The organism is Lentzea sp. NPDC003310 (genome assembly GCF_040610935.1).
In the GTDB taxonomy this organism is placed as follows: domain Bacteria; phylum Actinomycetota; class Actinomycetes; order Mycobacteriales; family Pseudonocardiaceae; genus Lentzea.
In genome coordinates this window covers 132,717-189,557 of record NZ_JBEXNC010000001.1, presented here as the reverse complement: position 1 = coordinate 189,557, position 56,841 = coordinate 132,717, and the positions used below count along the sequence as shown (strand labels likewise).

Genomic DNA, 56,841 nt, shown 5'->3' with positions numbered 1-56,841 from the left:
GGACCGGGACCGCATCCTCTACTCCGTCGCGTGGCGGCGGCTGGGCGGCGTGACGCAGGTGGTGACGCCGTTCGAGGACATGGCGTTGATGCACAACAGGCTCACGCATTCGGAGAAGGTCGCCCAGGTGGCGCGCAGCATCGCCGAACGCCTCCTGCACGAGAAGGACGCGCGCTCGTTGATCGTCCGGCTCGGCGGCATCGACGCGGACGTGGTGGAGGCCGCCGCGCTCGCGCACGACCTCGGCCACCCGCCGTTCGGGCACATCGGCGAGATCACGCTCGACAAGGCGGCACGCCGCACGTTGAAGCTGCCGGACGGCTTCGAGGGCAACGCGCAGACCTTCCGCACCGTGCTGCGCGGCGAGACCCGCAGCAGCGACTACCCCGGCCTGAACCTCACCTGCGCCACGCTGGTCGCGATCGCCAAGTACCCGTGGCAGCGCGACCCGACGCTGAAGGACGACCACCGCGACAAGCTGAAGTCCGACGCCGAGTACCGCAGGCGCTGGCGGAAGTTCAGCGTCTACCGCTCGGAGGCGGAGGCGTTCCGGCGAGCGCGCGGGTTCCTGAAGGGCATCGAGGGGTTCCTCCCCGACACCCAGTCGCTCGAGGCCTCCATCATGGACGTCGCGGACGACATCACCTACGCGATCCACGACCTGGAGGACTTCTACCTCGCCGGCATCCTCGACGTGCGCGCGGTGCTGGACGAACTGCGCGTCGGCGACTCGGACGGCCTGCTCAAGAGGCTCCAGGAGCGACTGCTCATCGACTACCCCGACTACTTCAGCGCGGACCTGTTCGCCAAGGCGGTCGAGGTCGTGAAGAAGGAGCTGAAGGACTCGTTCTCCGCGAAGAACAACGGCGGCCTGCAGACCGTCGGCCGAGCCCGCTCCGCCGGGTCGAAGCTGATCGGCAAGTACATCAACGCCGTCGAGATCCGCGAAGGGGTGTTCTGGGAGCACGGTCCGTACATCGCCCTGCGCGCCGACGCGTGGCACGAGGTCCAGCTGCTCAAGAAGATCACGAAGAACTTCGTGGTGAAGCGTCCGGACATCGCCCTGCTGCAACGGGGTCAGCAGCAGCTCCTGCGCGAGCTCGTCCGGTCCCTGCTGAGGTGGAAGAACTCCAAGGCCGACGCCAAGCGCCTGCCGCGCAGGCTGCGCGACGAGATCGACATGTGCGGGCCGGGGGACAACCCCAACCGCTGCATCCTCGACTACATCTGCACGCTGACCGACGGCCAGTGCTACGCCCTCTACTACAAGCTGACCGGGTCGAGGCCCGCCGCCTCCGCCATGGACTTCTTCCTCTGAGAGGAGCCTGTCGCGGAAGCCGACCCGCTAGTAGCGTCCCGGTCATGAGACGACTGCTCACCGTCGCGTTGTCGTTCCTCCTGGTGATCACCGCCGCCCACCCCGCGGTGGCCACCGGCGGCGGCGACCAGCCGCTGCCCGGCTACACGATCGTCAACCCGCCGCTCGCCCCGGCCACGGTCGGCGGCAAGCCGACCAGGGTGTTGCAGGGCGTGCACAGCCACGCCGGCTACATCATCGAGGTGCCGCCGCGCTGGAACGGCCGCCTCGCGCTGTGGGCGCACGGCTACCGCGGCACCGGCAAGGTGCTCACGGTCGACGCACCTCCGTACGGGCTGCGGCAGCGCTGGCTCGACGAGGGGTACGCGTGGGCCGCGTCGTCCTACTACAGCAACGCCTACGACGTGCGAGCCGGCGTCACGACGACCCGTGAGCTCGCGTCGCTGTTCGGCCGGAAGGTGCAGCGGCCGTCGAAGGTCTTCCTCGCCGGGGTGTCGATGGGCGGGCACGTCATCGCCCGGTCGCTGGAGCAGTACCCCGGCTTCTACGCGGGCGCGCTGCCGATGTGCGGTGTCGTCGGCGACCACGAGCTGTTCGACTACTTCCTGGACTTCCACCTGGTCGCGCAGGCGATCACCGGCATCCGGGCCTACCCGCTGCCGCCGGACTACGCCACGACCGTGGTCCCGCGCATCAAGGCCGCGCTGACCGACGAGACCCAGTTCAAGGCCGTCGTCGCCACCCTGTCCGGCGGCGCGCGTCCCGGCACCGACGCGGCCTACGCCTACTGGCGGGACTTCCTGTTCGGGCTCGTCACGAACGTCGAGAGCTCCCGCCTCGCGGAGAACCCGATCCAGATCGCCACGAACCTCACCACCCGCTACCGGCCGAACGCCCCGGTGGACCTGAACAGGACCGTGCAGCGCGTGAAGCCCGCCAACGTCCAGGCCCGCCACACGTGGGGACTCACCGAGATCCCGGCCGTGCAGGGCCTGCCGAGCGCGCCGGTCGTGTCGCTGCACGGGCTCGGCGACCTGTTCGTGCCGTTCTCGATGGAACAGGACTACCGCGACGACACCGCCCGGTTCGGCCGCTCCCACCTGCTGGTGCAGCGCGCGATCAGGACGGTCGACCACTGCGAGTTCTCCGCCGCCGAGGTGGGCACCGCGTGGAGCGACCTGACCGCGTGGGTGGACCGGGGGAAGCGGCCGGCCGGGGACGACGTGCGCCGGACGGACGACCCGCGGTTCGGGTGCCGGTTCAGCGACCGGCAGGCCGTCGGCGGGACGAGGGCGGCCTACCCCGCCTGCTGACACCGTCACGGTGACCTGCGAGTTCGAGATCCACCAGCCCGACACCGTCTGACCAGGCCCGCTCAGGGCTTGGCCAGACGGACCAGGAAGCCGGGGTGGTCGGTGTAGCGCAACGAGTACTTCTGGGTGCTCACGAAGGAGAAGTCACCGGAGAACACGACGTGCTGGACGCTGCCGTCCCCCTTGCGCACGTGGCCGGGCGGGACGCACTTCTGGGCGTTCTCCGGGTCCGACGTGTCGTACTCCAGGTTGAAGTCGCCCCCGACCACCGTCCGGCCGCTGATCCCCTCCGCCGCCCTGATGCCCGGGACCACGTCGAAGAGCAGCGACCGGCACTGCGCCAGCGCGACCGGTTCGCTGGAGGCCGACAGGTGCGTCGCGCAGGCCAGGTGCGCTCCGACCGCGTGGACGCACGCGTAGGTGCGCTGCTCGTTCCCGGAGTCCTGGCTCGCGTACCTCCCGGTCCACGTCTTCACGCCCCGGTAGCTCGCCGCCGCCACCCGGCCGATCACGGCGTTGCCGTAGTCCTGGCCGTTCACGCACTTCACGGGCGCGCCGGTGTCCCCGCGCAGGGCGGGCGCGAAGAACTGGTAGATCGCGTCACCGGGCCAGGCCGCGGCCATCGCCGGTGCGAGCCGGTCCGGCACGTCGCCCCGGCAGATCTCGTTCACCGTCACGAGGTCCGGCCGCACCTGCCCGATCAGCGCGGCCGCCTCGGGAACCGAACGGCCCTGCTCGTAGCAGCCCGCGATCCCGCTGTTGCACAGGTTGAGCTGCAGTTCCCAGAACCGTTCGGCCGCCGCCGCACCGGGTGCGGGGACCACCACCACGCCCGCCACCACCGCGAGCACCGCCGTCATCTGCTTCCACATCAGGCCGACGGTAGGGACCGCGCGGGCGCGGCGACACCTCTTGCGGCCCAACGCAAAGCCTCAGGCGGGTGGCGCCAGCACCACCACCGAGTTGTGGCCGCCCATGCCGAGCGACGACTTGATCGTGAGACCGTCCCGCAGCGGCGTGGGCCCGTCCAGCAGCCCGGGGTGCGCCGGCGCGACCACCGGGGAGGCCGGGATGATGCCCGTGTCGTACGCCATCGCGGTCACCGCGACCTCGATCGCGGACGCCGCGCCCTGGCAGTGGCCGGTCAGCGGTTTCACGGAGTAGATCCCGGTACCGGGCCTGAAGAGCTCGTCCAGCACGGCGGCCTCGGCGGTGTCGCACTGGGCGGTGCCCGGTCCGTGCGCGTTCAGGTAGCGGATGTCCGCCGCGCTCACGCCGGCGTTGTCGAGCGCGTCGGTGAAGCACGCGGTGACCTGGTCGAGCCGCGGGTCGATCGACGTCACGTGGTAGGCGTCGTGGGACATCGCGCCGCCGAGCGTGAGGGCGTACGGGTTGACCGCGTCGCGCGAGAGGACGAACGCCACCGAGGCCTCGCCCATCACGAACCCCCTGCTGCCCTGCTGGAACGGGCGGCACGCGTCGAGCGGTTCGGCGTCCACGATGGCCACGCCGAGGCGTACGAAATGGGAGACGTTCTCCGGGGTGAGCGAAAGATCAGTCGCGACGAACACCACGTCGTCGACGATTCCCGCGTCCAGCCAGGCTTTCGCCGTGATCAGTCCGGCGTTGCCGGACGCGCACATCGCCGAAACGTTCATCGCAGGGCCGTGGAAACCGTATTCCTGCATGAACGTCGACATGGGAGTCGACGGCATCAGCGCGAGGTAGTCGTGCACGGGTAACTCGCCACCGCGCGTGACGTAGAACTCGCGCCAGAGGTCCACCTCGCCCAGCACGACGGCGTGCAGCAGGCCGACCCTGCGGCCGGGACGCCAGCCGCGCGCGCCCGCGTCGTCGATCGCCTCCCGCGCGGCGGCCCGCATGGCCCGGGCGAACCGGCTCGGCCCGTCGACCGGGTCACCGCCCTCGGCGACGTAGGCGGCCCAGACGGTGTCGCCGGGGAAACGGTTGAGTTCCGGAACGATCGACGCGGCGGGTGTGCCGCTGATCAGTCCCTCCCAGAGCGACCGGCGGTTCCACCCGTACGCGCTGACCACGCCTATTCCGCAAATGCCCATACTTCGCGCGACCATAACCAGCTCCCCCACAACCGAGGGCCGACACCTCTTCGACAAAGGATAACGGTGTAAACCATCGTGCGGAACGGCAGTCGAACATCCACAATGGACAGTCAGAACCGAACCCTGATCACCGCGCGGTCCCGCCGACCGGATATAACGGCTCACCACGTGCACGCCAGACGGATGCGGCTCTGGCCGAGTGTGTAGTAGGACATCACAGTGCCAACACCCGGATCTGGGGGCCGAGACTTGAGTGGCTTGATCGGAGACGCCGGGTTCGACCAGGACCTGCTGGTCGAGCTCGCGCTCTCGGTCGGGGCCGCCGTCGTGTGGTGGCTCGACCTCGGCACCGGCCGGCTGGGCTGGATGCCGGGACTCGACACGGTCATCGGCGTCCCCGGCGCGGACGAGGACGCCGTGCGCGCCCGGCTCGCCGAGCTGACCGCACCGCTGACGGTCGCGGTGGAGACGGCCGACTGGCAGGACTTCGAGCTGGAGCAGCCGCTCGAGACCACGCTCGGCACCCGCTGGCTGCAGTTCCGGGCGCGCGTCTCGACCCACGACTCCGGGAAGGCGCTCGTCGGCGTCGTCGCGGACGTGACCCGGCGCCACCACCAGCAGCAGGAGCTCGCGGACCTCGCCGACCGGTACCGGCTGCTGGTCGACCTCTCCCCCGACGCGATCGTCGTCCACGAGGCCGGGCTGCTGGTGTACGCGAACCCGGCGGCGGTGCGGTTCGTGCGGGCGCAGTCCGAGTCGGACGTCCTCGGGCGTCCGATCACCGACTTCGTGCACCCGCACTCGCAGCAGGACATGCTGCAGCGGATCTCGAAGCTGACCGAGCCGGGCGCGGCGAGCGATCCCTCGGACGCGGTGCTGGTCCGGTTCGACGGCGGCACCACCGACATCGAGTCGGTCTCGGTGCGCACCACCTGGGAGGGCAGGCCCGCGTTCCAGGTGATCATGCGGGACGTCACCGAGCAGAAGGCGGCCGCGGCGGCGTTGCGCTACCAGGCCGCCCTGGCCGCGCACGTGAGCGACGCGCTGATCGCGACCACCGCCGACGGCGTGGTGACGAGCTGGAACCGCAGCGCGGAGAACGTCTACGGCCGGCGCGCCGCCGAGGCGATCGGGCAGCCCATCGCGCGGGTCGTGGGCTCGCCGCTCGATCCGGTGGACGTGCTGGAGTCCGGTGGCGTGGTGCACGCGCTGCACCGGCGTTCCGACGGCGGCACGCTGGCCGTGCGGGTGTCGGTCGCGCGGATGGACGACGGGTACGTGCTGGTCTGCGCGGACGAGACCGCGCGCCGCCGGGCCGAGCACCACTTCACGGCGGTGGTCGCCGCCATCGAGGAGGGCGTGCTGGTGGTCGGGCCGACGGGCCTCGTCGAGTCCGTGAACCCCGCCGCCGAACGGATCCTCGGCGTGCGCGCGCAGGAGGTGATCGGCCAGCCCGCGTCGCTCGCGGAGCTGCACGACGAGTCCGGCCAGCCGATCCCGCGGTCGGAGTACGCCTCGGCCATCACCCGGTCCACCGGCCGGGCGCAGCACGGCCGGATCCTGCGGTCGCTGCGACCGGACGGCAGTCACGTCTGGCTGTCGCTGAGCGCCCGCGCGCTCTCCCCGGACGGCATGCTGCCGTCCGCCACGGTCGTGTCGTTCACGGACATCACCGAGCGCCGCATGATCGACAGCCAGCTGGAGCACGAGGCGACGCACGACGCGTTGACCGGTCTGTGCAACCGCACGGTGACGATCAACCGGCTCAGCCCCGCCGCCCGCGCCCACCGGTCGGGCCTCACCGCGGTCCTGTTCATCGACCTGGACAAGTTCAAGGTCATCAACGACTCGCTCGGCCACACCACGGGCGACGAGGTGCTGCGCGTCGTCGGCTCCCGGCTGAGCCGCAGCTCGCGGCGCGGCGACGTCGTCGGCAGGCTCGGCGGCGACGAGTTCACCGTCATCGCCTACGGCGTCACGGGCCCGGACGAGGCGACCACGCTCGCCGACCACGTCCGGGCCGAGCTCAACCGCCCGATCACGGTGGACGGCCGGCAGCTGCACGTCGACGCGAGCGTCGGCATCGTGCTGGCCGAGGCCGGCGATCCCCGCGGCGGCTCCGACCTGCTGCGCGACGCCGACCTCGCGATGTACCACGCGAAGACGAAGGGCCGCGGCCGCGTCGCGTTCTTCGACGTGGAGCTGCGCGAACGCATCCAGCGCCGCCTGCAGCTGGAGCAGGACCTGCGCACCGCCCCGCTGGGCGACCAGCTGTGGGTCGCCTACCAGCCGATCGTCGACCTCCGGACGAACGAGCGCACCGCCGTCGAGGGCCTGCTGCGCTGGACGCACCCGCGCTACGGCCTCATCTCCCCGGTGGAGTTCATCCCGCTGGCCGAGGAGAGCGATCTCATCAACATCATCGGGGCGCACATGCTGCACTCCGCCACCCGCGAGATCGCCGAGCTGGCACCGAGCCTGGAGCTCACCGTCAACCTGTCGGCCCGCCAGCTCGACGACCCGTGGCTCGTCTCGGCCGTCCGCCACGCCACCCACCAGGCGGGTCTCGACCCGAGCTCGTTGTGCCTGGAGATCACCGAGAGCGCCCTGACCCGCGACCCGGCCCTGGCCGCCCGCACCCTCGCCGCGTTGCGCGAACTCGGCGTCCGGCTCGCGATCGACGACTTCGGCACCGGGTACTCGTCCCTCGCGCAGTTGCTCACCCTGCCGCTGGACACGCTCAAGATCGACCGCTCGTTCACGGCGGGCCTCGGCCGGTCCGACGAGGCGGAGGCGATCGTCACGAGCATCATCGCCATGGCGCACGCGGTCGACATGACCGTGATCGCCGAGGGCGTCGAACAGGTGGAGCAGCTCGACATCCTGCGGTCCCTCGGCTGCGACCTCGCGCAGGGCTTCCTGCTGGGAAGGCCGGTGCCGCCCGGTGACCTGTGACGCGGTGGTGTTCCTGGACGTGGACGGCGCGCTCCTGCCGCACGACGGCGCCGACCTGCCGTCGTCGGCGGAGGCCTGGGTCGAGTGGCAGCTGCCGTCCAACCCGCACCTGGCCGCGCTGCGGAAGTCGCACGGCCCGCGCCTGCTCGCCCTGGGCTGCGACCTCGTGTGGGCCACCGCGTGGATGCACGACGCGAACACGGTGATCGCCCCGCTGGTCGGTCTGCCGCCCCTACCGGTCGCCGGACTGCCGGACGCCCCTCTCGTGGACGAGACCGGCGTGCTGCACTGGAAGACGCGGACGCTGGTCGAGACCGCGGCCGAGCGACCGTTCGCCTGGGTGGACGACGAGATCACCGACCTCGACCGCGCGTGGGTGGCGGACCACCACCCCGGCCCGGCCCTGCTGCTGCGGGTCGACTCGGGCACCGGGTGCACCGACGCGGACCTCACCACGCTCGAAGGGTGGCTGCGCGCCCTCTGAGTCCACTGTGGACCGTGACCACTTCCCCGCCGGAGTGGACATCCCGAGGGGCTGGACGGGTGACGTTGATCGGCAAGCGGCCCAACCCGGGCCGTAGGCCTGGATCGGGGGCACCGCTGACCTGACCATCTTCTGCCATGGCGGACGACCTGCACTCCCTGCTGCTGGCCAGACAGAAGACGCTGAGAACCCTGCTCGACGACCTGACCGCGACCGACCCGGGCGACCCGCGCTGGCCCGAGCGCGCCGTCGCCGTGGACACCGGGCTGGCGGAGGTCCTCGACACACGCCGGGACGTCGACGCGGCAAGGCTCGTGATGCTGCACCGGGCTCTCGGCGCGGCCGCCGTCGTGGCGGCGGTCGCGGTGCTCGTCTTCTGGTTCAGCGCCGGGAACGCGGTGCCGGCGGGACTGGCCGTCGTCGTCGGTGCCGGGTTGCTGGTCAGCCCGGCGGTGCGCGGGTCGTGGGAGCCCCAGGCGCGCACGGTGGCGGGGGTCGCCGCGCTGGCCGGGGCACTGGCGACGCCGGCGGTCGGCGGGTGGGCGGTGGTGCTCGTGGTGGCGGGAACCGCTTGGTGGGGCTGGAGGTGGGCGCGGTGAAGAACGACCCGATCCGCGAACTGACGGACACGTCCAACAAGCACGGCGAGCGTCTCGGCTTGATCGAGCGGACCCTCAGCACCAGGCAGGAGAACCTGGGCGAGATCACCCGCCGGATTCGGGACCTGGAGAGGAAGGTCGGCAAGCACACCGTCGAGTCGGCCCTGGACAAGGCCAAAGCGGTCGCCACCGATCTCGCCACGACCAACACCAGGGTGGCCGGGCAGGCCGAGACGATCGCGGAGCTGCGCCGCAACGTGCACGCGCTCGACCGCAGGATCCGGGTGAGCGACCGGCTGCCGCGCGCGGACTTCGACACCTGGCCGGAGATCTCCCCCGACACGATCCGCCTGATCCGCGACGGCCTGGGCGCCACGCCCGTGTCCGAGGCGGAAGTCCTGCAGTCCGAGCAGCGGCTGGCGGAGCAGCAGGAAGAACTCGCGCACTGGGACGCGTCGCTGAAGGCCGCCAGGGAGGCCCTGCTGGCGCTGACCGTGGCAACCACTCTCTCGGAGAAGGTGTGGCGCGGGAACGAACGGACCTGGCGCGCGTTCCGCGTTCGGGGCCTGCGGCCGGCCGACAAGGAGGAGCAGGCACGGCGGCAGCACGACGAGGCGGTGGACGCCCGCAAGACGGCGAAGCTGGCCGCCTCCCTGTCGGAGGAGGCGGACGAGGCCGCCCGTGCCGTGATCCACGACCGGGTCAAGGGAGCGATCGCGCTGGACCACGTGACGCCGCGGTGGTTCGACACCGCGCTCGGCCCGTTCCCGCCCCTGACCCCCGAGCGGATCAGGCCGTGGCTCACCGTGGCCGTGCGGCTGGTCCGCTACCGCCTCCTCGCCGGTTACCACGACTCGGTGCACCCGTACGGCGATCGGCCGGCCGACGAGGCGCTCGGCGCCGAGCACGACCGCGTGGTCCGGGCCTGCGAGGAGCAGCGGCGGTAGGGCGTGCGGCCCTGCGATACTGCCCGTCATGACCAGGGGGATCGGCCATCCGGCAGTGCACTTCCTGCTTTCGCTCGCCGAGCCGGAGGACGCGGTCCTGCTGCGGCGCCGCCTCGGTGTCGGCGAACCGGAGCAGCACGCGGTCGAGCACGCGGTGAAGTGGGTGGCCGGGTTCGGCGCGCCCCGGTCCGTTCTGCTGTGGATGCTCGAGGAGGACGACCCGGCGATCAACGCGGCGGTGTTCGACCACGAGGACACGCCGGACGCGGTGCGGCGGGACATCCTGCGCGGGCGGCCGTTCGGTGCGGCCGGGCAACGGCTGGAGGTGCTCGTGCGCGCCGACGAGCCCGAGATCCCGGTCGGTGCCGCTGGCGTGGTCGGTGAGTTGCGCGCGGCTGCGAAGCTCAAGCGAGCCAGGGCCGCGGCACGTGCCGTAGGGCGCGATGACTGGGACCTGGTCGCGGAGGCCGACGGCGAGGAGCCGTTGCCGGGGTACGCGCGATGGGCGTTGTCCGAGCGGTTCGACTGTCCGCCCGCACTGCGCGCGCAGTTCGGGTCGCACGCCAAGTTCGACCGCCGGTTGTGGGAGGCGGGCGTGGTCGAGCCGGCGGAGTACGCGGAACGAGGCCGGCGGGCGCGGCAGGTGCTCGGGGTGCTGCACTTCGCTCGCGTGCTGTTCCCGCGCCGAGCGCAGGAGGCTGCCGCGGTGCTGGCGCCGCTCGTGCGGTTCGAGGTCGGGGTGGACCCCGACGCGTGGGCGGTCCTGGTGCGGCGGCTGCAGACCTTCGCGGGCACGGTGCCGGAACTCCTGCGGACCAGCGGAGCGATCGCCCGCGGGTGAGATGACGGGCGGCTGGATTCGAACCAGCGTGTCCCTGGCTGTGCAGGCCGGTGCGTCTGCCTCTGCGCTACGACCCGTCGACGCGGATCTTACCGGTGGGCAACGGGGGCGCCGTCAGTCGGCAGGTAACAGGGACGCCGGACACGCATCAACCCGCAGACGACAAGAACACCGAACCTGCGGACAGCAGGAACTCAGGACGCGCCTCGACCGGCGGGCCAGCGGTGCACCGAATCCGCGTCAGCCGGCGGGCTGGCGGTGCACGCTGCGCACCGCCTCCACGTCCGGGTGGACCGGCGGAAGCGCGGGAACCTCGGCGCTCAGCGCGTCGAGCCTGCGCTTCACGCTCCCCGCGATCCCCTTGCTCAGCACGAAACGGGTGGGCGTGACCGCCCGCCGCGCACCGTCGAGCAACCGGTGCGCGGCCTGACTGCCGATCCCCGTGTTGCTCAGCACCAGGTGCCGCAACCCGTGCGGCCCGCTCGCCAGCGCGGCCGCGATCGCGGTCGTCGCATCGGCATCCAGGCGGTTGTCCTCGGCGCCGAGGACCCCGGCGGCCTTGACCCGGCCCAGGTCGCACACCTCGACGCCCGCTCGTGCGGCGGCGGCCACCACCCGTGCGGCCGCCAGGGGGCCGATTCCGTTGCTGGCCAGTGAGATCCGGCGCAGCCTGCCGGGCAGGAGCGCGTCCGCGATGGTGTGCGCGCCCTCGTCGCCCAGTCCCGCGGCGGACACGTACAGCTCGCTCACCGCGTCGGCGGCCAGCAGCGCCGCCAGGTGGGTCGCGCCGGCCGGGCCGAGCGGGTTGCCGCCGACGTAGAGGCGTTCGACGGGCCTGCCCGCGGCCTTGGCGGCGATCACCGCCCCCACGAGCCTGGCCATGGCGGTGGCGTCGAGGCCGGTCTGCACGAGGTCGAGCGTGCGCAGCGACCTCGCCGACTCGACGAGCGCTGCCGCCGCGTCGCCGTCGCCGATCGGGTTGCGCTTCAACCAGATGCCGGTCACCCGGCTCGCCTGCGGTGAGAGTGCGAGGTTGTCCGCCAACCGGCACGCGCCGCCCGCGGTGATCCCGTTGCAGCCCAGGTAAAGCGTCTCGACCTCGCGCTGCACCGCCTCGCCGGCGACGTCGGCCGCGCCGTCGCCCAGGCCGTCGGTGCCCAGCAGCAGGTGCTTGACCACGCCGGGCCGCAGCGCCTGCGCGACCAGTGCCGCGCCCGTCGGGCCCAGGTCCTGCTTGCACAGGTCGAGCCGGCCGTCGGGCAGGGCGGTGCCGGTGGGGAAGTCGAGCCGCTCCCCCGCGGTCGTGCCGGTGCGCAGCCACGCCAGCAGCGGGTCGAGCGGGCTCACCACGCCGCCTCCCGGTAGTCCTTCAGGAACACGCCCGAGACCGGCTCGCCCGCCTCGCCGCGCACGATCGGGTCGTAGATCCGCGCCGCGCCGTCCACGACGTCGAGCGGGGTGCGGAACCCGTCCCGCGCCAGCCTGGCCTTCTTCGGCGCGGGGTTCTCGTCGGTGATCCAGCCGGTGTCGACGGAGCACATGTGGACGCCCTGCTCGGCGAGCTCGGGGCCGCTGGTGCGGGTCAGCATGTTGAGCGCGGCCTTGGCCATGTTCGTGTGCGGGTGGCCGGACGTCTTGTTCCGCACGGCGAACCGCCCCTCGACGGCGGTCACGTTCACGACGTACCGGCGCGGACGCGGCGACGCCAGCAACAACGGCAGCAGCCGGTCGCACAACAACGTCGGCGCGAGCGCGTTGACGAGGTGCGTCTCCAGCACCTCCGCCGCGTCCAGCTCCCCGACCCGCGCCGACCACGAGTTCGCCGGCGCGGTGTCCGGCAGCAACCCGGCCTCGTCGAGCTCCGCGAGCGCCAGCGCGCCACTGCTCTGCTCCAGCGCGAGCACCGGGCTGAACCCCGGCGCCACGAGCGCCCCGCCCGGCAACGCCCCGGCCTCGCCCGCGACCAGCGCGGCATACGCCTCGGGCGGCCGCCGCACGGTCTGCGCGGCGTTGTTGATCAACACGTCGAGCGGCCGGCCGTCCGCGCGCAACGACTCCGCCAGCCCGAGCACCTGCCGCGGGTCGCGCAGGTCGATGCCCACCACCGTCAGGCGGTGCAACCACTCCGCACTCCCCGGCGCGTCCTCGAACCGCCGCCGGGCATCGCGCGGGAAGCGGGTCGTGACGAGCAGCTCGGCCCCGTCGCGCAGCAGCATCAGGGCGACCTGGAAGCCGATCTTCACCCGCCCGCCGGTGAGCAGCGCCCGCCACCCGGTCAGGTCCGTGCGCGCGGTGCGGCGCTCGGTGTTCTCCCGCGCGCAGGCGGGGCAGAGCCGGTGGTAGAACGCGTCGACCTGGCGGTAGACCTCCTTGCACACGTAGCACCGGCGGCCCCGCGTGACCTCCCGCGCCACCTCGTTCCGCACCGGTGGCAGGGGTGCGTCCTCACGCCGGTCGAGCGCGCCCGTCGCGGTCGTGGCGTCGACGGCCGCGTCCGCGAGGGCCTGGTCACCGTCGCGCACCTTCTTGCGGTGCTTGCGGCCCTCGCGGGCGAACGACTCCGCGACCCGTTCGGCGCGGAGCCGCACCGGGTCGTCGGCCGGGAGCGCGCGCAACCGCGCGACGGTCTCGTGGAACGCCGCGAGTTCTGACTCGGTGATGGTGCTGTCCGTCATGGTGTGGTCCCGGCCGGATTCGAACCGGCGTCCTCCACTCTGCAAAAGTGGCGCGACTGCCTCTGCGCTACGGGACCTGGTGATGACGCCATCGTATCGAGCAGGTCCTGCCGTTTTTCGCCACCGCGTCACCGCCGCAACGGGCCTCCGGGGCCGAACGCGTACCCGGCGAACCGTTCGCCGATCAGCTCGTGGGTGGCCGTGTCGGGGTGCAGCGCGTCCGGCAACGGGTGTGCGACGGCGTCCTGCTCCCCGTACAGCGTCGTGCCGTCCAGGTGGTGGAGGTCGGGGTCGTCCCGGCGGTCGGCCACCTCCGCGAGTGCCTCACGGATGATCCGCAACGTCAGCTGCGGCGGCTCGGCGTGCCGTCCGGCCGTGAAGACGACCTCGCCCGCGGCGAGTGCGTCGAGGTCCATCCCACCCGGTCCCGGCGTGTCCTCGTAGGCGCCGCAGAACAGCGGCGACATCAGCACCAGCGGTGTGGTGGGGTGGCCGTCGCGGATCGTGTCCAGGAAGCCGTGCACCGCCGGGACGAACGCCCGCAGGCGCATCACGTCGAAGTTCACCACGTTGATGCCGAACTTGACGCTGATCAGGTCGGCCGGGCGGTCGCGCATCACCCGCGCGACGAACGGGTCGACGAGAGCGCTCCCGCTGAACCCGAGGTTGTGCAGCTCGACGCCGCCGCGGCGGGCGGCCACCGCGGGCCAGGTCCTGGCCGGCGTGGCCGCGTTGGACCCGGCGCTGATCGAACTGCCGTGGTGCAGCCAGATCCGCCCGGCCGGCTCGGCGGCGAGCACCGGCTCGTCGGTGCGCAGGGCGATCAGGTCCACGACCTCGTTGTGCGGCAACCACAGCTCGACGACCTTGTCCCCGGCGGGGAGGTCGTCGAACCGGGCGGTGAAGGTGGGACCCTCGCGGAACTCGCGGGCGCCGGTCAGCACGTCCACCTCGGCGTGGTCGCCGCCGTCGAGCAGGTGGCTCGCGACCAGTTCGCCGTCCACCACGAGGTCGACGCTGCCGCGCTCGCGGGTCACGCCACGGTACGAGACCGCGCTCGGGTGCAGGACCAGCTCGACCGCGCGGGCCAGTGTCGCCACCACCACCCGCACGCCGGACGGCCTGCTCTGCGCGGTCATCAGCTGCGGGTCGGGGAACCTGTCGCGCACCCACGCGGGCAGGCGGTGCGGACGCACCCCGCGCGCGGTGGCTTCCAGCTCGGCGGCTCCGCGCACCAGGGCGTCCGTCAGCGGCGTGGTGATCATTCCTCCACCCTGCCCGTTCCGCGTGGGCCGTGCCACAGGGCGGTGACACGGGACAGCAGTCGTGAGACAGTTCGTCCAGCTTGTGACATTTCGTCCAGAACAGGAGGTCAGGCGTGCCGAACGACACCGCGGACGCCGTGTTCGCCGCGCTGACGCCCGTGCTCGACGGCATCGCGGCCACCTTCGGGCGCAGCTGTGAGGTCGTGCTGCACGACTACCGCGACCCGGAACGGTCGGTCGTCGCCGTCGCGGGATCGGTCACCGGACGCGTGCCGGGCGACGCGATGAGCGAGATCGGCCTGCGGGTCCTCGCCGCCGGGCCGGACGCGCGCAACGAGGTCGGGTACCTCACCCGTGCGCAGGACGGGCGGGTGCTCAAGTGCACGACGCTGCCGTTGCGCGACGTGGACGGGACGTTGATCGGCGCGTTGTGCGTCAACGTCGACATGTCCGCCATCACCCGTGCCACCGGGGTCTTGTCGGACCTGCTCGGGCTGTCCGCGGCCGAGGAGGCCGTCCCCACGACGAACTTCTCCGGCGATCTGGACCAGGTGGTCGAGTCGCTGGTGGAGCGCGCCGAGCGCGCCCACGCGGTGCCGGTGGCGGCGCTGGGACGTGAGGACCGGCTGGAGCTCGTCCGGTCGCTGCACGAGGCCGGCGTCTTCGGCCTGCGCGGCGCGCCCGCCCGCGTCGCGAAGCGGCTCGGCATCTCCCGCACCGGCCTCTACAACGACCTCGCCGAACTCCGGAAGGACAAGCCGTGACCAGGTTCATCAGCGAGGCCGAGTCGGCCGCGCTCGTCGACGACGACCTCGCGCTGGCGGCCGCGCGGGAGGCGTTCCTCGCCACCGGGACGGGCAGCACGTTCCCGGTCGTGATCGGGCACTCCTCGTTGCCGGGCACCAGGTTCACCCTCAAGTCCGGCTCGGCGGGCGACCTCGCCGGCGTGAAGATCGGCAGCTTCTGGCCGGACAACACCGATCTGCCCCGCCACAGCTCCACGATCGTGCTGCTCGACCCGGCCACCGGACGCCTGAGCGCGGTCGTCGAGGCCGCGGCGGCCAACGCGTACCGCACGGCCGCCGCCGACGCGCTGGCCGTGGACACGTTGGCATGCAAAGATTCCCGGACGTTGACGATCATCGGGACCGGCCACCAGGCGTTGCACGAGGTGCGCGCCGTCAGCCGGGTCCGGCCCGTCGACCGGGTGCTCGTCGTCGGCCGCCGGGCGGACGCCGCGCGGAACTTCGCCGCCGCGGTGACCGGACGCCTCGGGCTGGCGGCCGAGCCCGCCGACGTGGAGGCCGGGGTCCGGGCGGCGGACGTGCTCGTCACCGCCACCACCGCCCGTGAGGCCCTGTTCGACGCGGACTGGGTGCGGCCGGGCACGCACGTCTCGGCGATGGGCGCCGACGGTCCGGGCAAGCAGGAACTGCCGGTGGCGCTGTACGAGCGCGCGTCGCTCTTCTGCGACCTGCCGGACCAGTCGCGCGCGATCGGCGAGTTCCAGCACGCCGGGTCCGCCACGCCGGTCGCGCTCGGAGCGGTGCTCGCGGGCACCGTCACCGGCCGCACGTCGCCGACCGAGATCACCGTCTTCGACAGCTCCGGCTTCGCCCTGCAGGACCTCACCCTGGCCGCCGCCCTGCTGCGCCGCCACTCGTCAGGAGTCTCCGAGTGACCACAGTGGACACCCCGTTCGCCCTGCTCGACACCGCCCGGCTCGACCGCAACGCCGCCCGGCTGCGCGACCGCCTCGCCGTCCTCGGCGTGCCGTTGCGCCTGCACGTCAAGACCGCCAAGTCCGTCGAGGTCGCCCGCCGCGTGCACGGCGACGGGCCGATCACCGTCTCGACGCTCGCCGAGGCCGAGCACTTCGCCGACGCCGGCTACCGGGACGTCCTCTACGCCGTCGGCCTCTCCCCGCACAAGCTCCCGCGCGTCGCCGCCCTCCTGCGCCGGGGTGTCCGGCTCACCGTCCTGCTCGACTCGACGGCCCAGGCCGAAGCGCTGACCTCGTTCGCACGCGAGGAAGGTCTGCGGGTGCCCGCGTTGATCGAGATCGACTGCGACGGCCACCGCGGCGGCGTCCAGGTCACCGATCCCGCGCTCCCCGAGATCGGCCGGACCCTCGGCGACAACCTCGCGGGCGTCCTCACCCACGCCGGCGAGTCCTACTTCGCCTACACCCCGGAAACCTTGCACCGGGCCGCTCAGCACGAGCGCGACGTGGCCGTAGCCGCGGCGGACGTGCTGCGGGGCGCCGGCCTCGCGTGCGACATCGTCAGCGTGGGCTCCACGCCCACCGCGCACGCGGCGACCGACCTGTCCGGCGTCACGGAGGTCCGCGCGGGCAACTACGTCTTCTTCGACCTCGTCATGGCGGGCATCGGCGTCTGTACCACCGACGACCTCGCGCTCTCCGTGGCCGTCACCGTGATCGGCCACCAGCACGACCGCAACTGGGTGATCACCGACGGCGGCTGGATGGCGACCTCACGGGACCGCGGCACCCAGGCGCAGGCGGTGGACCAGGGCTACGGCCTCGTCGCCCACCTCGACGGCGCGATCATCCCCGGCCTGGTCATGACCGGGGCGAGCCAGGAGCACGGCGTCCTGAGCACCCGCGACGGCTCGCCGGTGCCCGACCTGCCGCTCGGCACGCACCTGCGGATCCTGCCGAACCACGCCTGCGCGACGGCCGCCCAGCACGACCGGTACCACCTCGTCGGCGGCGGGACCTGGACGCGGCACCGCGGCTGGTGACTCAGAGCGCGTCCAGCCAGGGGTGGCCGGGGTGCACACGCTCCAGCCACCCCGCCAGCAGGTGCCGCCTGCGCGGGTCGAGCAGGGGCAGCACCCCCTCGAAGTCCCGCTGGTCCTTCGGCCGGACGGCCTTCGCCTTGAACAGCAGCACCAGTTCCGGTGCCAGAAAAGGGATTCCGGCCGCCGTGCGTTCGACGATCACGTCATAGGACAGCCGGATCTCCTCGTCGCGCCGGCAGATCCAGGTGTCGCCGTCGTGCGGTTCGCGGAAGACGTCGCAGACCCAGTCCCCGGTCGCCGGATCGCGGAGCCAGGTCTGGTGGGTCCTCGCCAGCACGTCCGGCGCAGCGTCGAACCAGACCCGCCCGTCGGCCGCGACGTCGACGGCGTGGTGCGGCAGCCGGTCGCGGATCTCGGCGAACCCCGCCGCGGGCACGGCGATCTCCAGGTCTCCGTGCGGCCGGGTCTGCTCGCCGCGGAACAGGTCCAGCGCCCAACCCGCCGCGACGTACCAGGGCGTGCGCACACCGGCGAGGCGCCGCGCGATCTCCGGCGGCTGCCAGGCGTTCGCCCACCGCGCCTCGAGCTCCGACTCGTCGAGAACCACGCCGCCCAGTGTGCCGCCGCGCTCAGGCCGACCGCGCGTACTGCACCGGACCCGAGCCCGACGTCAGTGTCAGGATCGCGTCGTCCACCACGAACGTGGCCGTGATCGGGGCACGGCCGTTCGGCTTCATCGTCACCCGGTCGCCCTTCACCTCGAACGTGCCGCTGACCGTGCTCTGACCGTCGATCTGCAGCTCGTACGTGCCGTTCTCGCGGAAGATCAGCGTCTCGAAGATGTTGTCCATGCCCATCCACGTGCCGGCCAGCGCCAGTGCGCCGCCCGCGCCCGCGTCGGTCTTGAGGTAGGTCTGGCCCGCGAGGGTGAGCGTGCCCTGCTTGATAGACCAGTTCTCGGTGCTGGTCTGGCCGTCCTTGCCGGTGAACGTGATCCGGCCGCCCCGCACGGTGGCCGTGCCGCTCCAGTCGAACGTGCCGCTGCGCTGGCGGAAGCCTCCGTCGGCGGTCAGCACGAGCTCGAGCTTGCCGGACTGGCTGGTGCTCGCGTCCCAGGAGCCGACGAGCTCGGGTGGCAGGGCGGTGCTCTGCGGAGGTGGCTCGGACGTGGAACGCACCGCGGACGTGGAGGTCGTGGTCTCACCGGTGATGGACGTGGGCTGCGGTGGTGGTGGCTCACCGGTGCAGCCGGCGAGGAGCAGTGCGGCAATTCCCAGCAGTGCGAAACATAGGTGATGAATTCGCGCCTTGGCGATCATTTCGCCTCCTTCGCGCCTTCAGTCGTGTTTCTCGGCGCCATTGTTAGCAATTTCCCCCGGCAGCTGGAAAACGCCTGCTCGGCGGGCACTGGCACGATGAACACCATGACCGCGACCGCTCGCCGCATGTTCGAGCTGCTGGAACCGATCTGCCTGGTCACGTTCTTCGCGCCCGAGTGCGGGGACGAGCTGGCCGCGCTCGGGCACCCGAACTACTGGTCCGGTTACTTCGCGAGCAGGGCCGCGCCGCTGGGGCGGGTGCCCGCGGAGGTCGTGCACGCGGCCTTTTACAACTTCGCGGAGGGCGAGGCCGCGCGGCACATTCCGCGTGCGTGGGAAACAATTCCGCCCGAGGCGTCGCTGGCCGCGCGGGAACGGGGCAGCGCGGCCTCGGTGCGGCGGATCATCGGCGACGAGATGGCCGCCTCGCCCGGTCTGCGGCGCGCCGCCGACCTCACTGCCAAGGCCGCGGCGAGCGCTCCCTCCGAGGGCCGGCTGATGTACGCCGCGATGCGCACCCTCGCCGTGCCGGACGAACCGGTGGCACGGCTGTGGCACTGCGCGACCGTGTTGCGCGAACACCGCGGTGACGGGCACATCGCCGCCCTCGTGGGCGCGCGCATCGGTGGCACGGAGGCCCACGTGCTCTCGGCGATCGCGATGGGCGTCCACCCGCCGGAGTCGTTCGGCCGCGTCCACCACCTGCCGAGGCGGCGGCTCGCGGAGGTCATGGCGGGCCTGCGCGAGCGCGGGGTCGTCGATGCGGACGGGCGGTTCACCGACGAGGGACGCGTGCTCCAGCAAGGGATCGAGGATCTCACCGATGAGCTCGCCGCCGCTCCGTACGACGCGCTCTCCCCCGCCGAGCTCGACGAACTGGTCGCCGCGCTCGACCCCGTCAGCGCACGGCTGGTGGCCGCCGGGTCGCGGTGATCACGCCGTGGCCTGGGCGAGCAGCGCCAGCGCGGCGTGCGACGACGAGCCCGGCGCCGCGGTCGCCACGACGACGCTCGGACGGGTGTCGTTGGTCAGGGTCTGCTGCGTGACGGTCAGCGGGCCCACCAACGGGTGCCGCATCTCGTAGACGGCCGTGGCGCAGGCTTTGACGCGGTGGTCGGCCCACATCGTGGCGAACTCGCGGCTGGTCGCGCTGAGCTGCCCGACCAGTTCGTGCAGCCCGGCGTCGTCCGGGTGCAGGCCCACGACCAGGCGCAGGTTCCCGACCACGGCCCGCGCCTTGGCCTGCCAGTCCGCGTAGAGGTCGCGGGTGTGCGGGTCGAGGAACACCAGGTGCGCCATGGTCGGCCGGTCGGTCGCCGCGAACTCCAGGTGCCCGGCGAACAGCGCGTGCCCGAGCCGGTTCCACGCCAGCACGTCGGTGCGCCGACCGAGCACGACGGCGGGCACGTCGCGCAGCGCGGCGAGGAGCTGGCCGGTCGCCTCGTCGACGCGTTCGGGACCCGGCCTGCGCGTCCGCGCCCGCTTCACCGGGGTGGCGAGGACGTGCAGGTGCTGCCGTTCGGACTCGTCGAGCCGCAGCGCGGTGGCGAGCGCGTCGAGCACCTCGGGCGAGGCGCCCGTCGAATGCCCCTGTTCGAGCCTCGTGTAGTAGGAGCTGCTCACCCCGGCGAGCCTCGCCAGTTCGTCGCGGCGCAGACCGGGCACGCGGCGGCGCTCGTCGTACGTCCGCACGCCGACGTCCTCGGGCCTGAGCTGCGAGCGGCGCGTCCGAAGGAACTCGCCGAGCCGCGCGATGTCGTTCACGGCACCGAGTATGTCCGCGCCCGGCGCCCGGTGCCTGTCCCCGCCGGGGATACGCAAAGCCGGGAATGGTCCGCGAACGCCCGGGCCGGTCGGATGGGGGTCATCCGACCAGCTCGAACACAGAAGGAACTTTCGCATGGACCTGTCCGAGTTCACCTTCACCCGCCGGGCGTGGGTCGACGCCACCCCCGCCGACGTCTACGGGCTCGTCAGCGACGTGTCCGCGATCGGCCGATGGAGCCCGAACGCGAGCGGCGCGGCCTACGACGACGGCGCCGGACCCGAGGTCGGGGCGTGGTTCAGCGGCCACAACCGCCGCGACGGCAAGGAGTGGACCACCCGTTCGCAGGTAGTGACGGCCGAGCCGGGCGCCGCGTTCGCGTTCGTGGTGGGCGGCGCGGACGATGGCATCGTCGAGTGGACGTGGTCCCTGCGCGCGCAGGGACGCGGCACCGTCGCGGCGCAGTCCTGGCGGCTGCTCCGCACCGATCCCCTGCTGGGCGACACCCGCGCCGACCTGGTGGCGTTGCGCGACTACATGGCCGTGAGCGCCGAGTCCACGCTCACCGCTCTGGCCGAGTGGGTGGCCCACTGACCGACGGCGGGTGAAACGCGGGCGCGGGCCCGAACGACATGCAGGAGACCGCACACGGACCTGCAGGGGGAACTGGATGCGCTGGCGGCCCGCGCCGACCACGGTGCTCGTGCTGTCGGTCCTCGCGACGGTTCTCGTGGGGCTCACCGCGAACATCGCCACCGGCACGGTGCCGGACCTGAGGTCGTGGCAGGTGGCGGCGATCTGGATCGCGGTCGGTGTGCTGACCGCGTTCCTCGTGCTGGTGGAGGTGTACCGGGCGCGCCGCGGTGCGCCGGCGGGCTCGCTGTCCGAGGCCGCGGAGTACCTGGCCGCAGCGGTGCGACGGGAGTGGGCCGGCGAGGCGGTGCGGCGCGGCGTGTTCGACCCCGCGCCGCTGCCGGTGCGGTTCCACGCCACGCGGCGCGCGAAGATCAGCGACCACCCGGCCGCCGTGTTCGGCGACGAGAGCCTGCGCGCGCTGCCGCCCGCGACCCGTCCGCGCCTCACCGGTGACGTGACCGGGGTCCTGGCGGCGTTCCGCTCGATCCCGGCGCGGCGGCTCGTCGTGCTCGGCGAGGCCGGGGCGGGCAAGAGCGTGCTCGCCATGCTGCTGACCAAGGCGCTGGTGGAGGACCGGCGGGCGGACGAACCGGTGCCGGTGCTGCTGCCGCTCGCGTCGTGGGATCCCGGCGAGCACCTGCACACCTGGCTCGAGCGGCACCTGGCGGAGGACCACCCCGGGCTCGTCGAGTCGTTCGGCCGGGACGTGGTGGCGAAGCTCGTGCAGGAGCAGAAGGTCCTGCCGGTGCTCGACGGGCTCGACGAACTGGAGGGCGCGGTCCGCGCCGACGCGCTGCGCAAGATCAACCACGCGCTGGCGGACTCGCGGGCGCAGGTCGTGATCACGTGTCGTGCCACCGAGTTCGAGCGGGCCGTGAGCTCGCGCGAGCACGTCGTGTCCCGCGCCGTGGTGGTGGAGCTCGAACCCGTCCCGCGCGAGGAGGCCCTCGCGTTCCTCGGCGATGACGCGGAGCGGTGGCGGCCCGTGGCGGACGAGATCGCGGCCCGCGCGGAGGGGCCGCTGGCCCGCGCGCTCGGCACACCGCTCATGATCGGCCTCGCCCGGACCGTGTACCGCTCGGCGGATCCGCGCGAACTCGCGACCGCCGCCGACCCCGAGGCCGACCTGCTGGAGCGGTTCATCGCCGCTGCCTACCGCACCGACATCCCGACCGCCGGGGCAGCGAAGCGCCGCTGGTCCCCTGCCTCCGCACAGCGCTGGCTGACGTTCCTCGCGATGGACGTCGCGAGGAACGGTGCCCGGGACCTCGCCTGGTGGCGGCTGCGGGACCGGGTGCCACGCCCCGCGCGGATCGCGATCGTCGCCCTCTTCTGCACGGCCCTGCTGCTCCCCGTGTTCCGCTGGGACCTCGTGGCGGCGGTCGCCGTGGTCTGCGGTCTCGGCGCCGGACTTCCCCGGCACAGCCCGGAACCGCAGCGGCTGCGCCTCGAGTTCGGCCGCGGCCGGCGCCGGGTCGAGTTCGTGCTCGTCGGACTCGGGCTGGGGGTGGTCGCGGGGCAGGTGACCCGAAGCCTGGCGGGGGTGCTCGTCGGAGCTGTCGTCGGCGTCGTGGCCGGGGTGCTCGCCGGTGCGGCGCGCTACCGGCAACCGGAGGGCGCCGTCACGCCGTGGACGGTGTTGCGCGCCGACCGCGCGTCCAGCTTGCGCACGGGCGCGGCCCTCGCCGCCGCCACGGCCTTCACGCTGTGGACGGTGGCACCGGATCGGCCGGTCCTCGGCGCGGTGTCGGCGGCGGTGGTGTTCTTCCTGCGCTGGCTGGCACTTCTGACCGCGGTCGTGCACGTGCTCGGACTCCAGGTGGCGCACCAGCTCTGGCTGGGGTTCGGCACCGAGGTCGCGGTGGCGGTGGTGACCGGGATCGCCGTCGGCGCCGCCGTGCTGGTGCGGCTCGGGGCGGCACGTCCGACCTCGCTCGCGATGACCGCGTGGGCGCAGTGGGTCCTGCTGACCCGCCTCTGGTACCCGCTCACCGGACGGCTCCCCTGGGCGTTGTCCGCGTTCCTCGCCGACGCCCACCGCCGAGGCGTGCTGCTGCAGGCCGGATCCCGCTACCGGTTCCGCCACCTCGCCCTGCTCGACCACCTCGCCGCTTCCCGGGAGCACGCATGAGAAAACTTCTGATCACCGGCGTCCTGGCGATCGTCATCGGTGTCGCCGCCGCCGTCTTCAGCACCAGCCTGTACTCCACGGCCTCGGACGCCATGACGTTGTCGGAGAAGAACACGGGCATCGCGAAGGAGGCCCTGCGGACCGCCGAGGGCCTCAGCGAGTCCGACCCGGCGCACGCCGAGCAGCTCGCGAAAGCGCAGCAGTACGTCGCCTACGCCGAGGGAAACCTGGACTGGCACAACGAGACCGTCGACCAGGCCGTGCTGTTCACCGTCGTGTCGGTGTTCACCGTCCTGGGTGGAGCGATCCTCCTGGTGATCCGCCGTCGCCGCACCGCGGAGAGCTGAAGGCACTTGCGCGGCCTGCTACGGTGTCCTCGATGATCACCTCCCCGAACGGATTGGGGGTCTCCTTCACCAACGGTGAGTGCTGATGCACCACTGGCCCGTGAAGAGACATCCCCGCCTCGCTTTCTGGTCGCACGTGCGCGAGTTCGCCGTGCCGGCATCGATGATCGAGACCGCGACCTCCCGCCGGCGTGCCGGCGACTGGTCGGGAGCCTGTGCCGCGGCACGGGTCGACGTCGACCTCCACCTCCGCGCCCTGCACCGCTCTCGTGGCCGTGAGCTCGTGGACCTCGTCCGCGCCGACCTGCGCGCACTGGCGCCGGACCTGCTGCGGTGGCACTTCCCGAGGATCAGGCCCGACGGCCTGCTGCGTCCCGGGCTCACCGTCTCCCTGGCCCGGTACCGGCTGCCCGGCGACGAGGTGCACCTCGTCGCGCGCACGCCGCCCGCCTGGGCCGACGCGGGACAACGGATCAGCCTCGCGCTGTGGGAGCGGTCCGGGCCGCTGAGCGGCGCGCGGCCGGACCAGCGGTTCCGGCTCGACCTGCACCGCCACCTCTGGGACGTGCGCAGGGTGTCCGAGCTGCGTGACCGCTGCGGCGCCGACCAGGTGCCCGCGGACGGCCGTGCCACGCACCGGTGGGAGGCCGAGGCCGCTCTGCTGCTGCGCGAGGACGGTCATCCGGGCACCGAGGTCGCGGTTCGGCTCGGTGCACGGCACCGGGTGGTCGTCGACCTGCACGCACCGGGTTCCACCGTGAAGTCCCGGCGTGCCAACGGGATTCCCGTCCTGCCGGACGCGGCGACGTGGGTGCTGCCCGACCTGGAGCTGTGGCGGGCGGGCGTGATGGACGCCGAGCGCCTGCACCCGCTCGTGAGGTCGGCGCTGCTGCCGGACCACCCCGCTGCGGCACCGCGAAGTCCTGGTACAGCAGGAACCCCGCGACTCGTCGACTGCCGGGGCTCAACGCACCGGATCGGCGTGGTCGGCGGCGTCCTGGTGCCACTCGACCACGACCCCGCCGAGATCCGCCGCGAAGAGCTGCTCGCCGCGCTCGGTGGCACGAGCCTGCCCTGCGTCACCGCGATCGACGCGGCACACCGAAACCCGGCGGACCTGGACGCCATCCGCGCCCGCCTGGACCACGGCGACTTCGCCGGTGCCCTGGCCGTCGTCGAGGACCTCCTCGGACCGGACGCGCCGCTGCTCGACGGCGCGTTGCGGGAAGAACTGGAGACGGCGGCGGAACGCAAGGTGGCGCACGGCCTGTACCGGGCCGAACTCCACGAACTGCCGCCGCTGCCGTCCTCGAAGGACCTCCGCGTTCCCCGCGGACGCGGCCGCTGGCTGCACGCGGCTCTCCGCCGTCCCTGACCCGAACCTCCTCCTCGCCCGGCCGGCGCAACGGCCCCGACATGACACAAGGTGATCGACGCATGCCTGAATCGACTATCCACAATGGACAGATGCTCGACGTGGCCGCTGATCTGCTGGCGCTGCTGGGCGACACGTCCACCGAGCCGCGGACCGATCCGCAGCTCGAAGCCCTGACGCTCGCCGTGTCCGCGGACCTGCCCGTGCTGCTCTGGGGCGAGCCGGGGATCGGCAAGACCGCCGCCCTCACCCAGCTCGCCGACACCCTCGGCCTGCCGCTCACCACGGTGATCGCGAGCGTGCACGAGCCGTCGGACTTCTCCGGCCTGCCGGTGGTCGGCGACGACCCGGCGACGCAGGGAGTGCCGATGGCGCCCCCGGACTGGGCCGTTCGCCTGGTCCGGGCCGGACACGGTCTGCTGTTCCTGGACGAGCTCTCGACCGCACCACCGGCCGTGCAGGCCGCGTTGCTGCGCGTGGTGCTGGAACGCCGGATCGGCACGCTGCACCTCCCTCCCGGCGTGCGGATCGTGGCCGCGGCCAACCCGCGGTCGTCCGCCGCCGACGGCTGGGAGCTGAGCCCGCCGCTCGCCAACCGGTTCGTCCACCTGCGCTGGGCGCACGACCACGAGGTCGTGGTGCGCGGGCTCGGCGGCACCTGGCCGGTCGCCACGATGCCGCGGCTCGATCCGGCGCGGCTGCCGGACGCAGTGGCGTTCGCGCGGCGCGCGGTGTGCGAACTCCTCGCCGCCAGGCCGAATCTCGTTCACCAGCTGCCGAAGAGCGAGACGCTTCGCGGTGGCGCCTGGGCCTCGCCGCGCAGCTGGGACATGGCGTTGCGGCTCATCGCCTTCGCGACCGCCGCCGGCACGTCCCGCGACGTGCTCTCCCTGCTCGTGCGCGGCGCGGTGGGCGACGGTCCCGGCCTCGAACTGCTGGCGAGCCTCGACCGGATGGACCTGCCCGACCCCGAGGACCTGCTCGCGAACCCGGCGGCGGCGGTGCTGCCCGAACGCGGCGACCTGCGACAGGTCGTCCTCGACGGCGTGGTCGCGGCCGTGCGCAACCGCCCGGACGAAGCCCGCTGGCACGCGGCGTGGACGCTGCTGGCCGCCGCGCTCGAGACCGGCGCGCCGGACCTGGTGGTCGTGCCGGCCTCGACCCTCGCCGCGCTGCGCCAGGACGGCTGGGAGGTCCCGGTCGAGATCGAGCAGCTGTCCGGCGCGGTGTCGCTGTCGCGGCGGGTGGACCGGGTCGCGGCCGTCGCCGGGGTGCGCGGATGAAGACCTTGGACGAGGAGAAGTTGTTCGCCGCGCGGTTGTACGCGGTGCGCTGCCGCCCGTACCTCGCGACGGCGTTGTTCGCACTGAAGGTGGTGGAGTCGCCGCGGGTGCCGACGATGGCGGTGGACCGGCACTGGCGCTGCTACGTCTCCCCGGCGTTCGTCGACGCGAGACCCGTCGAGGACCTGGCGGGGATCTGGGTGCACGAGGTGGCGCACCTCGTGCGCGACCACCACGGCCGCGGCGACAGGTACGCGGCACGGCACGAGCTGTCCGGTCCCGGCGAACGGCTGCGGATGAACATCGCGGCGGACTGCGAGATCAACGACGACGTCTTCGGCGACGGCCTGCGGCGGCCCGACGACGCCGTCCACCCGGAACTGCTGCGGCTGTCACCGGGCGAGCTGATGGAGGACTACCTGCACCAGTTCCGGCTCGGCCCGCACACCGACGCGTTCGCGTGGCTCGACTGCGGCAGCGGCGCCGACGGCCTGGACCGCCCGTGGGACCTCGGCGCGGACGGCGCCCACGGCCTCACCGCGCTGGAGCAGGACGCCGTCCGGTTCCGCGTCGCGCGAGGCATCACGGCCAGCCCGGGCACCGTCCCGCAGGGCTGGCGCCGGTGGGCGGAACGGGTCTTCCACCCACCGCAGCCGTGGCGCGACCTGCTGGGCGCCGCGGTCCGGTCGGCGGTCTCCGGCCCCGGCGTGGGCGAGGACTACACCTACGGCAGGCCGTCGCGCAGGTCGGCCGGCGTGCCGAAGGTGGTGCTGCCGAGCCTGCGCCGCAGACCCCCGCGCGTCGTGGTCGTCGTGGACACCTCGGCCTCGGTCAGCGACGCCGAGCTAGGCAGCGCGATCGTCGAGACGGCGGCGATCGTCCGCGCCGTGGGCGGCCGCCGCGACCTGGTCTCGGTGCTGTCCTGCGACTCCGCCGCGCACGTCACGAACCCGTTGTGCCACGCGGAGGGCATCCCGCTGGTCGGCGGCGGTGGCACGGACCTGCGCGAGGGTTTCGCGCGGGCCCTGCGGTTCCGGCCGGACGTCGTGGTCGCGCTGACCGACGGCCAGACGCCGTGGCCGTCCGCGCCACCGCCGTGCCGCACGGTGGTGGGGCTGTTCGCGCGCCCGCACCGGTACGACGAGGACGATCCGGACTACGTGCCGGACGAGCCGCCGTCGTGGGCCAGGGTGGTGACGATCGGATGATCGTCGCGGCAGAGCAGAACGAGTCCCGCTGGCCCGCATGACGGTCGGCGCCACCGCGTCCGCCGGCCGTCCGAGGCAGCGGACTCATCGGCTGTAGATGCCTTGGGATAGCGTCACGACCGCGCACGCGGCGGCCGACACGTCCGACAGAGGTGGTGTCCTCCTCTGGCAGGCTTGTGCGCGCCCCTCCACCTCGTCGGACAGGAACCGGAGGTCGTAGTGGCTGCCAATGGTCAACGGGGTGACGATGACTACGACTTCGCCGCATCTCTCCAAGGAGCCAAGCGCCCCATCAGCAACCTGGAGCCCCCTGAGGTCGATGCTCTTCGCAAAGTGTTCGGCTTCCAGTTGTTCACATTCTTCGCGGCTCACCCCGTCGAGGACGGCCGCCCCCGAAACCTGTGAGCGGTTCCCCGCAACCTGGGCGATCGCGGCCCTGGCGACCTCGGCGGGGTCCTTGGTCGTCACGGAGGGGGCTCCCGGACCGGTGACCAGAACCGATCCGTCCGCCTGCACGAGAAACCCGGCGACACCGCGGCCGATCTTGGACCAGAGGAGCTGGACACCAGCTTCCTCGACCTGAGCACCGCTGGGCAGCGTGTACAACTCCAACTCCAGGACGAAGCCCGCCGATCCGATGCCTTCGACAACCGCGTTGAACGTTCCGGAGGTCATGGCCGAAAACTCACCGAGCACGGACAGGCGAGGCCCAGATGAAACACGAACTCCCTTCGGAGCCAGCACTCTCTCCGCCTCGGCATCCCCGAGCCCGCCCACCTCCGCGACGTCGGCAGCGTCGAGCATCGCCGCGCACTGCGCCTTCCCGTCCGCACCAACGACGGTGAACAGCGCGGAATCGGCATGGCGCAGACCAGTCGTGGTGCACGCCTCGGGCTGGGTCAGGTCGACCACGATCACGGCGGTCACCGCGCTGACGGCCGCGGCCCACAGAGCGACGGCTCGGACGACGGGCCTGCCCATCCGCACGTCCTTGCCCCGCAGGACAAGGCGCTCCTGCAACACGACGTGCCAGAACTCGTACCCCGCGACTCCCGCGCGCAGCAATCCCTTGTCCCGCGCGTCGGCGAGGAACGCCTCGAAGCGCAACGGCAGTCGCCCCGTGGTCCAGAGCACCGCCTTGGCCACCACGTACCGGGGCCAACGGCTGGTCAGCAATACCGCGAGCACCACCGTGACCGCGACCAGCACGATCGACGCGACCGCCTCCGGGTCGAACTTCTCCATCTCGCTGGAGACCGGGGTGATGACGACGGGCACGCCCAAGGTGGCGGCGGCGCGCTGGCCGACGTGCACGGAGAGGCCGGTGACGAGCTGGAACAAGGCCATGCAGAGCGCGCTGACGGACACCAAGGTGGTGGCCGTGCCGATCAGGGTGGCCCGGCGTTCCCTCCGCAGCACGTCGGCGGGTTCGGCGCGGCCGACGACCGCCGCACGGGCGATGAGATGGCGGTGCAGTCCGACCGCCAAAGCGCACACCGCCGCCAGGGCCGCAGTCACGCAAACCCAGACCGCGACCGAGGCGACCGCCTTCCGGATCGACAACGTGGTTTCGGACGCCATCGCCACGAACAGGCTGAGGGCTCCGGGCACGGCCACCAACAACGCCCCGTCCCGCGCGCCCTGCCGGAAGCCCATGCGCCACCTGTCGACCTTTTGCCCCAGGCCGAGGAACCACAAGATCGTGCAGGCGAGCCCGAACACGCCCGCCGACATGAACGGGTTCTCCGACACGTCGAGCGGGTCGTCGAAGTCGAGCAGCGTCAGCACCGCGGCCACCACCGCTCCGCCAACGAGGCCCACGAGCGCCCCGGTCCACGGGGACAGCACCCGGTTGGGCAGCTTCCACCACGTCAGTTCCCGCTCGGCGTGCTGGTGCAGGTACCGCGCGAGGTACGTCAGGTACCGGCGGGCAGCCGGTGCCGTCCACCCCCGGCCCCGTTCCGGGTAGACCGAGTCGATCAACACGTCGACCAGGTGGTCCCGCACGTCGTTGCCGCTGGTCAGCTTGAGCAGGGCGGACGGGTCCCGGCCCGCGTACGCCCTGGTGAACAGCGAGAGCATCAACGGCGTCGACAGCGCGATGCCGAGCGGGCCGTCAGGGTGCGCCGCGACGGTCTCCGCGACCGGTGACCAGCGCGGGTCCGTCCGCAGGTGCCGGGAGATCTGTCCTGGGGTGAGCGGCAGGATCTCGAAGATCGGCGCCTGCCGCAGCGCGGGTGCGCCCGCCGCGATGCCTTCGGCGTACTCCACGGAGCGGCAGGTGAGCAGGATCCGGCGGTGGCCCGCCAGCGTGTCGTTGATGCGGCTCAGCGCCCGGCGGCGGAGGTGCTCGGGCAGCTCGTCGAGGCCGTCCAGCACCGGGAAGATGACTCCCTTGTCCAGCAACGCTTTCGGGATGCGTTCGGCTCCCGCGTAGTGGGCGGCGGCGAGGGCGCGCACGATGAACGTGTCCAGGTCGTCCGCCACCGGGTCCCAGCTGGACAGCGACAGCAGGACGGGCACCTTGTCGTCCGCGGCCCGTTCCGAAAGCAGGCCGACCACGAGGGAGATGGCCAGGAAGGTCTTGCCGCCGCCGGGTTCGCCGAGGAGCACAGCCCGCTGGTGGGGCAGGGCGCGGAAGGCCTTGGCGACGTCCAGCACGGACTGCTCGGGGTTCGCGGTGACGACGCGACGGTGCTGCGTCGCGGACTCCGCCTGGCGCCACTGCACCGGCAAGGTGTCCGCCGCACCGGATCGCCGGCGTCGCGCGGCGAGCTCGGGCTTCCAGCGCTCCAGCAACTCGTCTGCCAGCGCTCGTCCCTCTTCTTCGGTGTCCACCGGCTTCTGGCGGGCGTCGAGGTAGCGCGCCAGCGCGGAGACGCCGGCCACCAGAGCGAGCAGTCCGCCGAGGATGCCGGCGAGGGCATCGCTGGTGTCCAACGGGAACTTGACGAGCGCGTACGCGATGCCGGCAGCCATCAGCAGGAATGCCGCGTATCTGCCGCGACGAGACGGTAAGAGCACAAGTAGCTGATCGCATCCGAGCGATGATGGCGTTACCATTTCAGCACATATATTTCTCTCCGGAAGAATATTCCAGCCGAGTCAACTTGAATAAAGTGTCCACTTTTTAGAACCAGCGTCCTCGCCATGAAGACGTATAGTCGCCGCCATGGCAGCAACGGTGCCGAAAATCCTTTCGGCCGCCCTTCTCGCATTGTCCGCGGCCACCGCCTGCACCGGCCCGTTCGTGCCGCCACCCCCACCACAGTCCTCGCAGAACCCTGTTACCTCCCAGCAGAGCTCCGCCCAGGAGTGCACCGCTCCCCCGCCAGCCGGCGAGGCGAGCCCGGCCCGCATCGTCGGCGAGTGGATCTGCACCGGGTCGACCACCCAGACGCGTTACCGGTTCTCCGCCGACGGCCGGTACGAATCGCGCGAGGCGCTGGAATACAACGTGCCGACGGGCCGGTTCGTCTTTCACCGCGACCAGACGGGCAGGTACACGACGGCCGAGGACCGGCTGGAACTGGCACCGGAGCGGTCCACGCGCACCCGGAAGTCACCGGAGGACCCGGGAGGCGACTACGTCGACGTGCCGGAGCCGTTGGACGCGCGGGTCTTCACGTTCCGGGCCGACCTGGACTCGCTGCGGCTGCAGGAGAACGGCCGCCGCGAGCTACTGCTGCTGCGGGTCTCGTGAGGGCGCGGGTCGTCGTCCAGGTCGTCGCGATCCTGGTCGGCGCGGCGTGCACGTTCCTCGCCGGGTGGAGGTACAGCGACGCGTCCAGTGCGTGGCAGCGGGCCGTACGGGTCGAGGTCGACCTGGCCGGCGTGCGGCAGGACGACGTGCGGAAGGTGTACGCCAACGAGGGGCCGCTCGCGTTCCGCGTCTCGGTGTTGCAGATGCGGGCGGACGCGCTGGAGCCGTTGGCGGGCAACAACTCCGCGGCCGCGACGGATTGGACGATCGCCGAGCAGGCCGCGTTCGCGTTGCGGCAGGCAGCCGGGCCCACGACGTTGCTCGGGCAGCGGCGGTACGACCTGCCTGGTGGTGGCTCGGACCTCGCGCGGCGGCTGGCCGATACCGCTGCCGCGCGGGCACGGCCGTTGCCGGACCCCGAGGCGCCGGATCGGGAGGGGGACGGGTTCGCGGCGCTCGCGCTGTGGATCTCGCTGCTGACCGGGGTGGTCACCGGGCTGGCGGTGGTCGGGGCGTCCGTGCGCAGGTCCGGGGCGGAAGCCGGGCGGAAGTCCGGGCGCGGGTCGAGGCGGGGGTCCGGGCAGGAGTCGGGGCGCGGGTCCAAGCGGAGGTCCGGGCAGGAGGCCGGGCGGGAGTCCGGGCGCGGGTCCGGGCGCGGGTCCAGACGGGAGCCCAGGCAGGAGGCAGGGCGGGGATCCGGGCAGAAGGCCGATCGCGCGTCCAGGCTGGAGCCCGGGCGCGGGCTCGAGCTCTTCGCTCAACCCGGAGCCGCCACCGGCGCACAGCGGCGGATCGCGTCCGTCGCCCTGGCCGTCTGGGCGGCGAGCGTGCTGTTCCCGTTGCTGCAGCTGTACTTCAGCTCCCAGGAGCAGCGGTACCAGGCCGAGTCGGCGCGGCACGCGGTGCAGTCGCGCAGTGCCGAGAGCCTCAGCTCGACGCTCACCGAGTTCGGCGCCACCGCGGAGCAGATCGCCCGCGAAGGCAGCGTCGCCGCCACCGCGCGGGAGATCGACGCCGTCTACACGGGTGAGGCCGCCGCGGCCCGGGAACTCGCCCGCGCCGAGGACGGCGCCTCCGTGCGGGGCATCGCGGTCGCCGCGGTGATGGCACGGCCGCCGAAGCCGGCGGACGGCGTCGAGGCCGGACTCGCCGACGCGCTCGCGTCGCAGCCGCACGACTGGGCGGTGCTGACCGCGAGATCGGTGTGGGAGGCCGACAAGGCGGACGAGTTCGGGCTCGGGTCGAACGCCATGCTCGCGGCCATCGGTCTCGTCGTGCTGCTGCAGGCACGGGTGCAGGCCGTCGCTCAAAGGCAAGCGATCCCCGAAGAGGCGCGCCCAACCAGCCGGAGGCCGCGCGGACGTGCGGTCGGCTTGGCCTGTCTCGGGTTGGCCGTCGCGGTTCTGCTCTGGAGTGACCTGCGACGCCGACGAGGCGTTGGCAGAATGCGGTGATGCGGATCAAGTTCCAGGTGGTCACCTTCGACGCGGCCGACCTCGGGCCCGAGAGCAGGTTCTGGGCCGGCGTGCTCGGTGGCGAGGTCCAGGAGGACAGCGACTGGCACATGGTGGTGGTCGACGGCACGCCGCGGGTCGGTGTGCAGCTCGCGCCCGACCACACCCCGCCGACGTGGCCGGACGGGCCGACCAAGCAGCAGATCCACCTGGACCTGTGGGTCGAGGACTTCGCCGAGGCGCACGAGCAGGTGATGGCGCTGGGGGCCACGGTGCTCAGGCCGGCCGCCGGGAACACCGCCGGCGACGACTTCCAGGTGTACGCGGACCCCGCCGGTCACCCGTTCTGCCTGTGCTGGCTGGTCGCCGAGCAACGCGGGTAATCATTCTGCCGCACCGCGCCGCGGCAGAAAGCCCAATCTTCCACTCCAGCCATCCTCGGCGTCGTCGACCTGGTGCGGCGCAGGGCGGACGGCTACCACGACGTCGTCGGCACGGCCCGCGCGCAGGTCGCGAAGGACGGCCGCCGACAACGAGCGGGTGGCCGACACCGCGGCACAGGCGAACCGGGCACCGTCCACACCGGACGGTGCCGGGGTCAGGAGCCGCAGCCCTCCGGGGACCAGTCGCGCTCCTGCGCGTTGCTGCCGTCGGCCCGCACCACCCGCACCTCGACGCACAGCGTGCCCGACGCGGACAGCTCGACCGACGGCTCGCCCACGGTCCCCGTCTTCAGCTCGTCGTTGGTCTGCCAGACGAACGTGTCGCCCGCCTGCGGCGACGGGTAGGTCCACGAGAAGCGCAGCGTCTGCGGGTTCACGCGGGTCGCGCTCACCACCGGCTTGCCCTCCGCGCTCCCCGGCTGCGCGCCGAGCGGCGCCTGCAACGCGGAACCCCTGTCCTGCAACAACAGCGCGCTGGTCACCCCGACCACGGCGACGGCTCCGGCCGCGCCGGCGTACAGCGGCCACCGGCCCTTGCGCCGCACGGGCGCGTCACCGGCCGGGACGACGACGGCCGCGAGCGCGGCGGTGGGGGCCGACTCGTCGTGGATCTGCTGCAAGCGCCGCGCGAACTCGGCGACCGACGCCGGCCGCGCGCCGGGATCCGCGGACATCGCTTGGCGTAGCAGCGCTTCCACCGCGTCCGGCGCCCGTCCGGAGGCGGGCACGGCACCGAGCAGGATGCGCTGTGTGATCGCCACGCGGGAGTTGTCCCCGCGCGGCACGACGAACGGCGAGTGCCCCGTCAGCAGGTGCCACAGCGTCGCGGCGAGCGAGAAGACGTCCGACCGCACCGAGTGCGCGCCGGTGCTGATCACCTCGGGCGCCGCCCACAGCAGGTGGTCGCCGCTGGTCGTGCCGAAGTCCGCCAGGTAGACCTGGCCCTGCTCGTCGCGCAGGACGTTGGCGGGTTTCACGTCGCGGTGCAGGACGCCCGCCCGGTGCGCGGCGTGCAGCGCGTCCGCGACGGCGATCCCTATCTCCAGCACGCGCGCGAACGGCGCCGGGGCCTCCGCCGTCAGGTCGCCGTCCGGGAAGTACCTCAGCACCAGGTACGGCAGCCCGGCACGGGTGCGCCCGGCGCGGTCGACCGCCGCGATCCCGGGGTGCCGCAGTCCGGCCACCGCCCTGATCTCGGCGACCCGCGGCGGGTCGACGAGCAACTTCACCGCGACCTCGCCGTCGGCGGCGCGGTACAGGTGGACGTTCTTGCCGAGCGGTCGGACGTACCGGAAGCCGGGGATCTCCGGTAACTCCTCTGTCATTCGTCACCTCGTAGCCGGCGGCGGCGGCCGAGGTGGCCCCGCCCACCCCGACCGCGCCGGACACTCTGCAAGGCTTGGAATATTCCACCCCTGGCCGGACTGTCAACCGTCAACCCACCAGTTGAGACGCGAGGCGCGTTCGCCCCGGCCGTCCTCGCACGAGCTGCTCAACGCGTGTTCCGGCCGACGGCCGTCCCGCGTTCCTCCGACTGGCAGAGGTGCTCTCCCGCCGGAGAGGCGCCGGCAGGCGGGCGCCCCCGCAGGGACGCCCGCCTCCACCTCAGTGCCGGCCCCAGTTGGGGACGTCGTAGCCGTTCATCGTCACCTCGAACTGGTCGTACTTCGCCATCAGCGTCAGCAGCTCGTCCTCGGAGGGCTTGTTGCCGTCCGCGTACATCTCGGCGAGCCCGCGGAAGTACTCCTCGCGGTTGAGGGCCGGGGTGAAGATGATCAGCATGGTCGCCTGGTCCTTGTACGGGTTGTGGAACCCGTGCGAGACGCCCATCGGGACGTTCACGTACGTGCCGGGCGGCGCGGCGAACGACTTGCCGTCGAGGTGCAGCTCGACCATGCCGCTGAGCACGTAGAACGCTTCGAGCTGTTCGTTGTGGACGTGCGGCGAGGCGCCGGGGGCACCGGCCGCCATGCGGTGCTCGTACAGACCGAGCCTGCCGTCCGTCTCACTGCCCCTGGCCTTGAAGGTGGTGTGCGTGGTCGTGCCGATCTGCACCGACTCGCCCTCGCCGGGAAGCAGGATGTTGGAGACTTGCGTCATGTCTGTTCACTCCTCGTTGCTGGCGATGTCGTCCTGGTTGAACCACGAGAGGTAACGCTCACCCGTGTCCGGGAACACGGTGATCAGGTTCTTGCCCGCGTACTCGGGGCGTCCGGCGAGCACCCGGCAGGCGTGGGCCGCCGCACCGGACGAGACGCCGACGAGAAGTCCCGCCGTGCGGGCGAGTTCGCGCGCGGTGGCGTAAGCGTCCTCATTGGACACGGTGAGGACGTCGTCGATCAGGCCCACGTCGGTGGTCGCCGCGACGAACCCGCCGTTGAGGCCGGGGATGCGGTGCAGGCCGCCCCAGCCCTGGCTGATCACCGGGGACCCCTCCGGCTCCACCGCGATCACGCGGATCGCGGGGTTGCGCTCCTTCAGGAACTTCGCGGTGCCGCTGAGGGTGCCGCCGGTGCCGACACCGCAGACGAAGACGTCGATCTCGCCGTCGGTGTCGTTCCAGATCTCCGGGCCGGTGGTGGCGTAGTGCGCGGCCACGTTGTCGGCGTTCTCGTGCTGGCAGGCGAACCACGAGCCCGGCCGCTCGCGGGAGATCTCCTCCGCCTTGGCGATCGCCGCGACGTAGCCCTCCTGGTACGGCGTCAGCACGATCTCGGCGCCGAACGCCTTCAGCAGCTGCAGGCGTTCGGTGGTCGCGCTGTCCGGCAGGACGATGACGCACTTGTAGCCGCGCGCCGCCGCGATGGCCGCCATGGAGATGCCGGTGTTGCCGGACGTGGCCTCGACGATGGTGCCCGAGCCCCTGGTGAGCTCGCCGCGCTCCTCCGCCCCGTTGATCATGTAGAGGGCGGCGCGGTCCTTGACGCTCGACAGCGGGTTGCCCATCTCCAGCTTGGCGTAGAGGGTCGCCGCGGTGACGCCGAGGTCGAGCCGCACGGTGGGCGTGCCGCCGATCAGGTCGACGAGCGAGGCGGCGGGCGGTCGTTGGGTGAGCGGTTGACTGAGCCGGATGTTCACGAACACTCCGATCGGATGGGTGTCACCAGCTGGGGAACACGGCCGCGCCCTTGTGCTTCTGCCCCGCCACCACGACGGACTGGCGAGGCCTGGCCGCCTTCGCGACACCGCGGGTCGACCTCAGGTTCGGGATGGAGAACGGCGCCAGCACCCGGGAGTCCGCCGGAACGTCGCGGATCACCAGTGCCTGCGCGCCCACCACGGAGTCGTGGCCGACGGTGATCGGGCCGAGCAACGTCGCGTTGGCGCCGACGACGACCCGGTCGCCGAGCTTCGGGTGCCGCCGCGAGCCCTCCGGCCGCTGGTTGTCGTGCCACCACCCGACCGCGCCGAGCGTCACCTGGTGGAAGATCGTGACGTCGTCGCCGATGACGACCGTCTCGCCGATCACCACCCCCGCGCCGTGGTCGATGAAGAACCCGCGGCCGATCGTCGCGCCGGGGTGGATCTCGATCCCCCCGGTCAGCAGTCTCGCGACGACCATGACCAGCCGGGCGCTGCGCCGCTTTCCCCGCAGGTGCAACCGGTGCGACACGCGGTGGCCCCAGATCGCGATGACCGTCGGGTGCAGCAGTGCCTCGCTGCGCGACAGGATCGACGGGTCGCGGTCCATGACCATGTCCAGGTCGTCGGTGAGCGAGCGGAGCAGCGCCCGCGGGCTCACCGGACCGCCCCCGCGGTCTCCTTCTCCTTGCGCAGCTGGCCCACCCTGTTCTCCGCGTAGGCCACGCCGACGAGCACCACCAGGCCGCCGGCGACGAGGTTCCAGGTGATGTGCTCACCGAGGAACAGCACGCTGACGAGCACCGCGAACACCGGCACCACGTAGTTGACCGCGGAGGCCGTGGTGGCGCCGACGTCACCGATGAGGCGGAAGTAGAGCACGTACGCCAGGCCGGTGCTGAGCAGGCCGAGCAGCACGATGCTGAGCGTCACCGGGCCGGTGAACTCGGGCGTGCGCCAGGCCAGGAACGGCGTGACGACGGCCTGCAGCACCGCCGCCGACACGAGCTGCGACGCGGCCAGCGCGAGCGGTGCGAGGCCGAGCGGCGACAGGTACTTGCGCACGTACACGAAGCCGATCGCGTAGCTGACCGCCGCGCCGAAGCACGCCATCCGGCCGCTGAGCGAGCCGAGCGACTCGTGCCACGGGCCGATCAGCAGCACCACGCCGACGAAGCCCAGCGCCAGTCCGACGGCCTTGCGCGAGGTGGCCCGCTCGGTCGGCAGCGCGGCTGTGGCGAGCGCCAGCGTCAGCAGCGGGGTGGCCCCGACGAGAACGCCCGCGATGCCCGCGCCGGTGGTCTTCTCGCCGTAGGACAGCAGGAGGAACGGGATGACGTTGCCGAACAGGCCGGCGGCCGCGATGTGGCCCCAGACCTGGGCGGACTTGGGCAGGGTGACCTTGCGGACGGCCGCGATCGAGAGCAGCACGGCCGCGCCCAGGATCAGTCTGCTGAGTACGAGTTGTCCCGGTGTCAGTCCTTCCAGGGACACCTTGATGAAGGTGAAGCTGCTTCCCCACAGCAGCGCCAGCAGCAGGAAGCGCGCGACGGATGCCTTGTCCATTGCTTCTCGATTCGGGTCATCTGTCAGTAGTCGTTTGGATACTTCAGCAGGGCCTGCTCGGGGCGTACTAGAGCGAGCCGCACGCGGGCAACCATCCGCGCCTCCCGACTGGTAGTAGCAGTGACGGACACAGCGGAAAGGCCGGGAAGTGCTGCACTCACCTGTGGGGTTCGAGGAGTTCGTGGCGGCGGCGTCGCCACGTCTGCTGCGCACGGCTTTCCTGCTCACGCGGGACCGCGGCCACGCGGAGGACCTGCTGCAGACGGCGCTCGCCAAGGCGTGGCGGGCGTGGCACCGCGTCGAGGGCGATCCGGAGCCGTACGTGCGGCGGATCATCGCGACCTCGCACGCCACCTGGTGGCGGCGCCGGTGGAGAGGCGAGGAACCGACCGGCGACCTGCCGGACCCGCCGGGCGAGTCGCCGCAGAACGCCGTGGACGACCGCGAGTGGCTCTGGCAGGCGCTCGGCCGGCTGCCGCGCCGGCAACGCACCGTGCTGGTGCTGCGCTACTACGAGGACCTCACCGAGGCGCAGGTGGCCGCGACGCTCGGCTGTTCCGTCGGCACCGTCAAGAGCCAGGCGAGCAAGGCGCTCGCGAAGCTGCGGCTCGACGACACGATCACGTTCGAAGGGCTGCGGCGATGAACCTGACCGATCTCGGCGAGGTGCTGCGCTCCCGTGCCGACGTCCCCGGCTCGTCCCACGACGCGCGCATGGCGGGCGTGCGGGCGCGGGTGGTCGCGTCCCGGCGCCGCCGTGCCGTCGCCGGCGTCGCCTGCCTCGTGCTCGCGCTCGTCGGCCTCGTCTTCGTGGTGCTCCCCCGCGCCGAGGCACCCGAACCCGCCGTGCCGCCGCGCAGCCTGCCGGAGTACCAGTCCGGGACGCGCCTGTCCGCCCAGGCCTGGGGCGACCTCCCGGCGACCGGCCTCACCCTGCGGTTCGTGCCGCGGTCGCTCGACTTCCAGCTGATCACCCACTGCGACACCGCACCGGACGGCCTGCGGATCACCGTGACGGTCAACGGCCACGTCTACACCGAGGACAACGGCTGCGGCGGCATGGGCAAGGTGGCCGACTGGGGTGCGTTCGACGTCGTGGCGGGGCGGCCGTCCGTCGTCGAGATGACGGTGCGGACCGTGGCCGAGGGCACCCGGGGGTCGTTCGCGGTCGGGATCGGCGATCCGGTGCCGGTGAGCGAGTACCCGTTCCCACCGCGACCGGCGACGCTGCAGACGTTCCCGCTGAACCTCCCGGAAGCGTCGATCTTCCTGCGGCCCGACGCCGGAACACCGAACGGGGAGAAGAGGTTCACCCTCGAGTGGCCCGGCGAGAGCCTGCTGCGGGCGCAGCTGAACACCCCCGGCAGGATCCGCGTGCTCGTCGACGGTGTCGGCCTCGTCGACTTCTCGCACTGGTCCTACACCGCGAGCAGCTCGAGCATGTTCCTCTCCGACTGGAAGAAGCACTACGGCCTGGACGTCGTGGAGGGTCAGCGGGTCGAGGTCACCGTCATCACGGAACGCATCACGGGCGACTGGCAGGTGTCGTTCGCACCACGCTGACGTCCACTGTGGACCTGCCGCGGCTACGGCTGATCGCCCGCCCGCCGGTGGTACCGGCTCGGGGACACCCCGAACCACCGGCGGAACGCGTGGCCGAAGCTCGCGGCCTCGGCGAACCCGAGCCGCTCGGCCACGGCCTCGATCGACAGGTCTCCCCCGGCGAGCAGCCGCACGGCCCGCTTGGCGCGTTCCTCGTCCAGCAGGGCCTGGTAGCTGGTGCCGGACGTGGCGAGACGGCGGCGCAACGTGCGCGGGCTGAGTCCCAGCGCCCGCGCGAGGGCAGGCATGCCCTCCTCGAACCTGTCCGAGGACTCCAGCAACCGGCGGACCTCCCGCGTGACACCGGGGCTCTCGCGGCGGCGTTCGGCGAGCTCGCGGCACTGCGCCTCGCACACCGCCGTCGTCTCGGGACTGGCCAGCCGCAACGCCTCCGCGAGCACGGAGACGTCCACAACGGACTGGTCGGCGGCACCGCCGAAGCGCGGCCGGACGCCGAAGACCTCCTCGTGCTCGCGGAGGTCGTCCGGAAGCGCGTGCCGCAGCTCGACGTCCAGGACCGGCACGGCACCGGTGAGCAGCTCGCCCACGACGGTGTGGATCGCGGCGAGGTCCCGTTCGACGAGGAACGTCGCCACGTCGTCCGGCAGCCCGCCGCGGTCGAGCGCCAGCACGAGCCGGTCGCCGTCGACCACGGCGGTGGGCGCGGTGAACGCGAAGCTCAGGTCGAGGTAGCGCAGGGCGGTGGTGATCGCGTCCTGCAAGGTGGCGGCGCTGAGGAACGCGTAGCCCAGCACACCGAACGTGGTGGCGTGGTACCGGCGTCCGGCGGCGACGCCCGCGTCCGGCAGCAGGCGCGCCAGGTTGCGCACGAGCGCCAGCTCCTGGTGCGCCTCGATCTCGGCGACCGGGTCGGCGAGCAGCGCGGCGTCGATCTCGGTCCCGTCGAGCAACGCCTCCGCCGGCACGTCGTGCTCGGCGCCGAAGCGCAGCAGGAGTGCGACGCTCGCGATGCCCCGCGGGAAGTCCCAGTGCCGGACGACCGGCTCGGCCAACGACCTCATGGCCGCGATTGTCAACTGCGCGGCCGGTGTTGTCCTGGTGCGAACGGGTGGATGTTCCTAGCTTCGACGACGTGAGCGCACAACCCGAGGTGATCGTCGTCGGTGCCGGTTTCGGCGGGCTGGGAGTGGCGTTGTCCCTGCGCAGAGCCGGGTTCGACCGGTTCACCGTGCTGGAGCGGGCGGACGGCCCCGGCGGCGTATGGCGCGACAACACCTACCCCGGCGCGGCCTGCGACGTGCCCTCCTCGCTCTACTCGTACTCCTTCGCCCCGAGCACCACGTGGCCGCGGCGGTACTCGGCCCAGCCCGACATCCTGCGCTACCTGCGCTCCGCCGCGGACGAGGTGCGCGACCACGTCCGGTACGGCGCCGAGGTGGTCGCGGCGGCGTTCGACGAGACGCGCGCCCGGTGGCGCGTCACGCTCGCGGACGGCGAGGTCGTCGAGGCGGACGTGCTGGTCTGCGCGGTCGGGCAGCTCTCCACACCCGCGATCCCGCAGGTGCGGGGCCTCGACCGGTTCGCCGGACCCGTCTTCCACAGCGCCACCTGGCGGCACGACGTGGACCTGCGTGGACGGCGGGTGGCCGTGGTCGGCACGGGCGCCAGCGCGGCCCAGTTCGTCCCCGAGATCGCACCGGTGACGGGCCACCTGACGGTGTTCCAGCGGTCCGCCCCGCACGTGCTGCCCAAACCCGACGCCGCCCTGACCGGACGCTCGCACCCGACGCGGCTGCGGGCCGCGCGGGGCGGGGTGTGGCTCGCGGGCGAGACGCTGACGCGGCTGCTCAACGGGCGGTTCACCCGCGCGCTCGTCGGTGCCGTCGCCGCGCTGCACCGGCGGCTCCAGGTGCGGGACGCGGCGTTGCGGGCGGCCCTGCGGCCCTCGAGCGAGCCCGGCTGCAAGCGGGTGCTGTTCAGCAACTCCTGGTACCCGGCGCTGAGCCGGCCGGACGTGGACGTGGTGACCGAGCCGATCACCGAGGTCACCGAGCACGGGGTGCGCACCGCGGACGGCCGCGACCACCCGGCGGACGTGCTGATCTGGGGCACCGGGTTCACCGTGGCGGGGTTCGGCTTCCCGGGCATCACCGGCCGCGGCGGGCACGACCTCGCGGCGGTGTGGGCGGGACGGCCGCGCGCCCACCTGGGCCTGACCGTGCCGGGGTTCCCGAACCTGTTCCTGGTCTACGGGCCCAACACCAACCTCGGCGGCAACTCGGTGGTCACCATGATCGAGGCGCAGTGCCGGTACGTGGTGGCGGCCGTGCGGCGGCTCGCCGAGACCGGCGCCGCGCTGGAGGTGCGGCGCGAGGTCGCCGACGCGTTCGACCGGGAGATGTCGTCCCGGCTGGCCGGGGGCGTGTGGAGCACCTGCTCGTCCTGGTACCGCACGGCGGACGGGGAGATCACGACGAACTGGCCCGGCGGCACGTGGGAGTACCTGCGCCGCACGGCCCGGTTGCGGCCGGAGGACTTCGAGCCCGCGCGCACGACGGCGGAGGTGTGACGGTGGACTACGACGTGCTCGTGATCGGCTCCGGTTTCGGCGGCGCCGTCACCGCCCTGCGGCTGACCGAGAAGGGCTACAAGGTCGGTGTGCTGGAGGCCGGCCGCCGGTTCGCCGACCACGAGTTCCCCGAGACCTCCTGGCGGGTGCGCGACTACCTCTTCGCGCCGTCGCTCGGGTGCACGGGCATCCAGCGCATCACCGCGTTGCGCGACGTCGCCGTGCTCAGCGGCGCGGGCGTGGGCGGCGGGTCGCTGGTGTACGCCAACACCCTCTATCAACCACCGCCGGCGTTCTTCCGCGACTCCCACTGGGGGCACATCACCGACTGGGAGGACGAGCTCGCGCCGCACTACGACCAGGCCACCCGGATGCTCGGCGTGACCGACAACCCGTTCCGCACCACCGGTGACGGCCACCTGCGGTCGGTGGCCGTCGACCTCGGCGTCGAACCGACCTTCCGCACGTCCCGCGTCGGTGTCCACTTCGGACCGGGCGGCACGGACCCGTTCTTCGGCGGCGCCGGCCCGCTGCGCGACCCCTGCGTCGGCTGCGGCTCGTGCATGACCGGCTGCCGCCACAACGCCAAGAACACCCTGCCGAAGAACTACCTCCACCTCGCCGAACGGGCCGGCGCTCAGGTGTGGCCGCTGACCACCGTCGTCGACGTGCGGCCCCACCTGAGCGGGTACAGGGTGGTGGCACGGCGCACGGGAGGGCGGGCGACACGTGAGTTCACCAGCGGGCAGGTCGTGTTCGCCGCGGCGTCGCTCGGCACGCAGCGGCTGCTGCACCGCATCCGTGACCGCGGCGGGCTCCCCCGGCTCTCGCCGCGGCTCGGGTTCCTGTGCCGCACCAACTCCGAGGCCGTGGTGGCCGTGCGGACGCCCGGCGGCGAGGTCGACCACTCGCGCGGGCTCGCGATCACGTCGTCCATCCACCCCGACGCGGACACGCACGTCGAGGTGGTCCGGTACGGCCGGGGCAGCAACCTCATGGGGTTGCTCATGACGACGCTCGTCGACGGCGGCCCGGCGCGGCTGCGGCGCGGGCTGGCCCAGCTCGTGCGCGAACGGGGTTCGTGGCGGCGGATGCACTCGCCGCGCGCGTGGTCGGAGGAGACGATCGCGTTGCTGGTCATGCAAAGTCTCGACAACTCGCTCACGACCGTGACGCGGCGCGGGCGGATGACGACCCGGCAGGGCGAGGGCGCGCCCAACCCGTCCTGGATCCCCGCCGGGCACGACGTGGCACGACGTCTCGCGGCCAAGGCGGGCGGGGTGGCGCGCGGGTCGTGGCCCGACCTCGTGAACATCCCGCTGACGGGGCACCTCATCGGCGGGTGCGTCATCGGCGACTCCCCCGCGACCGGCGTGGTCGACCCGTACCACCGGGTGCACGGCCACCCCGGGCTGCACGTGGTCGACGGGTCCGCGATCCCCGCGAACCTCGGCGTGAACCCGGCGCTGACCATCACCGCGCTGGCCGAGCGCGCGATGTCGTTGTGGCCCAACAAGGGCGAACCCGATCCACGCCCGGAGCCCGGCGCCGCCTACCGGCGCGTGCGGCCCGTGGCACCGCACGACCCGGTGGTGCCGACCGGCGCACCCGGCGCCTTGGAGGTGCGACATGCCCAGTGAGTGGCCCGCCGAGCCGTGGGACCTGCACGGACGGGGCTGGCTCACCGTGTGGACGGCACCACGTTCGGCCGTGCCCCTGCCACCGCCGGATGTGGTGCCGTTGACGCTCTTCGGCCGGGTGCTCGTGGTGTCCGCGTTCGTGGACTACCAGCCTCCCGGAGTGCTCAGCTACCACGAGGTGATGGCCGCGGTCGTGGTGCGGCGCGGCGCGCGGCTCGGTCTGTCCATCCTGGACATCATGGTGGACGACAGCACGTCGCAGCTCGGCGCGCGGGCGCTCTGGGGCATCCCGAAACTGCTGGCGGACTTCACCTTCGGCACTGGGACGCACCTCGACGCGACGGCCCACGAGGACGGCGAGGTCATCGCCGCCGCGACCGAGTCCCGCCGGTGGTCCCGCGCTCTCCCCGTCCGCCTGACCACGTCGGTCTGGCAGACCCTGCAAGGCAGCACGAAGCGCACGGCACTGCACACGTCCGCCCGGATCAGCCCCGCCCGACTGCACTGGCGCATCACGCCGGACGGCGAGCTCGGCTGGCTCACGGCGGCCCGGCCACGCCTGCACGTGGCCGTCTCCACCCTGCACATGCGGTTCGGATCTTCCTGATCACATGAGGAGAAGCACATGCGCGCTCTCGCGATCACGCTCGCCCTGGTGGCCTCGACGGTGGCCACTCCCGCGTTAGCCGCGCCACCGGACTACGGGCTCCCCGGCTCGTACCCGGTGGCGTACAGCGACGTCACGGCCGTGGCGGGCGGCCGTTCGGTCACCGCCAGGGTGCACTACCCGGCGACGGCCGCGGGCTCGAACCAGCCGGTGGCCGCGGGCCGGTTCCCCGCGATCGCGTTCGGGCACGGGTTCTTCCAGGCCACCTCCAAGTACACGAGCACGAGCAACCACCTGGCCTCGTGGGGCTTCGTCGTGGTGGTGCCGACGACGCAGGGCGGTCTGAGCCCGAGCCACAGCGCGTTCGCCGACGACCTCAACACCGGCCTGACGTGGCTCGTCGCCCAGGACGGCACGGCGGGCTCGCGGTTCCGCGACCACATCACGACCACGGCGCTCGGTGTCTCGGGCCACTCGATGGGCGGTGGCGCGGCCGTCCTCGCCGCCGCACGCAACCCGCAGGTCAAGGCAGTCTCCACCTACGCAGCGGCGGAGACGAACCCGTCCGCGAAGGCGGCGGCCGCGACGCTGCGGGTGCCCGCCCAGTTCCTCGCCGGCTCGCAGGACACGATCACCCCGGTCGGCGAGCACCAGCAGCCGATGTTCGCGGCCAAGCCTCCGTCGAAGCAGCTCCGCACCGTCACGGGCGGCTTCCACTGCGGCTTCATGGACTCGTCGGGACTGTTCTGCGACAACGGGTCCGTCACCAGGGCCGCTCAGCTCGTGGCGTCCAAGCGGGTGCTCACGTCGTGGTTCCGCCACTACCTCTCGGGCGACGCGGCGGCCCGCGACTTCGTCTGGGGCACGCCCGCCCGCACCGACGCGGCGGTCACGTTCGCGGGGACGGAGTGAGCTCCGCCGCCGTGCGCACCAGCGCCGCGAGCGCGTCCGACTGATCACCGGGCCGCCACGCGAGCAGCGTGGTGACCTCGGGAGCGTCGACGACGGGCACCGCGACGTGCTCCGGCCACTGCCAGGCGCGGCTCGACGCCGGGATGACGAGCAGCGTCCGGCCGAGGGCCACGAGCTGGGCGAGCTTCGACTGCGTCCGGACCTCCGGGCCGGGTCCGTCCGGGTAGGACCCGTCGAGGCGCGGCCAGCGGGCGATCGGCAGGTCCGGCACGTCGCTCACCTCCGCGAGGGTGAGCGACGCGCGGGCCGCCAGCGGGTGCGCCGCCGGGAGGATCGCGACCTGGCCCTCGGTCAGGAGGTCCGCGGTGGCGAACCCGGCGAGGTCGTCGTACGGCCGGTGCATGATCGCGACGTCCGCACTGCCGTCGCGCAGCAGCCCGGCCTGTTCGCCGACCTCGCACAGCAGCACGTCGATCTCGCCGTCCGCGGCGCCGAGCAGCCGTTGCAGCAGCTCGTGGGACGCCCCCGCCTTGGTCACGAGCACCAGTGGCCGGCGGGGGTCGCCTGCCCGGCGGGTCCGGCGGGCGGCGGCCTCGACGGCGGCGAGCGCCAGTCCGGCCTCGTGCAGCAGCACCCGCCCCGCCTCGGTGAGCGCGACACCGCGGCGGTCGCGGTCGAGGAGCCGGACGCCGAGGCGGTGCTCCAGCTGCCGGATCGCGCGCGACAGCGGCGGCTGGGCGATCCCGAGCCGTTCGGCGGCGCGGCCGAAGTGCAGCTCCTCCGCGACGGCGACGAAGTAGCGGAGCTCGCGGGTTTCCAGGTCGGGCACGCGACCCAGCCTACTGATACCCGTGGAGTATCACAGGGTACCGAAACGATCTTGGACAGCTCGGCCGCGGCGCCCCGACGATGGGTTCCGTGAGTGAGAACAAGACCGCGCTGATCACCGGCGCGAACAAGGGAATCGGCTTCGCCATCGCGCAGGGCCTGGGCGCGCTCGGCTTCACCGTCGCCGTGGGCGCGCGGGACGACGTGCGGCGAGCCGAGGCGGTGGAACGGTTGCGCGCCAACGGCATCGACGCGTTCGGGGTCGCGCTCGACGTCACCTCCGACGACAGCGCCGCCGCCGCGGCCAAGACCATCGAACAGACCACGGGACGCCTGGACGTGCTCGTCAACAACGCGGGCATCGCCGGGAGCACCGACGACGGCGCCCAGACTCCGTCCACACTGGACCTCGACGTCCTGCGCACCGTGTTGGACACCAACGTGTTCGGTGTCGTGCGCGTGACGAACGCGGTGCTGCCGCTGCTGCTCCGCGCGGAGTCACCGCGGATCGTGAACATGTCGAGCAACATGGGCTCGCTCGCGTTGCAGACCGGGCCGCAGCTCGCCGCCTACGCGCCCTCGAAGTCGCTGCTCAACAGCATCACCGCGCAGTACGCCCGCGAGCTCGCGGACACGAACGTCCTCGTCAACGCCGCCTGCCCCGGCTACGTGGCCACGGACTTCACCGGGTTCGCCGCGCCGCGCACGGCGGACCAGGGCGCCGCGATCGCGATCCGGCTCGCCACCCTGCCGGACGACGGGCCGCGCGGCGGGTTCTTCGACGACGACGGTGTGGTCCCGTGGTGACTCACAACCCGGCGAGGCGGACGACGGCGGCGAACCCGTCGTCCGTGCCGGGCCAGTGCGCGCGGACCGCGTCGATCCCCGCGCGCCGCACGACCCCGCGCAGCACCGCCGTCACGATGATCGCGTCGTCGGCGTACCCGAGCACCGGGATGAAGTCCGGGATCAGGTCGATCGGCAGCGCGAGGTAGACCATCAGCAGCCACAAGCGGATCCGGACGCCGCGCGGCAACGCCCGGTCCGCGGCCAGCCTGCGCACGAGGCGCAGCACGTCGGGAAGCAGCCGCAGGGCCTCGCGCAGCAGCCCGCCGCGCGGCCGGACGACCACCAGCGCCACGAGCAGTGCGACCCACGTCAGCAGCAGGGCCGCGGCCACGCCGATCAGCAGGTCCCACCAGAACGACCCGGTCACGTGTTCTCCGCGAGCCGCTCCACGTCGGTGATCTTCCCGGCCACGATCAGCACGTCCCCGGCGTTCACCACGGTCTCCGCGGTGGCGTAGGTGAAACCGGCGCCGGGTCGCTTCACCCCGACCACGGTCACGCCGTACTTGGCGCGCAGCTTGCTCGTGCCGAGCGGTTTGCCGATCGCCTCCTTCGGCGGCCGCGCCTTGATCATCGCGTAGTCGTCCTCGAACTCGATGTAGTCGAGCACCTTGCCTGCCACGACGTGCGCGACGCGTTCGCCCATCTCGTGCTCGGGCAGGACGACGTGGTGGGCGCCGATGCGCTTGAGGATGCGGCCGTGCTCCCGGCTGATCGCCTTGGCCCAGATGGTCGGGACCTCGAAGTCCACGAGCACGGCGGTGGTCAGGATGCTGTTCTCGAGGTTGGTGCCGATGCCGACGACCGCGCGCTCGAACTCGTCGACCCCGAGCTGGCGCATGACCTCGGCGTCGGTGGTGTCGGCGACGACGGCGTGGGTGAGGTCGTCGGCGTGGCGCTGGATCAGCTTCGGGTCCGAGTCGACGGCCATGACCTCGACGCCCTGGGCGACGAGCTCGAGGGCGACCGAGCTGCCGAACCGGCCGAGACCGAGCACGACGACGCGGGTTTCCTTATCCGACAATGGGTCGCTCCTCGGGTAGTTCGTAGCGGCGGCGGCGTTCGCGCAGCGCCAGGGACGAGACCAGCGTGATCGGCCCGACCCTGCCGATGAACATGAGCACGATGATGACGAGTTGCCCGGTCGGCGGCAGCTGCGGCGTGATGCCGGTGGACATGCCGACACCGCCGAACGCCGACGTGGCCTCGAACAGCACGGCGTCGAGGCGGAACGAGGTGGTGGCGAGCAGGACCAGCGTCGCCGCCATCACGATGCCCACCCCGAGCAGCGCGACCGTGACGGCCTGCCGCTGCACCTCGGCGCCGATCCGCCGCCCCATCACGTGCACGCTGGGTTCGGCGCGGACCTCCGCCAGCAGCACGAACGCGAGCACGGCGAACGTCGTGACCTTGATGCCGCCGGTGGTCCCCGCGCTGCCGCCGCCGATGAACATCAGCACGTTGTTCACCAGCATCGTGGCGGGCTGCAGCTGCGCGACGTCGACCGTGTTGAACCCGGCCGTGCCCGGCATGACGCCGTGGAACAGCCCGATCAGCAGCTTGTCCCCGACCCCGTACGGCCCGAGCGTGCCCGTGCGGCCCCACTCGACGACGAGCACGACCAGCGTCCCGAACGCCATCAGCCCCAGGTACACCGGCACGGTGATCTTCGTGTGCAGCGACCACCTCTTGCGGTGGCGGCGCAGGAACTCGAACAGCACGGGGAACCCGAACCCGCCCGTCACCGCGACCGCCGCGACCGTCAGGCACACCCACGGGTCCGTCGCGTACCGCATCAGGCTGTCCGGGTAGAACGACAGCCCGACGCTGTTGAACGACGAGATCGAGTGGAAGATCCCCGAGTAGACCGCCTGCCCGAACGGCTCGCCGTACCCGAGCCAGAACCGCAGCGCCAGCACGAGCGCGCCGATCGCCTCCACGACCAGGCTGATCGTGACCACGCCCGCGACGACCCGGCGGACCTGGCCGAGGTTCAGGGTGTTGGTCTCGGTCTTCACGGTGAGCTGCATGTGCAGGCCCAGCCGGTGCGAGACCAGCAGGGCCAGCACCGACGCGATCGTCATGATGCCGAACCCGCCGACCTGCCACAGCACGAGCAGCACGACCTCGCCGAACACCGACCAGTGCGACCCGGTGTCGACCACCGCGAGACCGGTGCCGCTGATGCCGGAGGCCGCGGTGAACAGCGCCGTGAGGAAGCCCGTGGCCTGCCCGGACTCGGTCGAGACCGGCAGCATCAGCAGGGCCGTGGCTACCGCCATGGCCGCCAGGAAGGCGAGGACGACGAGGCGGGCGGGGTGCCGCCACCCGGTGATCACCGCGACAGCCTAGATCGTCCGGGACGGACACGCGGGACACACCGCCCACCGGCCCGACAACCGCGCGACAACGTCACCACAACAGCGCGCCGGTACTTCTTCACCAAGCAGTTCCCCCAGGCAACCCCCCGATGGAGGACATGGTGAAAGCCAGACTGGCAACGGCGCTGGCCGGCTTGCTCGCGGTCACGGCACTCGTCGCCCCGGCCGTGCACGCGACGGCCTACCAGCGCGACGTCTTCGTCCGCGACAACGTGAGCGACGTCGGCACCGAGCCCAGCACGGGCAGCATCTACTACAGCCCGGACATCAAGGTGTGCTCGACGCCGGTGCCGTGCGCCGTGTCGCAGAACCCGGTCGTCGGCGTGAACAACTACGTGTTCGTCACGCTGAGACGCAAGCCGGGCGGCATCGGGTTCGTCGACGGCAACCTGCACCTCTACCGCAGCAACCTCGGCGGCGGCACGGCGTGGCCGGGCGGCTGGACCTACATCGGCACGGCCGGGGCGAGCGTGCCGGTGAGCGGCACGACCGTGATGATCACCTGGCCGGGCTGGAACGTGCCCGGTCCCGCGCACTTCTGCCTGCTCGCCCGGTGGGTGTCGAACGCGGACCCGATGACGGTCGCCGAGGGCTCCAATACCCAGCAGAACGCGCAGCGGAACAACAACATCGCGTGGCGCAACGTCGACTCCGTGCGCGTCCGGCCGTTCGAACCGGTCCGCGTGCCGTACACGATCGGCAACCCCGAGCGGGCCGACGCGCGGCAGCACCTGGTCCTCGAGCAGCCCCGGCCGTTCGCCGGCGCGATCACGATCGACCTCGGCCAGGAGCTCACGGCGCGGTGGAAGGCCGCGGGCGGCCGGGCGACCGGCGTCAAGCAGGTCGGTGAGACGCGGTTCCAGGTCGTCGACACCAAGGCCCGCTTCGACAACCTGACGCTCAAGGCCGAGGAACGGGTCGAGACCGCGCTGACGTTCGAGACGGACCGCGAGGCGGGTCCGGCCGAGCTGCACGTGCGCCAGACCGACGCGCAGGGCGTCGACCTCGGCGGGGCGCAGTACCTCGTCAACGAGAAGGACTGAGTATCAGGCCCGGTGGGTCCGTCTCCGTCATGCGGAGACGGACCCACCGAAAGGGTTGTCAATGAGAACCATCATGGTGTTGTTGCTGCTTCTGCTCGGGATCGTGCCCGCGCGCGGAGCAGTGGACTGCCAACCGCCGGACTGCCCGGTCGTCGTGGACGCGATCGACGGGCCCGTGCACGAGACGGCGGACTCGTACACGGCGGTGCTGAGACTGCGCGAAGGCGCGACGACGCAGCAGAACGTCGAGGTGGCCTACCGGTTCGTGGACGGCACCGCGAAGCAGGGCGAGGACTACCGGGCCCAGTCGCGCGGGACGGTCACCATCAAGGCCGGCCAGACCCAGGCCGGGGTGCCCTACCAGGTGCTGAAGGTGACCGGTGAGCAGAAGACGTTCACCCTGGAGATCACGGCTGTGAAGCCCGGCCAGATCGGCAAGCGCGTCGCCGTGTTCACGATCGGCAAGCGGTGACCAGCGCGACCGCCTGAGCCAGGTGCCGCGCGGCCTCGGTCCACCGCCCGCTCCGGCCCTCCAGGTCGGCGAACGTGCGGTGGACCCGGGCCAGCTCGACCGAGTCCGGTGCCTCGCGGCGGGCCTCCACCGCCGCCGCGAGGTGCTCCCGGGCGGCCGCCAGGTCACCCAGGGCGAGGGAGGCGCCGGCCAGCTCGCACAACGTCGACGCCTCGCGGTGCCCGTCCCCCAGCGCCCGGCACACGACCAGCGCGGCGGCCAGGTGCTCCCGCGCGGCCTCGGGCTCCCCGAGCGCGAGACGGGTGACGCCGAGGCCGGTCAGCGCGTCCGCCTCGAAGCGGTCGTCGGTGACCTCGCGGCTGATCCGCAGCGCGTCGCCGAAGTAGCGCAGCGCCGGCCCGAGGTCGTCGAGCCGCCGGAACGCGTTGCCGAGCGTCATCAGCGTCGCCGCCTCCAGCCGCCGGTTCTCCCTGGCGCGGAACGTCTCCAGCGCCGCGAACAACGGCTCGGCCGCGAGCTCCGGCCGGCCCATCCGCACGTAGGTGTAGCCGAGGTTGCGGCGGGCCAGCGCCACGCCGACCTCGTCGCCCAGCTCGCCGTGCACGGCCATCGCCGCGCGGTAGGAGTCCAGTGCCGGGCCGAACTCGCGCAGCTCGGAGTGCGCGTTGGCGATGTTGTTGTGCAGCCGGGCCTCCCCGCGCAGGTCGCCGGCCGCGCGCACCAGGGCGAGCGCCTGCCGTTGCACCACCATGGCCTCGGCGATGCGCGACGTCATCTGCAGCGCGATCCCCTGGCCCCGCAGCATCTCCGCCTCGGCCCGCCGGTCGCCGAGAGCGCGGGCGGCCGCCACGGCGTGCTCGCACTGCTCGACGCGCGCCGCCCAGTTGCCGCGCACCTCGAAGTAGCTCGTCAGCAGGTACGCGAGCTGCCACGTCTCGCGGTGCAGCCCGGACCGGGCCGCGAGCCGGATCATGTGCAGCACGTTCTCCCGTTCGGCGTCGAGGTAGGCGAGCACCTCGACGCGGTCGGGCGGGAACGGGAGGTCGTCGCAGCGCGGCCGGCTCACCAGGTCGTGGCGCGGGTTCAGGACCTCGCCCGCCGCGTGCGCCACCGCGAGGTACCGGTCCAGCAGGCGTTCCACCCCGTCGCCGAGGTCGCCGCTCTGCCGGGCGAACAACCGGATCAGGTCGTGCAGCCCGTACCGGCCGCCGCCCGTCTCGCTCACGAGGTGCGACGCGACGAGCTCGTCGAGGCCGGGTCCCAGCGCGTCGGCGAGGTCGGCGGGGAAGCTCGCGCCGGGGTGTTCGCCGAGCACCCGGAAGAGGCGCGCGGCCTGCGCGCTCAGCGTGCGGTGCGCGCTCGCGAACACCGTGCGGACCGTGCGGTCGTCGCCGTCGACCGACAGCACGTCCAGCGGGTCGTTGCGGGTCAGTTCCCGCACCAGGTCGGCGATCCGCCTGCCCGGCCTGATCGCGAGCCGGGCGGCCGCGATGCGCAACGCGAGCGGTAACCGTCCACAGTGGACGACGAGGTCCGCGGTCGCGTCCGGTTCCGCCCGCACGCGTGACTCGCCGAGGATGTCCGCGAACAGGTCGTGCGCCTCGGGTTCGCTCAGCAGCCCCAGGCTGATCGTGTGCACGGCGTGGCGCGTGCCGAGCGCCGAGAGCGCGTCCCGGCTCGTGATCAGCAGCAGGTTGCCCTGGTCCCCCGGCACGAGCGGCAGCACGTCCCGCGCGCGGCGGACGTCGTCGAGCAGGATGAGCACTCTCTTGCCGTGCAACAACGTCCGGTACGTCGCGGCCGGGTCGGCGGGTACCCGGTCGGCCGGCACGCCGAGGCTGTGCAGCATCTCGGTCAGCGCTTGGGCCGGCGTCAGCCGTTGCAGGTCGAGGAACACCTGCCCGTCCGGGAAGCGGTCGGCGACGCGCCGGGCCCACTCGACCGCGAACGTCGTCTTGCCGACCCCCGCGACGCCGGACACGACGACGATCGGCGGCAGGCCCGCGAGCGCGGCGAACTCGGCGGCACGGCCGGTGAAGTGGCCCGCGCGGGCGGGCAGCTGGGCCGGGCGGGCGCTGTGCAGGGAGGGGTCGCGGCGCAGGATCGCGGTGTGCAGGGCCGCGAGGTCGGGTCCGGGGTCGGTGCCGAGCTCGTCGGCCAGGCGCTGCCGGAGTCTGCGGAACACCTCCAGCGCGTCGGCGTGCCGTCCGCCGAGGTGCAACGCGCGCATCAGCAGGCCGACGAGCCGTTCGCGCGTCGGGTGGGCGGACACCAGGCGGTCCAGCTCCTCGACGGCGTCGCGCCGGTCGAGCCGGTCGCCCCAGTACGCCTCCAGCGCGGCGATCCGCCGCTCCCGCAACCGGTCGATCTCCGCGCGCCCCCAGCCGAACAGCGCGGTGCCCGCGAGCGGTTCGCCGCGCCACAGGCTCAGGTCCTGGGTCCGTTCGAACGTGACCGCGTCGACGGACGCGTCGAGCTGGTAGCCGCCGGGCCTGGTCCGCAGCGCGCCGGGCAGGCCGCAGTCGGCGAGCGCCTGCCGCACCCGTGCGACGTGGCTGTGCAGCGACCGCACGGCCGTGCGCGGTGGGTCCTCGCCCCACAGCACGTCCACGAGCCGCTCGACGGGGACCGGGGTGCCCGCGCGCAGGGCGAGCACGGCGACGATGCTGCGCTGCCGGGTCCCGGTGAGCACCGCCCGGCCGTGCGGGCCGTCCACCTCGATCGGCCCGAGAATCCGCACCTCACCACCCGCTACCGGCACACCGCGTCACGTTAGTGCCCGGAAAGCGCTGGTGGCAGCGCTGATCGTGGGACGGAACCGGCAGCTCCCCGCTGCCCATCAAGCAAGCAAATCGACCAGGCGGACCGTGTCGCCGTTCGCCCACGTCCGCTGCTGCCCGCCGTGCAGGACGACCCGGACGTCGTCCTGTCCCGGCACGACCTCGTCCACGCGGCCGACCGGTCCGCTCGAGCCGTGCAGGCGGACCAGGTCACCGGGTTCCAGCTCCGCAGCCGGGCTCGTGCCGACGTTGCGGGCCGTCGACGCGGGCCGCAGGCGGGTGGTGAGCAGCCACCAGAACACGCCGCACACCACCGGGACCGTCAGCGTCAGGACCCCGGCCGCGACCGGCCGTTCGGTCACCAGGGCCGCCGCCGCGACCAGCGCCCACAGCAGTCCGGCCAGCGCCGCGAGCAGCACCGAGCTCACGGGGTGGTCGCCTGCCTGCAGCCAGCCCGTCGTGCGCACCAGGCCGTCGGGGGTGAGGCCGCGCGGCCGTCCACCGTCGATCCGTGCGGGCGGCTCGCTCACGGTCGCGGTCGCGGCGAACAGGTCGACGTGGTCGTCAGTCGGCACGCCGCCACCTCAGCTGGTCACGCGCGCCGCGGTCGCAGACGATCTCGGTCCCGTTCGGCGACGTCCTGCGCGCGCCCTCGATGAAGCAGCGCTTGCCGACGAACCGGGCGAGCCACTCCGCGTCCTCGTCCGGGGGTTCCAGCGTGGGCGGCGGCGGGGCCGGCGGCCGCGTCGTCGGTGGAGGAGGTGGCGGGGGCGGCGGTGTCGTGGTCGTGGTGGTCGTCGGGGGTGGCGTGGTGGTCGTGGGCTCGGGGGTGGTGGTCGTCGTCGGCACCGCGTAGTCGTTGTAGCCGGTGCAGCCGCCCGCCCACAGGCCCCGGCGCTGCCGCTTGGCGTCCATCTCGACCGGGGCGAGCTCCCCGCGCGCGGCCAGGTCGGCCGACGCCACGCCGTCGCTGACGATCGCCCGCGCGTAGTCGCCGCCGTCCGGCAGCCGCACGTCGACCGGCAGCCGGTCGGTCCCGCTGTCCCCGTCGGCCTTGACCGTGAGCCGCACCTTCTTGCCGCGCAACAGGTTCTCCGCGGCGGCCAGCGACTGCGACTTCCAGCAGGGCGCCGGGCTGATCCCCGCGACGCGGGCGCCGAAGACCCGTCCGCTGTCGAGCTCGACGCCCTCGAACGAGTCCACGTCGGAGACCGTGCTGACGGTGACCTCGAAGGAGTCGCCGCGGTGCACGGCCACGCCGGGCACGTCGCGGGCCACCGGGCGTTCGTCGCCGCCGAACCCCACCGCGCCCGTCACGCCGAGCACCGACAGGACGCCGAGGCACGCGACGGCGAACCTCGCCCGTTGGTCGGCGCGCCACCAGAGGCGGCGGACGATCCCCGGACCGGTCGGCTGCGGCGCGGGCTCGGAGGGGTGGGGCACGAGCGCTCCCGGCTGGGTCGGCGTTGTCCGGGGCAGTGTTCCCGCAGGTACGGCGCCGGTCAAGGTCGAAAGGGGTGCACACTCCCCCTGTGCGGTCCTTCACAGATGCCGGTTGGTGACCACGCCGTAGGGTGCGACCCGCCAGAAAATTTCCGTTATCGCCGGCCGCTCGGGACATCTCCTGGTCAGACGATCCTGAACTGGCGAGTGAGGTGGGCATGGCGATGACCGAGGACCCCGGCGTCGCGGTGGTGGTGGCCGCGCGCGACGGCGACCAGCGCGCGCTGGACGACCTGGTGAGCGGGTACCTGCCCCTGGTCTACAACATCGTGGGGCACGCGCTCGGCGGGCACCCGGACACCGACGACGTGGTCCAGGAGACCATGCTGCGCGCGGTGCACGGCCTGCCGGGCCTGCGCGACCCCGCGGGGTTCCGGTCGTGGCTCGTCGTGATCGCGATGAACCAGATCCGCCTGCGGCACCGCGACCACCAGCGCGTCCCGGTCACCGGCCCGGTCCCGGAGGACGTCGCCGATCCCGGCGCGGACTTCGTCGACCTCACGATCATGCGCCTGCAACTGTCCGGCCAGCGCCGCGAGGTCGTCGCCGCCACCCGCTGGCTCAGCGAGGACGAACGCGAGCTGCTGTCGCTGTGGTGGCTGGAGGCGGCCGGGCGGCTGACCCGCGCGGAGGTCGCCACCGCGCTGGAACTGACCCCGCAGCACACCGCCGTGCGCGTGCAGCGCGTCAAAGCCCAGCTCGACGCCGCACGCATCGTCGTGCGAACGCTCGAACGCACCCCGCGCTGCCCGGACCTCGCCCACGTCGTCGCGGAGTGGGACGGCGCGCCCAGCGCGTTGTGGCGCAAGCGGATCGCCCGGCACAGCCGCGACTGCGCCCGCTGCGCGCGCTGCGGCCAGGACCTCGCGTCCGTCGAGGGCCTGCTCGCCCGCCTGCCGCTCGTACCGCTGCCCGCCGCACTGGCGTTCGACCCGGCCACCCTCACCGGCACGCAGGTCACCGCCATGCCGGCCACCAGCGGCAAGATCGGCTTCCTGGCGAAGGGCGCGCTGGTGAAACCGGTCGCGGCCGCCGCGGCGGCAGTCCTGGCGGCGGGCATCGCGGTCGCCGTGCTGCCCTCACCCGAGGAACCGGTCGCGCGCGCCATCCCGGTGGCCACCAGCTCGGTCCCCACGACGACGGTGCCGACCACGTCCGCCCCCTCGTCCGCGCCTCCGACGACGACCACGACCGTCGCCCAGCCGCCACCCCCGCCCGCCGTGCCGGTGACGGCGTCGCTGAAGAAGGGCGTGAGCACCTGGAAGTTCGACGGCGTGGGCAAGGCCCTCACCGACGTCCGCGCCGGCTGGTACTACAACTGGGCCGCGACCCCCGAAGGCATCCCGACGCCGCCGAACGTCGAGTTCGTGCCGATGATCTGGGGCGCGAAGTCCGCCGACGACGCCACGATCGCCAAGGCGAAGGCCAACGGCAAGGTCCTGCTCGGCTTCAACGAGCCCGACTTCCCCGAGCAGGCGAACATGACCCCGGAACAGGCACTGGACCTGTGGCCGAAGCTCGCCGCCACCGGCCTGCGCCTGGGCAGCCCGGCCGTCGCGCACAGCGGCGACAAGGCAGGAGGCTGGCTCGACCGGTTCATGACGGGCGCCGCCCAGCGCGGCCTGCGCGTCGACTTCATCGCCGTGCACTGGTACGGCTCGGACTTCAGCGAGGCCGCCGTCGGACACCTCCGGAACTACCTGGAGGCCGTGCACGCCCGCTACGGCAAGCCGCTCTGGCTGACCGAGTACTCGCTCATCGACTTCTCGGGCGGCACCGCGCGGTTCCCGACGCAGGCGCAGCTCGCGGCGTTCGCCCGCGGGTCGAGCGCGATGATGGAGGGGCTGCCGTACGTCGAGCGGTACGCGTGGTTCGCGTTGCCGGCGGAGAAGCCGGGGACGGGGCTGTACGCGCCTGGGGGGACGCCGAACGAGGCTGGGCAGGCGTATCGGGCGGCTGGCTGAGAGCTGCTGCGGGTGGGGCTTCATGCGGCTGGCTGACGGCTGCGGGTGGTGCTTCCGGCGGCGCGGCGAGGTGCGACCACGCCCCCCCCCACCCCGTCAGGGGAACGGGGCCGCCCCCCGTACCCGCCACCCCCCCACCCCCCCCCCCCCGGAGGCGTGGAACTAAGCGGCGCCGT

52 protein-coding genes and 2 tRNA genes (1 of these 54 cut by a window edge) are annotated in these 56,841 nt (G+C 72.6%); 30 read left to right on the top strand and 24 right to left on the bottom strand.

From position 1 onward, the window contains the following. Both dgt and ABZX02_RS00895 read left to right on the top strand, forming a co-directional pair. Nucleotides 1-1,318 carry the 3' portion of a dGTP triphosphohydrolase gene (gene dgt, locus ABZX02_RS00900; protein ID WP_355294016.1) on the top strand. 116 nt of this gene lie to the left of the window's left edge, so the window shows 1,318 of its 1,434 coding nt (coding positions 117-1,434); the start codon falls outside the window, past its left edge; its stop codon occupies nt 1,316-1,318. 44 nt (nt 1,319-1,362) lie between these two features. Next, nucleotides 1,363-2,631, top strand: a complete 1,269-nt coding sequence (locus ABZX02_RS00895; protein ID WP_355294015.1) for a hypothetical protein — start codon at nt 1,363-1,365, stop codon at nt 2,629-2,631. 62 nt (nt 2,632-2,693) lie between these two features. Here the strand turns inward: ABZX02_RS00895 and ABZX02_RS00890 are convergent, their stop codons facing one another. Then, complete coding sequence (locus ABZX02_RS00890; RefSeq protein ID WP_355294014.1) at nt 2,694-3,503, bottom strand: endonuclease/exonuclease/phosphatase family protein; 810 nt, start codon at nt 3,501-3,503, stop codon at nt 2,694-2,696. Between the two features lie 60 nt (nt 3,504-3,563). Next, nucleotides 3,564-4,724 carry a beta-ketoacyl synthase N-terminal-like domain-containing protein gene (locus ABZX02_RS00885; RefSeq protein ID WP_355294013.1) on the bottom strand — a complete coding sequence of 387 codons (1,161 nt, stop codon included), beginning with the start codon at nt 4,722-4,724 and terminating at the stop codon, nt 3,564-3,566. Nucleotides 4,725-4,970: 246 nt separating this feature from the next. Here ABZX02_RS00885 and ABZX02_RS00880 point away from each other — a divergent pair, with 246 nt between their 5' ends. From ABZX02_RS00880 to ABZX02_RS00860, 5 genes are all read left to right on the top strand, one after another. Further along, nucleotides 4,971-7,667 carry an EAL domain-containing protein gene (locus ABZX02_RS00880; RefSeq protein ID WP_355294012.1) on the top strand — a complete coding sequence of 899 codons (2,697 nt, stop codon included), beginning with the start codon at nt 4,971-4,973 and terminating at the stop codon, nt 7,665-7,667. Further along, on the top strand, nt 7,657-8,151 hold the full coding sequence (locus ABZX02_RS00875) for an HAD domain-containing protein (RefSeq protein ID WP_355294011.1): 495 nt from the start codon (nt 7,657-7,659) through the stop codon (nt 8,149-8,151). Before ABZX02_RS00880 ends, ABZX02_RS00875 begins: the two co-directional genes overlap by 11 nt. A gap of 137 nt (nt 8,152-8,288) precedes the next feature. After that, nucleotides 8,289-8,750, top strand: coding sequence for a hypothetical protein (locus tag ABZX02_RS00870; protein ID WP_355294010.1), 462 nt, complete (start codon nt 8,289-8,291; stop codon nt 8,748-8,750). Continuing rightward, the gene (locus tag ABZX02_RS00865) at nt 8,747-9,697 is read left to right on the top strand and encodes a hypothetical protein (RefSeq protein WP_355294009.1); all 951 of its coding nucleotides are present in this window, start codon (nt 8,747-8,749) and stop codon (nt 9,695-9,697) included. Before ABZX02_RS00870 ends, ABZX02_RS00865 begins: the two co-directional genes overlap by 4 nt. A gap of 28 nt (nt 9,698-9,725) precedes the next feature. Beyond that, nucleotides 9,726-10,538 (top strand): hypothetical protein, encoded by an 813-nt coding sequence (locus ABZX02_RS00860; RefSeq protein ID WP_355294008.1) that lies wholly within the window; start codon nt 9,726-9,728, stop codon nt 10,536-10,538. Between the two features lie 2 nt (nt 10,539-10,540). Here ABZX02_RS00860 and ABZX02_RS00855 read toward each other — a convergent pair. The 5 genes from ABZX02_RS00855 to ABZX02_RS00835 all read right to left on the bottom strand — a co-directional run bounded on the left by ABZX02_RS00855 (nt 10,541) and on the right by ABZX02_RS00835 (nt 14,478). After that, nucleotides 10,541-10,617: transfer RNA gene (locus ABZX02_RS00855), tRNA-Cys, on the bottom strand. 161 nt (nt 10,618-10,778) lie between these two features. Beyond that, a complete protein-coding gene (locus tag ABZX02_RS00850) occupies nt 10,779-11,888 on the bottom strand; it encodes a ribonuclease inhibitor (protein WP_355294007.1) in 1,110 nt (369 codons plus the stop codon). Next, nucleotides 11,882-13,213, bottom strand: coding sequence for an SDR family NAD(P)-dependent oxidoreductase (locus ABZX02_RS00845; protein WP_355294006.1), 1,332 nt, complete (start codon nt 13,211-13,213; stop codon nt 11,882-11,884). The genes ABZX02_RS00850 and ABZX02_RS00845 overlap by 7 nt, the downstream gene beginning before the upstream one ends. Nucleotides 13,214-13,217: 4 nt before the next feature. Beyond that, nucleotides 13,218-13,290 (bottom strand) — tRNA-Ala (locus ABZX02_RS00840). 51 nt (nt 13,291-13,341) lie between these two features. Continuing rightward, nucleotides 13,342-14,478 carry a GDSL-type esterase/lipase family protein gene (locus tag ABZX02_RS00835; protein WP_355294005.1) on the bottom strand — a complete coding sequence of 379 codons (1,137 nt, stop codon included), beginning with the start codon at nt 14,476-14,478 and terminating at the stop codon, nt 13,342-13,344. 113 nt (nt 14,479-14,591) lie between these two features. On the opposite strand from ABZX02_RS00835, the gene ABZX02_RS00830 reads away from it, so the two are divergent. From ABZX02_RS00830 to ABZX02_RS00820, 3 genes are read left to right on the top strand one after another with little or no spacing between them, the layout of a single operon-like run. Beyond that, on the top strand, nt 14,592-15,242 hold the full coding sequence (locus tag ABZX02_RS00830) for a PAS domain-containing protein (RefSeq protein ID WP_355294004.1): 651 nt from the start codon (nt 14,592-14,594) through the stop codon (nt 15,240-15,242). Further along, on the top strand, nt 15,239-16,159 hold the full coding sequence (locus ABZX02_RS00825; RefSeq protein ID WP_355294003.1) for an ornithine cyclodeaminase family protein: 921 nt from the start codon (nt 15,239-15,241) through the stop codon (nt 16,157-16,159). The genes ABZX02_RS00830 and ABZX02_RS00825 overlap by 4 nt, the downstream gene beginning before the upstream one ends. Then, nucleotides 16,156-17,244 (top strand): alanine racemase, encoded by a 1,089-nt coding sequence (locus ABZX02_RS00820; protein ID WP_355294002.1) that lies wholly within the window; start codon nt 16,156-16,158, stop codon nt 17,242-17,244. The genes ABZX02_RS00825 and ABZX02_RS00820 overlap by 4 nt, the downstream gene beginning before the upstream one ends. A gap of 1 nt (nt 17,245) precedes the next feature. Here ABZX02_RS00820 and ABZX02_RS00815 read toward each other — a convergent pair whose 3' ends face one another. After that, a complete protein-coding gene (locus ABZX02_RS00815) occupies nt 17,246-17,851 on the bottom strand; it encodes a hypothetical protein (protein WP_355294001.1) in 606 nt (201 codons plus the stop codon). A 22-nt stretch (nt 17,852-17,873) separates the two neighbouring features. Continuing rightward, nucleotides 17,874-18,563: a DUF5640 domain-containing protein gene (locus ABZX02_RS00810; protein ID WP_355294000.1), complete on the bottom strand. Its 690-nt coding sequence runs from the start codon at nt 18,561-18,563 to the stop codon at nt 17,874-17,876. Nucleotides 18,564-18,668: 105 nt separating this feature from the next. On the opposite strand from ABZX02_RS00810, the gene ABZX02_RS00805 reads away from it, so the two are divergent. Next, a complete protein-coding gene (locus tag ABZX02_RS00805; RefSeq protein WP_355293999.1) occupies nt 18,669-19,496 on the top strand; it encodes a MarR family transcriptional regulator in 828 nt (275 codons plus the stop codon). Here the strand turns inward: ABZX02_RS00805 and ABZX02_RS00800 are convergent, their stop codons facing one another. Beyond that, nucleotides 19,497-20,327 carry a helix-turn-helix transcriptional regulator gene (locus ABZX02_RS00800; protein WP_355293998.1) on the bottom strand — a complete coding sequence of 277 codons (831 nt, stop codon included), beginning with the start codon at nt 20,325-20,327 and terminating at the stop codon, nt 19,497-19,499. A gap of 136 nt (nt 20,328-20,463) precedes the next feature. Between ABZX02_RS00800 and ABZX02_RS00795 the strand changes: the two genes are divergently transcribed. From ABZX02_RS00795 to ABZX02_RS00770, 6 genes are all read left to right on the top strand, one after another. Continuing rightward, a complete protein-coding gene (locus ABZX02_RS00795) occupies nt 20,464-20,922 on the top strand; it encodes an SRPBCC family protein (RefSeq protein ID WP_355293997.1) in 459 nt (152 codons plus the stop codon). Nucleotides 20,923-20,998: 76 nt separating this feature from the next. Then, the gene (locus ABZX02_RS00790) at nt 20,999-23,095 is read left to right on the top strand and encodes an NACHT domain-containing protein (protein ID WP_355293996.1); all 2,097 of its coding nucleotides are present in this window, start codon (nt 20,999-21,001) and stop codon (nt 23,093-23,095) included. Continuing rightward, nucleotides 23,092-23,442, top strand: a complete 351-nt coding sequence (locus tag ABZX02_RS00785; protein ID WP_355293995.1) for a hypothetical protein — start codon at nt 23,092-23,094, stop codon at nt 23,440-23,442. The genes ABZX02_RS00790 and ABZX02_RS00785 overlap by 4 nt, the downstream gene beginning before the upstream one ends. A 100-nt stretch (nt 23,443-23,542) precedes the next feature. Beyond that, entirely contained in the window at nt 23,543-24,817 is a 1,275-nt protein-coding gene (locus ABZX02_RS00780; protein ID WP_355293994.1) for a hypothetical protein, read from the top strand. A gap of 62 nt (nt 24,818-24,879) precedes the next feature. Next, the gene (locus ABZX02_RS00775; protein WP_355293993.1) at nt 24,880-26,100 is read left to right on the top strand and encodes a MoxR family ATPase; all 1,221 of its coding nucleotides are present in this window, start codon (nt 24,880-24,882) and stop codon (nt 26,098-26,100) included. After that, the gene (locus ABZX02_RS00770) at nt 26,097-27,308 is read left to right on the top strand and encodes a VWA-like domain-containing protein (protein ID WP_355293992.1); all 1,212 of its coding nucleotides are present in this window, start codon (nt 26,097-26,099) and stop codon (nt 27,306-27,308) included. The genes ABZX02_RS00775 and ABZX02_RS00770 overlap by 4 nt, the downstream gene beginning before the upstream one ends. Nucleotides 27,309-27,392: 84 nt before the next feature. Here the strand turns inward: ABZX02_RS00770 and ABZX02_RS00765 are convergent, their stop codons facing one another. After that, nucleotides 27,393-30,287: an NACHT domain-containing protein gene (locus ABZX02_RS00765; protein ID WP_355293991.1), complete on the bottom strand. Its 2,895-nt coding sequence runs from the start codon at nt 30,285-30,287 to the stop codon at nt 27,393-27,395. Between the two features lie 193 nt (nt 30,288-30,480). Between ABZX02_RS00765 and ABZX02_RS00760 the strand changes: the two genes are divergently transcribed. Genes ABZX02_RS00760 through ABZX02_RS00750 form a run of 3 tightly spaced genes read left to right on the top strand, consistent with a single transcriptional unit; the run spans nt 30,481 to nt 32,848 of the window. Then, nucleotides 30,481-31,011, top strand: coding sequence for a hypothetical protein (locus ABZX02_RS00760; protein WP_355293990.1), 531 nt, complete (start codon nt 30,481-30,483; stop codon nt 31,009-31,011). After that, nucleotides 31,008-32,465 (top strand): hypothetical protein, encoded by a 1,458-nt coding sequence (locus ABZX02_RS00755; protein WP_355293989.1) that lies wholly within the window; start codon nt 31,008-31,010, stop codon nt 32,463-32,465. The genes ABZX02_RS00760 and ABZX02_RS00755 overlap by 4 nt, the downstream gene beginning before the upstream one ends. Further along, on the top strand, nt 32,465-32,848 hold the full coding sequence (locus tag ABZX02_RS00750) for a VOC family protein (protein WP_355293988.1): 384 nt from the start codon (nt 32,465-32,467) through the stop codon (nt 32,846-32,848). The genes ABZX02_RS00755 and ABZX02_RS00750 overlap by 1 nt, the downstream gene beginning before the upstream one ends. A 215-nt stretch (nt 32,849-33,063) precedes the next feature. Here the strand turns inward: ABZX02_RS00750 and ABZX02_RS00745 are convergent, their stop codons facing one another. The 5 genes from ABZX02_RS00745 to ABZX02_RS00725 form a co-directional block, all read right to left on the bottom strand. Continuing rightward, nucleotides 33,064-34,233 (bottom strand): serine/threonine-protein kinase, encoded by a 1,170-nt coding sequence (locus ABZX02_RS00745; RefSeq protein WP_355293987.1) that lies wholly within the window; start codon nt 34,231-34,233, stop codon nt 33,064-33,066. Between the two features lie 280 nt (nt 34,234-34,513). After that, nucleotides 34,514-35,008 (bottom strand): cupin domain-containing protein, encoded by a 495-nt coding sequence (locus ABZX02_RS00740; protein ID WP_355293986.1) that lies wholly within the window; start codon nt 35,006-35,008, stop codon nt 34,514-34,516. 6 nt (nt 35,009-35,014) lie between these two features. Continuing rightward, entirely contained in the window at nt 35,015-35,986 is a 972-nt protein-coding gene (gene cysK, locus ABZX02_RS00735; RefSeq protein ID WP_355293985.1) for a cysteine synthase A, read from the bottom strand. Between the two features lie 22 nt (nt 35,987-36,008). Beyond that, nucleotides 36,009-36,650, bottom strand: a complete 642-nt coding sequence (epsC, locus tag ABZX02_RS00730; protein WP_355293984.1) for a serine O-acetyltransferase EpsC — start codon at nt 36,648-36,650, stop codon at nt 36,009-36,011. After that, on the bottom strand, nt 36,647-37,555 hold the full coding sequence (locus tag ABZX02_RS00725) for a DMT family transporter (protein WP_355293983.1): 909 nt from the start codon (nt 37,553-37,555) through the stop codon (nt 36,647-36,649). Before ABZX02_RS00725 ends, epsC begins: the two co-directional genes overlap by 4 nt. Nucleotides 37,556-37,703: 148 nt before the next feature. Here ABZX02_RS00725 and ABZX02_RS00720 point away from each other — a divergent pair, with 148 nt between their 5' ends. Both ABZX02_RS00720 and ABZX02_RS00715 read left to right on the top strand, forming a co-directional pair. Next, nucleotides 37,704-38,201, top strand: coding sequence for a SigE family RNA polymerase sigma factor (locus ABZX02_RS00720; RefSeq protein ID WP_355293982.1), 498 nt, complete (start codon nt 37,704-37,706; stop codon nt 38,199-38,201). Then, nucleotides 38,198-39,118 carry a hypothetical protein gene (locus ABZX02_RS00715; protein WP_355293981.1) on the top strand — a complete coding sequence of 307 codons (921 nt, stop codon included), beginning with the start codon at nt 38,198-38,200 and terminating at the stop codon, nt 39,116-39,118. Before ABZX02_RS00720 ends, ABZX02_RS00715 begins: the two co-directional genes overlap by 4 nt. Nucleotides 39,119-39,141: 23 nt before the next feature. Here ABZX02_RS00715 and ABZX02_RS00710 read toward each other — a convergent pair whose 3' ends face one another. Continuing rightward, nucleotides 39,142-40,179: an AraC family transcriptional regulator gene (locus ABZX02_RS00710; protein ID WP_355293980.1), complete on the bottom strand. Its 1,038-nt coding sequence runs from the start codon at nt 40,177-40,179 to the stop codon at nt 39,142-39,144. Between the two features lie 71 nt (nt 40,180-40,250). Between ABZX02_RS00710 and ABZX02_RS00705 the strand changes: the two genes are divergently transcribed. Genes ABZX02_RS00705 through ABZX02_RS00690 form a run of 4 tightly spaced genes read left to right on the top strand, consistent with a single transcriptional unit; the run spans nt 40,251 to nt 44,846 of the window. Then, the gene (locus tag ABZX02_RS00705) at nt 40,251-41,687 is read left to right on the top strand and encodes an NAD(P)/FAD-dependent oxidoreductase (protein WP_355293979.1); all 1,437 of its coding nucleotides are present in this window, start codon (nt 40,251-40,253) and stop codon (nt 41,685-41,687) included. Nucleotides 41,688-41,689: 2 nt separating this feature from the next. Continuing rightward, complete coding sequence (locus ABZX02_RS00700) at nt 41,690-43,327, top strand: GMC family oxidoreductase (RefSeq protein WP_355293978.1); 1,638 nt, start codon at nt 41,690-41,692, stop codon at nt 43,325-43,327. Next, complete coding sequence (locus tag ABZX02_RS00695) at nt 43,317-43,934, top strand: acetoacetate decarboxylase family protein (protein WP_355293977.1); 618 nt, start codon at nt 43,317-43,319, stop codon at nt 43,932-43,934. The genes ABZX02_RS00700 and ABZX02_RS00695 overlap by 11 nt, the downstream gene beginning before the upstream one ends. 18 nt (nt 43,935-43,952) lie before the next feature. Beyond that, nucleotides 43,953-44,846: a dienelactone hydrolase family protein gene (locus ABZX02_RS00690; protein WP_355293976.1), complete on the top strand. Its 894-nt coding sequence runs from the start codon at nt 43,953-43,955 to the stop codon at nt 44,844-44,846. On the opposite strand, the gene ABZX02_RS00685 is transcribed toward ABZX02_RS00690, so the two are convergent. Beyond that, entirely contained in the window at nt 44,824-45,675 is an 852-nt protein-coding gene (locus ABZX02_RS00685) for a LysR family transcriptional regulator (RefSeq protein ID WP_355293975.1), read from the bottom strand. The genes ABZX02_RS00690 and ABZX02_RS00685 overlap by 23 nt on opposite strands. Nucleotides 45,676-45,755: 80 nt before the next feature. On the opposite strand from ABZX02_RS00685, the gene ABZX02_RS00680 reads away from it, so the two are divergent. Further along, on the top strand, nt 45,756-46,481 hold the full coding sequence (locus ABZX02_RS00680; protein ID WP_355293974.1) for an SDR family oxidoreductase: 726 nt from the start codon (nt 45,756-45,758) through the stop codon (nt 46,479-46,481). Between the two features lies 1 nt (nt 46,482). Here ABZX02_RS00680 and ABZX02_RS00675 read toward each other — a convergent pair whose 3' ends face one another. From ABZX02_RS00675 to ABZX02_RS00665, 3 genes are read right to left on the bottom strand one after another with little or no spacing between them, the layout of a single operon-like run. Further along, entirely contained in the window at nt 46,483-46,890 is a 408-nt protein-coding gene (locus ABZX02_RS00675; RefSeq protein WP_355293973.1) for a DUF1232 domain-containing protein, read from the bottom strand. Then, a complete protein-coding gene (locus tag ABZX02_RS00670; RefSeq protein WP_355293972.1) occupies nt 46,887-47,546 on the bottom strand; it encodes a TrkA family potassium uptake protein in 660 nt (219 codons plus the stop codon). The genes ABZX02_RS00675 and ABZX02_RS00670 overlap by 4 nt, the downstream gene beginning before the upstream one ends. Beyond that, nucleotides 47,536-48,861, bottom strand: a complete 1,326-nt coding sequence (locus ABZX02_RS00665) for a potassium transporter TrkG (RefSeq protein WP_355293971.1) — start codon at nt 48,859-48,861, stop codon at nt 47,536-47,538. The genes ABZX02_RS00670 and ABZX02_RS00665 overlap by 11 nt, the downstream gene beginning before the upstream one ends. A 143-nt stretch (nt 48,862-49,004) precedes the next feature. Between ABZX02_RS00665 and ABZX02_RS00660 the strand changes: the two genes are divergently transcribed. After that, on the top strand, nt 49,005-49,946 hold the full coding sequence (locus tag ABZX02_RS00660; protein ID WP_355293970.1) for a hypothetical protein: 942 nt from the start codon (nt 49,005-49,007) through the stop codon (nt 49,944-49,946). A 61-nt stretch (nt 49,947-50,007) separates the two neighbouring features. Further along, complete coding sequence (locus ABZX02_RS00655) at nt 50,008-50,418, top strand: Calx-beta domain-containing protein (protein ID WP_355293969.1); 411 nt, start codon at nt 50,008-50,010, stop codon at nt 50,416-50,418. Here the strand turns inward: ABZX02_RS00655 and ABZX02_RS00650 are convergent. The 3 genes from ABZX02_RS00650 to ABZX02_RS00640 form a co-directional block, all read right to left on the bottom strand. Next, on the bottom strand, nt 50,399-53,158 hold the full coding sequence (locus ABZX02_RS00650; protein ID WP_355293968.1) for a tetratricopeptide repeat protein: 2,760 nt from the start codon (nt 53,156-53,158) through the stop codon (nt 50,399-50,401). The two genes, ABZX02_RS00655 and ABZX02_RS00650, sit on opposite strands and share 20 nt — an antisense overlap. A 99-nt stretch (nt 53,159-53,257) precedes the next feature. Then, nucleotides 53,258-53,773: a hypothetical protein gene (locus ABZX02_RS00645; RefSeq protein ID WP_355293967.1), complete on the bottom strand. Its 516-nt coding sequence runs from the start codon at nt 53,771-53,773 to the stop codon at nt 53,258-53,260. Next, entirely contained in the window at nt 53,763-54,641 is an 879-nt protein-coding gene (locus ABZX02_RS00640) for a hypothetical protein (protein WP_355293966.1), read from the bottom strand. The genes ABZX02_RS00645 and ABZX02_RS00640 overlap by 11 nt, the downstream gene beginning before the upstream one ends. A 218-nt stretch (nt 54,642-54,859) precedes the next feature. On the opposite strand from ABZX02_RS00640, the gene ABZX02_RS00635 reads away from it, so the two are divergent. Further along, nucleotides 54,860-56,665, top strand: a complete 1,806-nt coding sequence (locus ABZX02_RS00635) for a sigma-70 family RNA polymerase sigma factor (protein WP_355293965.1) — start codon at nt 54,860-54,862, stop codon at nt 56,663-56,665. The last annotated feature ends 176 nt before the right edge of the window (nt 56,666-56,841 follow it).

Bases quoted from the DNA above. Each gene is read 5' to 3' on its own strand.
- ABZX02_RS00895 (WP_355294015.1), top strand. From the start codon at position 1,363: ATGAGACGACTGCTCACCGTCGCGTTGTCGTTCCTCCTGGTGATCACC.
- ABZX02_RS00890 (WP_355294014.1), bottom strand. From the start codon at position 3,503: ATGTGGAAGCAGATGACGGCGGTGCTCGCGGTGGTGGCGGGCGTGGTG.
- ABZX02_RS00885 (WP_355294013.1), bottom strand. From the start codon at position 4,724: ATGGTCGCGCGAAGTATGGGCATTTGCGGAATAGGCGTGGTCAGCGCG.
- ABZX02_RS00870 (WP_355294010.1), top strand. From the start codon at position 8,289: ATGGCGGACGACCTGCACTCCCTGCTGCTGGCCAGACAGAAGACGCTG.
- ABZX02_RS00860 (WP_355294008.1), top strand. From the start codon at position 9,726: ATGACCAGGGGGATCGGCCATCCGGCAGTGCACTTCCTGCTTTCGCTC.
- ABZX02_RS00845 (WP_355294006.1), bottom strand. From the start codon at position 13,213: ATGACGGACAGCACCATCACCGAGTCAGAACTCGCGGCGTTCCACGAG.
- ABZX02_RS00835 (WP_355294005.1), bottom strand. From the start codon at position 14,478: ATGATCACCACGCCGCTGACGGACGCCCTGGTGCGCGGAGCCGCCGAG.
- ABZX02_RS00810 (WP_355294000.1), bottom strand. From the start codon at position 18,563: ATGATCGCCAAGGCGCGAATTCATCACCTATGTTTCGCACTGCTGGGA.
- ABZX02_RS00805 (WP_355293999.1), top strand. From the start codon at position 18,669: ATGACCGCGACCGCTCGCCGCATGTTCGAGCTGCTGGAACCGATCTGC.
- ABZX02_RS00795 (WP_355293997.1), top strand. From the start codon at position 20,464: ATGGACCTGTCCGAGTTCACCTTCACCCGCCGGGCGTGGGTCGACGCC.
- ABZX02_RS00790 (WP_355293996.1), top strand. From the start codon at position 20,999: ATGCGCTGGCGGCCCGCGCCGACCACGGTGCTCGTGCTGTCGGTCCTC.
- ABZX02_RS00785 (WP_355293995.1), top strand. From the start codon at position 23,092: ATGAGAAAACTTCTGATCACCGGCGTCCTGGCGATCGTCATCGGTGTC.
- ABZX02_RS00775 (WP_355293993.1), top strand. From the start codon at position 24,880: ATGCCTGAATCGACTATCCACAATGGACAGATGCTCGACGTGGCCGCT.
- ABZX02_RS00770 (WP_355293992.1), top strand. From the start codon at position 26,097: ATGAAGACCTTGGACGAGGAGAAGTTGTTCGCCGCGCGGTTGTACGCG.
- ABZX02_RS00765 (WP_355293991.1), bottom strand. From the start codon at position 30,287: ATGGCTGCCGGCATCGCGTACGCGCTCGTCAAGTTCCCGTTGGACACC.
- ABZX02_RS00760 (WP_355293990.1), top strand. From the start codon at position 30,481: ATGGCAGCAACGGTGCCGAAAATCCTTTCGGCCGCCCTTCTCGCATTG.
- ABZX02_RS00750 (WP_355293988.1), top strand. From the start codon at position 32,465: ATGCGGATCAAGTTCCAGGTGGTCACCTTCGACGCGGCCGACCTCGGG.
- ABZX02_RS00745 (WP_355293987.1), bottom strand. From the start codon at position 34,233: ATGACAGAGGAGTTACCGGAGATCCCCGGCTTCCGGTACGTCCGACCG.
- ABZX02_RS00740 (WP_355293986.1), bottom strand. From the start codon at position 35,008: ATGACGCAAGTCTCCAACATCCTGCTTCCCGGCGAGGGCGAGTCGGTG.
- ABZX02_RS00725 (WP_355293983.1), bottom strand. From the start codon at position 37,555: ATGGACAAGGCATCCGTCGCGCGCTTCCTGCTGCTGGCGCTGCTGTGG.
- ABZX02_RS00715 (WP_355293981.1), top strand. From the start codon at position 38,198: ATGAACCTGACCGATCTCGGCGAGGTGCTGCGCTCCCGTGCCGACGTC.
- ABZX02_RS00710 (WP_355293980.1), bottom strand. From the start codon at position 40,179: ATGAGGTCGTTGGCCGAGCCGGTCGTCCGGCACTGGGACTTCCCGCGG.
- ABZX02_RS00695 (WP_355293977.1), top strand. From the start codon at position 43,317: ATGCCCAGTGAGTGGCCCGCCGAGCCGTGGGACCTGCACGGACGGGGC.
- ABZX02_RS00690 (WP_355293976.1), top strand. From the start codon at position 43,953: ATGCGCGCTCTCGCGATCACGCTCGCCCTGGTGGCCTCGACGGTGGCC.
- ABZX02_RS00680 (WP_355293974.1), top strand. From the start codon at position 45,756: ATGGGTTCCGTGAGTGAGAACAAGACCGCGCTGATCACCGGCGCGAAC.
- ABZX02_RS00655 (WP_355293969.1), top strand. From the start codon at position 50,008: ATGAGAACCATCATGGTGTTGTTGCTGCTTCTGCTCGGGATCGTGCCC.
- ABZX02_RS00635 (WP_355293965.1), top strand. From the start codon at position 54,860: ATGGCGATGACCGAGGACCCCGGCGTCGCGGTGGTGGTGGCCGCGCGC.